Raw genomic sequence first — 48011 nt, 5'->3', positions numbered from 1 at the left:
ACGCGAGCCCCTCCCCTTCAGGGGAGGGGTTGGGGTGGGGCATCGCCTCACACTGCCCGCCTGTGGAGGCGCCCCACCCCCAGCCCCTCCCCTGAAGGTGAGGGGTGGGTTCACTACATGTCATCCTTCTCTAGATCGGATGCCCCTCGGTATCGCGCAGCACCTCGCGCCGACCGACATGGTCCGGCCGCCCGACGATGCCATCCGTCTCCATCCGCTCGATCAGCCGCGCCGCCGAGTTGTACCCGATTCGCAACTGCCGCTGGAGCCAGGAGGTCGAGGCCTTCTGGCTCTCGCACACCAGCTGGATCGCGGCGCGATATTGCTGGTCCTCGGCCGAGTCCTCGCCGGTCGGCGCGCCATCGAGCGCGAAGCTCTCCGCCGGTTCCTCGGTGACCGAGGAGATGTAATCGGGCTGTCCCTGCGCGCGCCAGTGATCGGCGACGCGGTGCACTTCGTCGTCCGAGACGAAGGGACCATGGACGCGGACGATCCCCTTGCCGCCGGGCATATAAAGCATGTCGCCGCGCCCCAGCAGCTGCTCGGCCCCCTGCTCGCCCAGGATGGTGCGGCTGTCGATCTTCGAGGTGACGTGGAAGGAGATGCGGGTCGGCAGGTTCGCCTTGATGACGCCGGTGATGACGTCCACCGACGGCCGCTGCGTCGCCATGATGAGGTGGATACCCGCCGCGCGCGCCTTTTGCGCCAGACGCTGGATCAGGAATTCGACTTCCTTGCCCGCCGTCATCATCAAATCGGCCAGCTCGTCGACGATCACGACGATCTGCGGCAGCGGCTCGTATTCGAGCTTTTCCTCCTCATAGACCGGCTGGCCGGTCTCGGGGTGATAGCCGGTCTGGACCTTGCGCCCGAGCGGCTGGCCCTTGGCCTTGGCCGCGCGCACCTTGTCGTTAAAGCTGGCGAGGCTGCGCACGCCGACCGAGGACATTTGCCGATAGCGGTCCTCCATCGTCTCGACCGCCCATTTCAGCGCACGGACCGCCTTGGCGGGATCGGTGACGACCGGCGAGAGCAGATGCGGAATGTCGTCATACATCGACAATTCCAGCATCTTCGGGTCGATCATGATCATCCGGCACTGCTCGGGCGTCAGGCGGTAGAGCAGCGACAGGATCATGCCGTTGAGACCCACCGACTTGCCCGAGCCCGTCGTACCCGCGACCAGCAGGTGCGGCATGGGCGCGAGGTCGGCGACCACCGAGTCGCCCGCGATATTCTTGCCCAGGATGATCGGCAGTTGGGCGGCCTGATCGGCGAAGCTCTGCGACGCGACCAGTTCGTGCAGCGACACCATCTCGCGCTTGGCGTTGGGCAGTTCGATGCCGATGACGTTGCGGCCCGGAATCACCGCGACGCGCGCCGAGATCGCCGACATGTTGCGCGCGATATCGTCGGCCAGCGCGATGACGCGATTGGCCTTGATGCCGGGCGCGGGCTCCAGTTCGTACATAGTGACGACGGGGCCGGGGCGAACCTCGACGATCGCACCCTGCACGCGGAAATCGTCGAGGACATTTTCGAGCAGGCGCGCATTGCGCTCCAACGCCGCCTTGTCGATCGTCCCCGCCGAAGAGGGCGGCGCGGGGGTCAGCAGGTCGAGGCCGGGCAGCTGATAGGGCGCGTCACGGTCCGCCGCCGCCTTGGGCCGGGCGGGGGCGGGCGCGACCTGGCGGTCGGCGATGACGGGGGCGGGGCGATCCTCGCGCACCGGCACCGCCTTGCGCGCCAGGGTCAGCGGCCCCTCGTCCTCTTCCCCGTCATCGTCGTACAGCGCGCTGTCGTCGTCATCCCACGGCACGCCGTCCGCGTCCTCGCCCGAGGTGGCCCGACGCCGCCGCAGCCGCGCCAGCCCGCGCTCGGCCAGATCGAGTTCCAGGCTGCGACCCCATAGATACGCCCCGCCCAGCCCGAAGGCGAGGCCGGCGACCGCCGCGCCCCAGGTGACGACCGCCGGCTGTCCGCTGAACGCCAGCGCCCAGTCGACCAGTCCGGCGACCGACAGGCCAATCACCCCACCCCAGCCAGCGGGCAGCGCCAGCACCGCCGAGTCGGAGACGAAGGACAGCGCGCATGCCATCAGCGCGACACCGATCACCGCCTGGCGCAGCATCCGCACCCAGCGCCCCGCCGGGCGATCCCGCCACAACCGGGTGGCGATAATCGGCCCGACCGGCAGGATCAGCGCGACCGCCGGCCCGAACAGGGTCAGCGCGATGTCGGCGATCCAGGCGCCGGGCAGCCCCAGCCAATTGGCGGGCACCGCGCCCGAGGCGGTGTTGAGCGCAGGGTCGCTCGCCCGGTAGCTGGCGAGCGCCAGCACCAGCATCAGCGTGACGGCGAACAAGGCGATCGCCGTGACCAGCGCCCCGCTGCGCACCGCCCCCGCCTTCACCGTCTCGCGCCATAAAACGGGCTGCGCGCGGCTGGCCATGGCTGTTGTCCTTCAGGAATGTCCGAAAATCCGGGAAAATTCATCGCCTCTGACGGTTTCCACGTCAAGGCGCGAGGGGCGTCCGATTGTCGCCCCCCGCATTGTTTGCGACCGCCTGACGGTCTAGGAGCATGGATATGGATAGCGACGTCATCATCCTCGGCGGCGGCCTGGTCGGGGCGACCCTGGGCGTTGGCCTGGCCGCGCATGGCCTGTCTTCGATCATCGTCGATCCCGCCGATCCGGCGGTCGTGCTGGCCCCCGGTTTCGACGGACGCGCCTCGGCGGTCGCCTCGGCCAGCTGGCGGATGCTCGATGCGATCGGCATCGGCGCGAAGCTGGCGGGGCAGGGTTGCGAGATTCGGCATATCCGGGTCAGCGACGGGCTGGAGCCGGGCGCGCTCGACTTCATCCCCGATGCCGATGACGGCGCGCTGGGCACGATGTTCGAGAACAAGCTGCTGCGCCGCGCGATCCATGCGACCGCCAGCGAGGCCGAACTGGTCGACCTGCGCATGCAGACCCGCGCGGTGTCGGTCGAGCGCGGTCCGGCGGGCGTCACCGCTACCTTAAGCGACGGCACCACCGTCCGCGCGCCGCTGCTCGTCGCCGCCGAGGGACGCCAGTCGCCGACACGCGAGGCGGCGGGGATCAAGGTCGCGCGCTGGTCCTACGACCACAAGGCGATCATCAGCGCCTTCCACCACGAGGTCGCGCACGAGAATATCGCGTTCGAGATCTTCTACCCCAGCGGCCCGTTCGCACTGCTGCCGCTGCCCGACGATGACATCGGGCACCGCTCGGCGATCGTCTGGTCGGTGCCGGGGCGGGATGGCGACGGGATGCTGAAGCTGTCCGACCGCGCCTTCCTCGCCGAGGCGGAGAAGAGCATGGGCGGGTTTTTGGGCGCGCTGTCCCATGCGTCCCCCCGTTCCGCCTATCCGCTGGGCTTCCACCGCGCCGCGACGATGACCGGCGAGCGGCTGGTACTAGTCGGCGACTCGGCGCACGGCATCCACCCGATTGCGGGCCAGGGGGTCAATCTGGGCTATCGCGACGTCGCCGCCCTCGTCGAGGTGCTGGTCGAGGGCAAGCGGACCGGCATGGACTTGGGCGATGCGGCGCTGCTCCAGCGCTATCAGCAATGGCGCGGGCTCGACACGCTGATGGTGTCGGTCGCGACCGACAGCTTCAACCGCATCTTCGGCATACCCGGCAAGACCGCCAGCGCGGTCCGGCGGCTGGGCATCACCGCGATCAACCATATCCCGCCGATCAAGAACCGCTTCATGGCCGAGGCACGCGGTGAAACCGGACAATTGCCCCGGTTGTTACAGGGCGTGATGGTCTGAACCTTCATGAGCGAGATGGCGATGCGGCCCGACATCATTCCCTGCCTCCGGTACGAGAATGCGCCGCACGCCATCGATTTTCTGTGTGACGCCTTCGGGTTCGTACGGCAGGCGGTCTTCGCCGACGCCGACGATCCCCACATCGTCCACCATGCGCAGCTGGTCTGGCAGGACCGGATGGTAATGGTGTCGAGTGCACTGTTCACGCCGCACGCCGCCATTGCGGGATCGAAGACGCCGGCCCAGGCGGGCGGGGTGACGATGGAGCTATATCTCGTCGTCGCCGATGTCGATGCCCATGCGGCGCAGGCCCGCGCGGCGGGCGCGACGCTCATCGCGGAGCCAGCGGACAAGCCCTATGGCGGCCGTGGCTATGCCGTGCGTGACCCCGAAGGCCATATCTGGAGCTTTGGCAGCTATGATCCCTGGGCCTGACTATCCCGGCTATCCCACCCGCCCCGCGCGCGGGCCGATCCGCGACCGGCGCCAGCGCGGCGTTGCGCGCGGCATGGGCGCGGCGCTGCTGGTCGTCATCCTGACCCTGGTCGTCAGCTGGAGCTTCGCGCCCGTTCTATCGCCGACCGACCGGGTCCTGCGCGCGGTCGCGGCGGCCACGGTGGCGGCGTTATGGCTGGCGGCGGCGATCGGCCATGTCGCCGCGCTCCGCTTCGAATCGCCCGCCGATATCGATGCGGCGGCGGGGGGCGGCGGCGATTCGCCGCGCATCGCCATCGCGCAGGCGGTGCTGCGCAACACGCTGGAGCAGGTGGTGCTGGCGGTCCCGGCCTATATCGCGCTGGCCTGGGTGGTCGAGGGATCGGGCGCGATGGTGCCGATGCTCGCCGCGCTGTTCTCGATCGGGCGGACGCTGTTCTGGGCCAATTATGCGCGCGGCGCGGCGGCACGGGCGTTCGGCTTTGCGCTGGGTTTCTATTCCAGCGTGGCGGCGCTGGTCATCGTGCTGGTGGCGTTGGTGGGGCGGATCATCTGATCCATCCCGCCCCCCGTTCAGCCTGAGCGAAGTCGAAGGCCACGGGACTCACTATCCGCGAGTGCGGAACGTGCACTTCGACTTCGCTCAGTGCGAACAGAGGTTGGGAGGCGGGACGGCGTGGGGGCTCAAAGCTCCCGCGCTTCCTCGACCAGCATCACCGGCACGCCGTCGCGGATCGGATAGGCGAGCCCCGCCGCCTCCGACACCAGTTCCTGTGCGGCCTCGTCATAGCGCAGCGGCGTGCGCGTAACCGGACACACCAGCCGTTCCAACAACCACGGGTCCAGGCTCATTGCAGCGTCACCCGATCCTCGCCGTCATGGCGACCGAAGAATTGCATCAACTGGATGATAAGCTCGGCACGCTGTTCGAGATCGGGCGCCTCCAGCAGCGCCTGTTTGGCGGCCGAATCGAAGGGGGCGATCTGGGCGATGCCGTTGACCAGGCTCTCGTCATCCAGCCGCCCGACCGAATCCCAGTCGACGGCATAGCCCTGAAGATCCGCGAAGCGCCGCGACTCCTGCTCCAGCGAGGCACGGCGGCCGAGCGACAGGAAATCCTCGTCCGCCACCGGCAGCAACTCCGCCTCCACCTGGCGGAAGGGCGTCGTCACCTCCAGCTCGCGCTGGATGCGGAACAGCGATACGCCCTCCAGCACCAGATTGTAGCGGCCATCCTCCATCGCCTCGACCTCGGCGATGCGGCCGACGCAACCGACCTGATAGAGCGCGGGCTTGTCGCCCTCCCCCGCCGGCTGGACCATGCCGATCCGCCGGTCGCGCGCCATCGCGTCGGAGACGAGCGCCCGGTAGCGCGGCTCGAAGATGTGCAGCGGCATCGGCATCCCCGGAAAAAGGATCGCACCCGCCAGCGGAAAGATCGAGAGCCGCGCCATCTGCTTATCCGAACAGGATCGCGGACAACCGCCGCCGCTGCTGCGACACCCAGGGGTCGGTCATGCCGACCACCTCGAACAGCTTGAGCAGCTGCTGGCGCGCGGCATCCTCGTTCCAGCCGCGGTCGGCCGCGACGATGTGGAGGAGATTGTCCGCCGCGCCGTCGCGGTCGCCCGCTGCCATCTGTGCATTGGCGAGCGCAAACCGCTTCTCGTGATCGTCGGGGTTGGCCGCGACCTCGTCCGCCAAGCCGGCATAGTCCGCCGCCGGCGGGGCCGACCGCGCCAGCGCGATGGCGGCGATGGCCCGGTGAATCGCAGGGTCTTTCGCCAGAGCCTCGGGAAGCGCCTCTGCGGCCGCCTCGGCCGCGGCAACCTGCCCCGCAGCGAGCAGCGCGCGGATATGCCCCGACAACACGGCGGGATGCTCCGGCGCCATGTCGAGCAGCTGTTGGAAGATCGACAGCGCGCGCTCGGCGTCACCGGCCTCCAGCACCTCCTCGCCCATCGCGATCAGCGGTTCGAGTTCCGCCGCCGCGTCCGACGCTTCCGACTGGATCGGCAGCTGCTTGAGCAATTGGTCGAGCATCGTGCGCAGCGCGCTTTCGGTGCGCGCGCTGGTCAGGTCAGCGACCAGCTGGCCCTGGAACATCGCATAGACGGTCGGGATCGAGCGGATCTGGAATTGGTTGGCGATGAACTGGTTCTTGTCGGTGTCGATCTTGGCCAGCACGACGCCCTTGTCGGCATAGGCCTCGGCGACCTTCTCCAGCGTGGGGCCCAGCGCCTTGCACGGCCCGCACCATTCCGCCCAGAAGTCCAGGATGACCAGCTTGGTCATCGACGGCTCGACGACATCGCGGCGGAAGGCGGTGACGGCTTCCTTGTCGGCGGGCGACATTCCCAATGTGGCCAAAAGACGCTCCTTCATGTGTTGCTCGGCCCTATGTGGGCGAACGGGTGCGGTAATGAAAGGTGGGTGGGTAAATCAGCCGTTCAGCCGCGCGATGGTGCGATCGCGCCCGATCAGCGGCAGCAGTGCTGCCATGTCCGGCCCCTGCGCCCGGCCGGTCAGCGCGAGTCGCAGCGGCAGGAACAGCATCTTGCCCTTGCGCCCGGTCGCCTCCTTGAGCGCGGCGGTCAGGGCATGCCAGGGATCGGTGCCCCAGTCGATCTGACCCGCGACCTCGGCCGCCTGCGCCAGATAGGCGCGGTCGTCCTCGGGCGGTGCGGGCGCGTCAACCGGCCCCTCGATCACCTGCCACCAGTCGGCGGCTTCGGCGACGGTATTGAGGTTCGGGCGCACCGCTTCCCACTCCGCCGCACCCATGCCGGTGGGCAGCCGGTCGGCGACCGCTTCATACGGAGTCTGATGGAGGATGCGCGCATTGAGCTGCGCCAGCTCCGCCTCGTCGAACCGCGCAGGCGCACGACCGAAGCGCGAGAAGTCGAACCCGGCGATCAGCGGGGCCATGTCGGCGACCGGCTCGACCGGATCGCTGGTGCCGATCCGCGCGAGGAGCGCGCGCACCGCCTGCGGTTCGATGCCGATCTCGCGGAAATGATCGACGCCCAGCGAGCCGAGTCGCTTGGACAGCTTGCCCTCGTTCCCGGTCAGCAGCGCGGCATGGGCGAAACGCGGCAGCTCTGCCTTCAACGCCTGGAACATCTGAATCTGGAGCGCGGTGTTGGACACGTGATCCTCGCCACGCACCACCTGGGTCACGCCCATGTCGATGTCATCGATCACCGAGGGCAGCATATAGAGCCACGTCCCGTCGGCGCGGCGGATCACGGGATCGCTCATCGTCGCGGGGTCGAAGCGCTGGGGACCACGCACCGCATCGTCCCATTCGATTGGCGCACCATAATCGAGCTTGAAGCGCCAGTGCGGACGAACGCCTTCGGCTTCCAGCTTGGCGCGATCGTCGTCGGTCAGCGACAAGGCGGCTCGGTCGTACACCGGCGGCAGACCCCGCCCGAGCTGAATCTTGCGCTTCAGGTCGAGTTCCTGCGCCGTCTCATAGGCGGGGTACACATGGCCGCCTGCAACCAACTCGGCGAACCGTGCCTCGTACAAAGCGAAACGCTCGGATTGACGCACCTCGCTATCCGGGATCATCCCCAGCCACGCCAAATCCGCCCGGATCGCCTCGACATAGCGTTCCTCGCTCCGCTCGGCATCGGTGTCGTCGATGCGCAGCAGGAAGCGTCCGCCGGCCTTTTGCGCATACATCCAGTTGTGCAGCGCGGTGCGGATATTGCCGACATGCAGCCGCCCGGTGGGCGAGGGAGCGAAACGGGTCACGGTCATGGCCTCGCCCATAATCGGGGAATCACCTTTGCGCTATTGTGACAGCGCGATTAAGGGGGCGGGCATCACTGGGCTGTCTGCGGGGACGGGGTAACCACCATGAAATTGATGACCGGCAATGCGAACCTGCCGCTGGCGAAGGCGGTTTCGGCCTATCTGGAAGTGCCGCTGACCGAGGCGCTGGTGCGCCGCTTCGCCGATGAGGAAATCTTCGTCGAGATCCAGGAGAATGTGCGCGGCGAGGACGTGTTCGTGATCCAGTCGACCGGTTATCCGGTCAACGACAATCTCATGGAACTCCTCATCATGATCGACGCGCTGAAGCGTGCGTCGGCGCGCCGGATCACGGCGGTCATCCCCTATTTCGGCTATGCCCGCCAGGACCGGAAGCCCGGCCCGCGCACGCCCATCTCGGCCAAGCTGGTGGCGAACCTGATCACCGTCGCGGGCGCCGACCGCGTCCTGTCGGTCGACCTCCATGCCGGTCAGATCCAGGGCTTCTTCGATATCCCGACCGACAATCTCTATGCCGCGCCGGTCATGTCGGCGGACATTCTGGCGCGCTTCAAGAACGACAACCTCATGGTCGTGTCGCCCGACGTCGGCGGCGTGGTCCGTGCGCGCCAGCTCGCCAAGCGGCTCAACAACGCGCCGCTCGCCATCGTCGACAAGCGTCGCGAGCGCGCGGGCGAGTCGGAGGTGATGAACATCATCGGTGACGTCGAGGGGCGCTTCTGCATCCTGATCGACGATATCGTCGACTCGGCGGGCACGCTGTGCAACGCGGCCGCCGCGCTGCGTCAGGCGGGGGCCGAGGACGTCGTCGCCTATGTCACCCACGGCGTGCTGTCGGGCGGTGCCGTGGCACGAGTCGATGGCTCGGAACTGCGCGAGCTGGTCATCACCGATTCGATCGGCAACCACGAATCGATCAGCGGCACCGGCAAGATCCGCCACCTGCCGATCGCCCCGCTGCTGGGCGAGGCGATCAAGCGCATCGCCGACGAAACGAGCGTGTCCAGCCTGTTCGATTGATTTGGGGGGCGTGGCGATCATCGTCGCCCGTCGCCTGCTCAGCTAAGCGATTCCCGTGGCCTTCGACTTCGCTCAGGCTGAACGGAGGTTGAGGCTAACCATACGCTCCGTTCGCACTGAGCGAAGTCGAAGCGCACGGGATACGCTTACTACAGGAAAAAATTCACCGATTCCCCAGGCTGACGATATGCTCGAACACCGCCGGATGAAGCGGCTTCGAGAAGGCGCAGCCATATTTGAAGCGATCGCGCCACGCGATCACCGCCTCCATCGGCGCGAGGCCCGGCAGGGTCAGCCAGACGATCGTGCCCGGCCACAGGGTGAAGCTGGTCTCGGCGCGAAAGCCCTCGGGCGACAGGTCGACCACGTCGATCTCGAAGCGGGTCTGACCCTTGTCGCGCAAGTGGGCGCGCATGCGCACCGCGTGACGCAGCGAACGGCGTAGCTCCTGGCCGGGGACCGGCTCGAATGGCGGTGTGAAGACCGGTTTTTCCATGACGCTCCCCTTAGCCGGAAGAAGGTTACTTTTCCGCCAACACCATTCCCACTTGGCCGCACGACGGCAGGGCGGCGGCCCCCGACGCGGCGCTGTGGCTCGGCTCCCGGCGCCTTCGACGTCCGTGCGGCGCATCCTACCATGCGGATCACTTTCCCGGGACAGGAAATGCCGAAGGCCGGTCCATCACGATCCTATAACGCATTCGGATCGATTTGGCGCATGATTCCCTTGGACATTCCGACCGAGCGGGGTGCGCTACCCCATGTAGCACTTGCGATGCAATTGCAATAAAGTGGTTTCGGGGTGGATTTGTCCGCCAGCCTGTGCTTTAGCCACACCCAATTTCCCTAGAACCACCCGAGAGGCGGAAGGCTAGCGCATGAACATCCACGAATATCAGGCCAAGGAATTGCTCGCCAAGTTCGGCGTGCCCGTCCCCGCCGGCTTCGCCGCGATGACCGTCGAGGAGGCCGTCGAGGCATCGTCCAAGCTCCCCGGACCGCTCTACGTCGTCAAGGCGCAGATCCATGCGGGCGGCCGCGGCAAGGGCAAGTTCAAGGAACTCGGCCCCGATGCCAAGGGCGGTGTCCGCCTGGCCAAGACCGCCGACGAAGTACGCGCCGCCGCCACCGACATGCTGGGCAACACGCTGGTCACCATCCAGACCGGTGAGGCTGGCAAGCAGGTCAACCGCCTGTACGTGACCGACGGCGTCGACATCGCCAAGGAATTCTACCTCGCGCTGCTCGTCAACCGCGCGACCGGCCGTGTCTCGATGGTCGCCTCGACCGAAGGTGGCATGGACATCGAGACCGTGGCGCATGACACGCCCGAGAAGATCCACTCGATCGACATCGACACCGCGACCGGCTTCATGCCGCATCACGGCCGCGCCGTCGCCGCCGCGCTGGAGCTGACCGGCGACCTCGCCAAGCAGGCCGCCAATGTCGCGTCGAAGCTGTATGCCGCGTTCCTGGGCACCGATGCCGAGCAGATCGAGATCAACCCCCTCGCCGTCACCGAGGACGGCAAGCTGATGGTGCTCGACGCCAAGGTCGGCTTCGACGGCAACGCCATGTTCCGTCACAAGGACCTGATGGAACTGCGCGACACCACCGAAGAAGACGCGATGGAGCTGGAGGCGTCGAAGTACGACCTGGCCTACATCAAGCTCGACGGTGACATTGGCTGCATGGTCAACGGCGCCGGCCTCGCCATGGCGACGATGGACATCATCAAGCTGAACGGCATGTTCCCGGCCAACTTCCTCGACGTCGGCGGCGGCGCCAACAAGGAGAAGGTCACCGCGGCGTTCAAGATCATCCTGAGCGATCCCGCCGTGAAGGGCATCCTGGTCAACATCTTCGGCGGCATCATGCGCTGCGACATCATCGCCGACGGCATCGTCGCGGCGGCGAAGGAAGTGAACCTTCAGGTTCCGCTGGTCGTCCGCCTCGAGGGCACGAATGTCGAGAAGGGCAAGGAAATCCTCGCCAATTCGGGTCTCGCCATCGTCCCCGCCAACGATCTGGGCGACGCGGCCAAGAAGATCGTCGCCGAGGTGCAGAAGGTCGCCTAAACCGCACCTTCGGCCCTGACGGACCGATTAAAGGGGGCTCGGACGGAAACGTCCGGGCCCCTTTCTCGTTAGCCTCAGGTGTTGGTCTTGCGATGCTCTCGCAACGCCGCCAAAGACGGCGGCATGATGGGCTGTTCAGCCGGGAAGGAACCGCGATGAAGATCGTCGTGCCCGTGAAGCGGGTGTTGGATTATAATGTGAAGCCACGCGTGAAGGCGGACGGGACGGGCGTCGATCTGGCGAACGTGAAGATGAGCATGAACCCGTTCGACGAGATCGCAGTGGAAGAGGCGATCCGGCTGAAGGAGAAGGGGGCGGCCACGGAGGTGGTCGTCGTCTCGATCGGCGAGCCCAAGGCGGCGGACACGCTGCGCACCGCGCTCGCCATGGGCGCGGACCGGGCGGTGCTGATTACCTCGGACCAGCCGGTGGAGCCGCTCGGCGTCGCCAAGCTGCTCGCCAAGGTGGTCGAGGAGGAACAGCCGGGCCTCGTCATCCTGGGCAAGCAGGCGATCGACGGCGACAACAACCAGACCGGGCAGATGCTGGCCGGGCTGCTCGGCTGGGCGCAAGGCACCTTCGCCTCCAAGGTCGAGATCGACGGCCAGAGCGCTAACGTTACGCGCGAGGTCGATGGCGGCCTGGAGACGGTGGCCCTCACGCTGCCCGCGATCGTCACCACCGACCTTCGCCTCAACGAGCCGCGCTATGCGTCGCTCCCCAACATCATGAAGGCCAAGTCCAAGCCGATGGCGACCAAGACCGCCGCCGATTACGGCGTCGACGTCGCGCCCCGCCTGACGATCACCCATGTCGCTGAGCCCGGCAAGCGCCAGGCGGGCGTCAAGGTCGGCTCGGTCGACGAACTGGTCGAGAAACTCAAAGCACTGGGAGTGGCCAAGTGAAGACGCTGGTATGGGTCGAGCATGACGGCGGGTCCGTCAAGGATGCCACGCTGGCGACCGTCACGGCGGCGTCGAAGCTGGGCGAGGTCCACCTGATCGTCGCGGGCCAAGGCGTCGACGGCGTGGCGCAGGCCGCCGCGAAGATCGCCGGCGTGGGCAAGGTCCATGTCGCCGACGACGCGGCGTACGCCAACGCGCTGGCGGAAAACGTCGCGCCGCTGATCGCCGAGCTGATGGGCCATCACGACGCCTTCCTCGCGCCGTCGACCACCACCGGCAAGAACATCGCGCCGCGTGTCGCGGCATTGATCGACGTCATGCAGATCAGCGACATATTGTCGGTCGAAGGGCCGGACAGCTTCACCCGCCCGATCTATGCGGGCAACGCCATCGCCACCGTGAAGACCAGCGACAAGAAGCTGGTCCTGACCGTGCGCACCACGGCGTTCGAGAAGGCGGCGGCCGAGGGCGGATCGGGCGCGATCGAGGCAGTCGCCGCCACCGGCGACGCCGCCAAGTCCCGCTTCATCGGCGCGGAGAAGGCCGAGAGCGCACGGCCTGAGCTGACCAGTGCCAAGGTCATCGTCTCGGGCGGTCGCGCGCTGGGCTCGGAGGAGCAGTTCCATGCGCTGATCGATCCGCTGGCCGACAAGCTGGGCGCTGCGGTCGGTGCGTCCCGCGCGGCGGTCGATGCGGGCTATGCCCCCAACGACTATCAGGTCGGCCAGACCGGCAAGATCGTGGCGCCCGAAGTCTATGTCGCGATCGGCATCTCGGGTGCGATCCAGCATCTGGCGGGGATGAAGGACTCCAAGATCATCGTCGCAATCAACAAGGATGAGGACGCGCCGATCTTCCAGGTCGCCGACATCGGCCTTGTCGGCGATCTGTTCACCGTCGTGCCGGAGTTGACCGAGAAGGTGTAAAACCTTCCCGTTCGCGCAGAGGCGCGGAGAACGCAGAGAGAAGGACAGAACTTCTTCTCCGCGCTCTCTGCGCCTCCGCGCGAACCATGATCCTATGGGACCGGCGCGGGCGGCCGACAATATCAGTGTACCGTTAGCGGTCGACGGGGCCCATCCGCCGGCACGCCAAGCTCGCCGGGCGAGACCCGCGCCGCGATCAGCCAGATCGCGAACCCGCCCAGCGCCAGCGCACAGCCGACATAGCCGGTCGACGTCCACCCCAGCCCATTGGCGATGGCGAGCCCCCCCGCCCAGGGGCCGATGGCATTGGCGGTGTTGAACGCCGAATGGTTGAGCGCGGCGGCCAGTCCCTGCCCTTCGCCCGCCACATCCATCAGCCGCGTCTGAAGCACGGTGCCGAGCGCGCCGCCCAGCCCGATGGCGAAGACGTTGGGCAGGATGGTCCACAGGCTGCCCGCCGCCAGCGGATAAAGCGCCAGCATCGCCGCCGACCACAGCAGCAGGCCCCCGGCGGTCGGCATCAGCGCGCGGTCGGCGAAGCGCGGCACGACGATATTGCCGATCGTCATGCCCAACCCGAACACCGCGAGCACCAACGGGATCGTCGCCACCGACGCCCCCGTAACCTCGGTCAGCGTCGCGGCCAGATAGGTATAGACCGCGAACATGCCGCCAAAGCCGATCGCGCCGATCGCCAGCGTCAGCCACACCTGTCCCTTGCCGAGCGCATCCAGCTCGCGGCGAATGGTCGCCCCTTCGTCGGGCCGGTCATGCGGCGCGGCGATCGCGACCAGCGTCGCGGTCAGTAATGCCAGGGCCGCGACGACGCCGAACACCCAGCGCCAGTTGAGCCACTGCCCCAGCATCTGCGCCAGCGGCACGCCGATCACCGTCGCCACCGTCAGCCCGAGCATGACGCGCCCGACCGCCATCGTCCGCCGCTCGTCGGGTACCAGCGAGGCGGCGACGAGCGCGGCGATACCGAAATAGGCCCCGTGCGGCAGGCCGCTGAGGAAACGGAAGACCAGCATCCAGTGATAATCGGGCGCCAACGCCGACAGGCCGTTGCCCAGCGCGAACATCAGCATCAGCGCGATCAGCAGCGTCCGCCGCGCCAGCTTGGCCGACAGCACCGCCAGCATCGGCGCGCCCACGACCACGCCCAGCGCATAGGCGCTGATGACGTGCCCGGCGGTCGGTGCATCGATATTCAGCCCGCGCGCCAGATCGGGCTCCAGGCTCATCGCGGCGAATTCGGTCGTGCCGATCGCAAAGCCGCCGACGGCCAGCGCCGCATGGACGATGCCGGGGGAGAATGTCTTGGCCAAGAAACTGTCCTTTCGACCGTCATATGTTGCACCGCAGCACGGATCGCAACCAGCAAGACATTTTGATTTCCCAAGATAATTTTGGGCGCGCCCGCCCTGTCCCGAATCGGCGCGCGGATTTGCGTTGAATCGGGCATGCCCGCGCCGCACACCCGGCACATCGGCGAGGGGGAGCAAGCCGAATGGGTGGGATCATCGCCGGCATCGATGTCGTCGCGCGCGAACTGTCGCTGTTCGCGGCGGCCGGACTGCTGATCGGCGGACTCGACGATCTGTTGGTCGACCTGCTGTATCTCATCCGCCGGTTCCGGCGGGGCAGGATCCGCCCGCTCACGGTCGCCACGCTGCCGGCGCCCCGCCAGGGTGGACGCATGGTCGTCTTCATTCCCGCATGGGACGAATCGGCGGTGATTGCGGCGATGCTGACGACCGCGCTGCAACGGATCGCGCATGGCGATTACCGGCTTTATGTCGGGCTGTATCCCAACGATCCCGCGACGATCGCCGCCGCCGCCAGGGTCGCGGAACGGGACGACCGGATCCGGCTGGTCATCGGATCGCGGGACGGGCCGACGACCAAGGCGGATTGCCTCAACACGCTGTGGCATGCCCTAGCGCGCGACCGCGCGGCGGAGGGCTTTGCGGTCAAGGCGATCGTCCTCCACGATGCCGAGGATGTCGTGCATCCCGCCGAACTGGCGGTCTTCGATTCGTTGATCGAGGGGCGCGCGGTGGTGCAGATTCCCGTCCTGCCGCTGGTCGTGCCGGGATCGCGACTGGTGTCGGGCCATTACGCCGACGAGTTCGCCGAAAGCCATCACAAGCAGCTGGTCGTCCGCACCTGGATCGGCGCGGGGATGCCGCTGGCGGGCACGGGCTGTGCCATCGCGCCGGCGATGCTGGCGGCGATCGCGGCGGCACGCGGGGGCGATCCGTTCGATGCGACCAGCCTGACCGAGGATTATGAACTGGGCCTGCGTATCGCCGAGCTGGGCGGCGAAGGGTTGTTCGCCCGGGTCGCCGATGGGACGCGCGGTGGGGTCGTGGCGGTGCGGGCGTTCTTTCCCGCCGATCTGGTATCCGCCATACGCCAAAAGGCGCGGTGGATGACCGGCATCGCACTGATCGGTTGGGACCGCACCGGCTGGGCGAGGCCGATGGCGCTGGGCGATCATTGGTGGCGGCTGCGCGACCGGCGCGGACCGCTGGCCATGCTGGTGCTGGCGGCGGCCTATCTGGGGCTGTTCGCCGAGGCGGGCGCGATTCTGGCGCGGTGGGTCGTCGATGCGCCTTTGGCTCCTTTGCCACCGGCCTTGTGGTGGCTGTTCGCGACCAACGCGCTGCTGTTATGGTGGCGGCTGGTCGTCCGCATGGTCTTTACCGGACGGGTCTATGGCTGGCGCGAGGCGCTGTGGTCGCTGCCGCGCTTCGTCATCGGCAATTTCGTCGCGCTGGCCGCCGCCCCGCGCGCGCTGATCCGCTATATCTTCGTCCTGCGCGGCCGGCCGGCGGTTTGGGACAAGACGGCGCACCATTTCCCGGACTTGTCACCCCAACCATGAGCGGGCGGCCGATCCGATTCCTGGGCGGGGTGTTGGGGCTTTAGACGCTGGGGCGGATCGCTTTCCTGTTGCCGATCGGTACGCCGCCGATGCCGTCACAACATGCGTCGAAGCGGCCGGGCACGCCGAAGGCCGTTGCCGCCTTGGTCGCCCCGGTAGCGACACCGGCCCTGACCGCGCCTCCTCGCCGCGCCGTCCTGGCCCCGCCGTCCGGCTTGATGCCGGTTAGTCGGCCGGCCGCGCTTCCATCGCATGAGCCGTCCTCCGAGGATCGGCCCGTTTCCTCGCCGAGGCCGCAAATCTGGCCCGACTCGATTTTCGCACTCCCCGATACCCCGACGTCCCCGTCCCGCTGGAGCGCGAGCGCTTGGGTGATCCTGCGTCAGGGCGGCGGCGGATTACTGCCCGGTGGACAGCTCGGCGGAACGCAAGCGGGGGTGCGGATCCTGCGCCGGCTCGATCGAGACGGCGCGCTGTCGGCCAGTCTACGCCTCTCTACACCAATCGAGGGTATCGGCCGCGAGATGGCGGTGGGAATCGACTGGCGGCCATCATCGCACCTGCCCGTCCGCCTGCTGGTCGAACAGCGGATCGCGCTCGATCGCGGGCAAGGCGGCCCCGCCGTCCTGGCCGTTGCCGGTTTCGGGCCACACGACATCCTGCCGGGCGTGACGGCGGCCGGCTATGCCCAGGCGGGCGGCGTGCTGCGCGACCGTGCCGAACCGTTCGCGGACGGCGCGGTGCGCGCGACCACCGCCCTCGCCCGCGATATCGATCTGGGGCTGGCCGCCTGGGGCGGAGCCCAGCGCGGGGCACAGCGATTCGATGTCGGGCCGACCCTGGGCATCGCGCTGCCCATCGCCGGCCAGCGGCTGCGCCTGTCGCTCGACTGGCGACAGCGGATCGCGGGGAACGCCGCGCCGGGGTCCGGCCCCGCGCTGTCGATCGGCGGAGATTTCTAGGGCGATCATACTGGTCGCTCCCGCCCATGCGGCTATAACACCGGCGTGGATCTGTATCTCCCCATCGCCAACCTGTCGGTCAACGCGCTGGTCATCATCGCGCTGGGTGCGGGTGTCGGCCTGTTGTCGGGCATGTTCGGGGTGGGCGGCGGCTTTCTGACCACGCCGCTGCTCATCGTCTATGGCATCCCGCCGACCGTCGCCGCCGCCTCGGCCGCCAGCCAGGTGACCGGGGCCAGCGTGTCGGGCGTCTATGCGCACTGGCAGCGGAACGGGGTCGATCTGAAGATGGGCGGCGTGCTGGTCGCGGGCGGCATCATCGGATCGTTCATCGGCGCCTATATCTTCCGCCTGCTCCAGGCGAGCGGGCAGATCGATACGGTGATCGCGATCATCTATGTGCTGATGCTGGGCTGGATCGGGTCGGTGATGGCGCGCGAGGCGCTGAACGCGATCATCGCGGCGCGGCGCGGCGTGGCGCAGCGGGCGGCGCGGCGGCGGCACCATCCGCTGGTCGCCGCCCTGCCCTTCCGCACCCGCTTCTACGCCTCGGGCATCTATATCTCGCCGCTCGCCCCCCTGTTGCTCGGCATGTTCACCGGCGTGCTGACCATATTGCTCGGCATCGGTGGCGGGTTCGTGCTGGTGCCGGCGATGATCTATATCCTGGGCATGGCGACGCGGGTGGTGCTGGGCACCTCGCTGTTCCAGACGCTGTTCGTGACGGCGGCGGCGACGATGGTCCATGCCACCACCACCAAGGCGGTCGATATCGTCCTCGCCGGCCTCCTCTTGATCGGGTCGGTGACGGGGGCGCAGCTGGGCGCGAAGTTCGCGACCAATGTGAAGCCCGAATATCTGCGCCTCGCACTCGCCGTCATCGTGTTGCTGGTGGGCCTGCGCATCCTGCTCGGCCTTGTCTGGCGGCCCGAGGAGATTTTCACGGTCCAGCTGTCATGAGGCGGCTCGCGCCCGTCCTCGCCCTGCTGTCGCCGCTGTTGATGGCGCAGGCCAAGCCGGTGCTGGTCCCCGACGTGTCGCAGCGCGACATCCAGATCGCGTACAGCTTCACCGGCGCCGAGTTGCTGCTGTTCGGCGCGATCCTCTATCCCGGCGGGCGACCGCCGCAGGATGACAAGCCGACCGACATCGTGGTGGTGGTCAAGGGGCCCACCCAGTCGATCCTGATCCGCGAGAAGGAAAAGATCGCGGGGCTTTGGGTCAATGCCGGGCGGCTGCGCTATCAGTCGGCACCGTCCTTCTACGCCATCGCCTCGTCGCGGCCGATCGGCCGGATCGTCGACGATCGCACCCGTGCCATCTACGAACTGGGCCTCGACAGCCTTCAGCTCTCCCCCGCCTCGAACGCACCCGCCGATGTGCAGGCCCGCTTCCAGGCCGGGCTGGTCGACCAGCGCCGGCGCACGGGGCTTTATGTCGAGGCGCCGAGCGCGGTCGAGATCACCGACGACGTGCTCTACCGCGCGCGCGTCACCATTCCCGCGCGCGTGCCGGTGGGACGTTTCACCGCCGAGACCTTCCTGATCCGCGACGGGCGCGTCCTGGCCGCCGCCGTACGCGATATCGACATCCGCAAATCGGGGTTCGAACGGTTCGTCGCGCGCGCCGCCGACCGCGCCGCCATCCCGTACGGGCTGACCGCGGTGGCGTTGTCGGTGCTGCTCGGATGGGCGGCGGGGTGGATCGCGCGGCGCGTGTAAGGACAGCATATCGTTAACGTATCGCGCCTATTCACCCGGTGAGACACGACGATATCCCGGGGCCCTCAGTCCATGCTTCATTCGCCGCCCCCCTCTTCGCACGCGTCCGATACGCTGGCGATCGGCTGGCTGCTGGCGCTGGGCGGATCGGGCGCACGGATCGTGCTCGATCGGGACGCGGTGACGGCATTGACGGCGCAGGCCGACCCGGTGCTGGCGGCGGCGGGCCAGGTGGCGATGCCGGTCAAGATCCGCCATGCCGACCATTGGATCATCGGCACGATCCGCAGCCTTGCACTCGATCCCGCCAGCGATCCCGCCGCGCTGGCCACCGAGATCGAGCTGGTCGGCGAAGCCTTGTCCGATCCGCACGCCGGCGCGCTGCGTGGTTTCCGGCGTGGTGTCACCCACTATCCCCTGCCCGGCGCGGCCGTATATGCGATCACCCAGGCGGAACTGGCCGACATCCATGACCACCGCGCCGCCGCGACGATACGCATCGGCACCGTTTATCCGGCGGGGTCCGTATCCGCGACGCTGGCGGTTGATGCGCTGCTCGGCCGGCATTTCGCGCTGGTCGGTTCGACCGGCACCGGCAAGTCGACCGCGACCGCGCTGATCCTGCACCGCATCTGCGAATGGGCACCGCTCGGCCATGTGGTGATGATCGATCCGCATGGCGAATATGCCAGCGCCTTTCGCGCGATCGGCGAGGTGCACGACGTCGGCAATCTGCGCATGCCCTATTGGCTGATGAATTTCGACGAGCATTGCGAGATGCTGTTGTCGAGCGCGCCCGACGATCGTCAGGCCGAACTCGACATCCTCGCCAAATGCCTGCTCGCCGCCCGGATGCGCAGCCGCGCCGCCGGCGAGGTGCCGCGCGTGACCGTCGATACGCCGATCCCCTATCTGCTGTCGGACCTGACCGCGACCCTGTCGCAGGAAATGGGCAGGCTGGAACGCGCCGGCGATGTCGCGCCCTATGTGCGGATCAAGGCGAGGATCGACGATCTGAAGGGCGATCCGCGATACGCCTTCATGTTTTCGGGCATGCTGGTCGCCGATACCATGGCCGCCTTTCTCGGCCGCATCCTGCGCATGCCGGGCGACGGGCGACCGATCTCGATCATCGACGTGTCGGGGGTCCCTTCCGAGGTGACCCGCGTCGTGGTCGCGGTGCTGGCGCGGATGATTTTCGATCAGGCGATCTGGGCCCGGCCCGAGACGCGACGACCGGTGCTGATGGTGTGCGAGGAGGCGCATCGCTACATCCCCGCGCATGCCGAGCATAGTTCGTCGGTGGGCCGCATCCTGTCGCGCATCGCCAAGGAGGGTCGCAAATATGGCGTCTCGCTGGGCCTCGTCACCCAGCGTCCCTCCGACCTGGCCGAGGGGGTGTTGTCGCAATGCGGCACCATCATCGCGATGCGGCTGAACAACGAACGCGATCAGGCGGTGGTGCGATCGGCGATGCCCGAGGGCGGTCGCGGCCTGCTCGACGCGCTGTCGGCGCTGCGCAACCGCGAGGCGGTGCTGTGCGGCGAAGGCGTATCCTTTCCGATGCGCGCCAGCTTCGACGATCTCGACGCGCCGCGACGTCCCGCGTCGAACGACCTGCCGATCAGCGCCATCTGGGCGGAGCCGGCGGCGGGTGACGGAGCGCTGGCCGACACGGTCGGCCGTTGGCGCGCGGGCGGGCGTTGACCCGCGCTGGGCCGGACCTCAGCGGCCCGGCTTGACCGCCATCAACTGCTGCACCGCGTGGCGGAAGGCGCGCAGCTTGGCACCCGACAGCACCGCGACGCTCGACAGCTTCAGGCTACGCGGATTGACGGTGGCGCCGTTCTTCCACACCTCCCAGTGCAGATGCGGGCCGGTCGACATGCCGGTCGAGCCGACATAGCCGATCACCTGCCCCTGCTTCACCCGCGCGCCCGAGCGGACGACGAAGCGGCTCATATGACCATAGCCGCTGGCGATGCCGCCGCCATGGGCCAGCTTGACGAAATTGCCATAGCCGCCCGAACGGCCGGCGAACTGGACGACGCCGTCCATGATCGCATGGATCGGCGTGCCACGCGGCGCGCCGATATCCAGCCCCTTGTGCATCCGCATGAAGCCCAGCACCGGGTGCATCCGCTTGCCGAAGGACGAAGTGATCCGCCCCGCGACCGGCATGCCCATCGCACCGCGCTTCTGGGTCTGGCCGTTGACGTCGTACCAGTCGCCATCGTCCTCGCCGGGCAGCCGCGCCAGCTGCACCTTGCGGCCGCCGCGATCGAGCCCCGCATAGAGAAGCCGGCCAAGCCGGGTCTCGCCGGTGGCGGCGCGCTCACGCTCGATGATCAGGTCGAAGCTGTCGGCACGCTTGACCTCGCGGCCGACCGACATGCGGCTGGCCAGCGCCTTCATATAGGTTTCGACGACCTTGGCTGGCGCGCCGGCGGCGCGAGCCGATCGGTACAGGCTCGACCCCGCCAGCCCCTGGAGGCGCAGCGGGGTGCGGTCGATCGCGATCGGCTGCTCGGTCATGGTGAAACCCTTGCCCGCGCGGGTCAGCGTCACCGCCAGGTCGAAGCGCGCGCGCAGCTTCATTTGTTCGAGCGGCCGCGCCACCGTCCGGCTGGGGCGACGGCCGAGCGTCAGCGCGACGCGCGTGCCGGCGGCGATGTCGGCCCCGTCGGTCGCCTGTTCGACCAGATCGGCGGCCGCCCGCGCCTGATCCTTGGCGACGCCGGCGCGCTGGAGCACGCGGGCCAGCTGGTCGCCGGCACCGACCGTGGCGGACAATTCCATCATCGGCCGCTCGGGCGCCTCGGCCAGCGTGGCGACCATCGCGTTCGCCGCCGCGTGCCGACCGGTATCGGCCCCCAGCGCCAGCGGCGCGATGGCCTGGGCGCGGGCATTCTCACGAACCTCGCCGGTCAGGGGGGCGGGGGATTCGCCGGCGATCGGGCGGTGGACGCCGGGTGACAGCGCGATGGTCGTCGCACATAGCGCGGTGCAGGTCGCCAGCCCCCGCCACCAGTCGCGGCTGCCGATCCGCGAGCCCAGATCGGGCACCCAGTCGATTTCGCGTAGCGTCTGGCGCCAGCCGAACGGGCGGGGTTTGGAAGCGGGCGCCTGCGCGCCGCCCAGCGTGCGCGCGGCGGTGCCGCCGGAGAGATAGGATGCGTCGTCGGTAGCCAGGAACATGCGAAAGATCGGTTACGTCCGTGAGTGTCGATGGGCGTCGCCGATCCCCCCGGCGCTTGCCATGCTGGTTGATGGCCGGGCGGGGCAAAGTCAAACCATGCGGCCGCTCAGGCGCCACATGCTGCGACGGGGCGTGGCCGCTTCGGGCCGAATTCCGCCGTGCGCCACCTGACTTGCTCCATGCCGTTGCAACCGGCAACGCGAAGCCCGATGTAAGGGGCATGACCAGCCGCGTATCGGGCGCCGTTACGGCCGTTCTCGGGCCGACCAACACCGGCAAGACGCACCTCGCGATCGAGCGGATGTGCGCGCATTCCAGCGGCATTATCGGCTTTCCCCTGCGGCTGCTGGCGCGCGAGGTCTATGACCGGGTCGTCGCGATCAAGGGCGCGGACAAGGTCGCGCTGGTGACCGGTGAGGAAAAGATCGTTCCCCCCGACGCGCGCTGGTTCCTGTGCACCGCCGAGTCGATGCCCGACCGCGACGTCGCCTTCGTCGCGCTCGATGAGGCGCAGCTGGGCGCGGACCTGGAGCGCGGTCATGTCTTTACCGATCGGTTGCTGCACCAGCGCGGGCGTGAAGAGACGATGGTCCTGGGGTCGGAAGCGCTGAAACCCATGATCCGCGCGCTGGTCCCCGATGCCGAGATCATCGCGCGACCGCGCTTTTCGACGCTGACCTATGCGGGCGCCAAGAAGATCAGTCGCCTGCCCAAGCGCTCCGCCATCGTCGCCTTCTCGGCGGAGGAGGTCTACGCGGTCGCGGAAATGCTGCGGCGCCTGCGCGGCGGTGCGGCGGTGGTGATGGGCGCGCTGTCCCCGCGCACCCGCAACGCGCAGGTCGAGATGTTCCAGGCGGGCGAGGTCGATTATCTCGTCGCGACCGATGCGATCGGCATGGGCCTGAACATGGACGTCGCGCATGTCGCCTTTGCCGGGCTGCACAAGTTCGACGGGCGTCGCCGCCGTCGCCTGACCGTCGCAGAGATGGCGCAGATCGCCGGGCGCGCCGGGCGGCACCACCGCGACGGGACGTTCGGCGCGCTGGCCGAGGAAGGGCCGGACTCGTTCCTGCCCGAAGAGGTGCTGGCGATCGAGGAGCATCGCTTCCCTCGGCTCGACCATCTCTATTGGCGCGAGGGCGATCCCGACCTGTCGAGCATCGATGCGCTGATCGCCAGCCTGGAGCGCAAGCCCGAACCCGGCGTGCTGCGCGCCGCGCCGCTCGCCACCGATTTGCAGGTGTTGAAGCGGCTGGCCGACGAACCCTGGGTCCGCGACCGGGTGCGGCGGCCCGCCATGGTCGCGCGGCTCTGGGCGGCTTGCGGCATCCCTGATTTCCGCAAAGTCGGCATCGATCCCCATGCCCGCTTCGTCTCGCGCGTGTTCGGCCATCTCTCCGAAGGGCTGGGCCATGTCCCGCACCAATGGTTCGCCGACGAGATCGCGCGGCTCGACAATATGGCGGGGGATGTCGAGACGCTGGCGGGCCGCCTCTCGGCGATCCGCAGCTGGGCCTATATCGCGCAGCGCGCCGACTGGCTGGCCGACCCCAAACACTGGGCCGAGCGCACCCGCGAGATCGAGGAGCGGCTGTCCGATGGCCTCCATGCCAGCCTGACCCAGCGTTTCGTCGACAAGCGCACCACCGCGTTGATCCGCCGTATCGGTGCGGATGCGGGCGCGCTGCCCGTCACCATCGGGCCGGAGGGCGAGGTGCTGGTCGAGGATCACCCCATCGGCCGGCTGGAGGGGTTCCGCTTCACCGTCGACGCCGGCGCGCGAGCGAACGACAAGCGCCTGTTGCTGGCGGCGGCGGAAAAGCGGCTGGGCACCGAACGTGGCCGCCGTGCCGACGCGCTGATCGCTGCCGAGCATGATGCCTTCACGCTTGCCGAAGACCGGCTGGTCTGGGACGGGCATGGCGTCGCGCGACTGGTGGCGGGTGCGTCGCTGGGACGACCGGTGGTCAGGCTGGAGCGCGACCTGGATTGCCTGTCGCAGCCGATGCGCGACAAGGTGAAGGCGCGGCTGGAGGCGTGGCTGGCGCGCTCGCTCGACCGGCAATTGCCCGCGCTGGTCCGGCTGGCGGCATTGGCGCGCGAGGCCAAGGCGTCGCCCGCGATCCGCGCCGTCGCCGCCGCGCTGGAGGATGCGGGCGGCATCGTGCCGCGCCAGCCGCTGCGGCTGATGATCGATGCGCTGTCGCCCGACGAGCGACGGCGGTTGCGCGCGCTGGGCATCACCATCGGCACGCTCGACATATTCGATCCGCGCCTGTTGAAGCCCGGTGCCGCCGCCTGGCGGCGCACGTTGATGACCCTCTGGGGCCAGACGCCCGATCTGGCGCGACCAGGCGCGACCATCCTGCGCCGCGACGAACCGGGGCGCGGCGTCGCCTCGGGCTATCGGCCGCTGGGGGAGCAGGCGGTGCGGGTCGATCTGGTCGAACGCATCGCCCGCGCCGCGCATGATGCGCGCGCAGGGCGCGGGCCGTTCACGCCCGATGCCTCTCTTGCCACCTCGATCGGACTGGAGGCGGCGACGCTCGACCGGTTGATGGGTGATCTGGGGTTCCGAAAGGTCAAGCCGGCGGCCGAGGCCGAGCCCGTCCGCTGGATCTGGCGCGGCCGCCCGCCTGCCCGCCCCGCCCCGCGTGTCGAGGCGCGTCCCGGCAACGCCTTCGCCGCGCTCGCCGACTGGGGGCGCACGCCATGACCCCGATCGATACCGCCACCCCGGCCACCGCCATGGTGGTGCGCTCATGATCTTCTCCCGCAGAAAGGACCGCCCCGCCCCATGACCACCCGCGCCCCCGCCCCCGAGTCGATGCGGCTCGACCGTTTCCTCTGGTGGGCGCGGATCGCCAAGTCGCGGGAGCGGGCGCAGGCGATGGCGTGCGACGGGCATTTCCGCATGGACGGCCGCGCGATCGACCGGGCGCATACGCCGGTGCGGGTGGGCAGCATCCTGACCTTCGCGCAAGCTGGCAACGTCCGCGTGCTGCGCGTCGAGTCGCTGCCCGTGCGGCGAGGCCCCCCGGCCGAAGGGCGCGCCTGTTACTGCGATCTGGTCACTTCTCCGGTTTCAAGCGTTGACGGATCGCCGCACGCGGCATAGCAGCACGCCTTCGTACCTTGGGAGTTGTCATGACCTACGTCGTCACCGATGCCTGCATTCGCTGCAAGTATATGGACTGTGTCGAGGTGTGTCCCGTCGACTGCTTCTATGAGGGCGAGAACATGCTCGTCATCAACCCGTCCGAATGCATCGACTGCGGCGTGTGCGAGCCGGAATGCCCGGCCGAGGCGATCCTGCCCGACACCGAAAGCGGTCTGGAACAGTGGCTGGAGCTGAACACCACCTTCTCCGCCCAGTGGCCCAACGTCACGCGCAAGCTGGACCAGACGCCGCCCGACGCCGATGCGATGAAGGGCGTGGAGAACAAGTACGAACAGTTCTTCAGCCCGGAACCCGGCAAGGGCGACTGATCGGGACCCATTCCTCCCCTGCAAGGGGAGGGGGACCATGCGAAGCATGTTGGAGGGGTGTCACCCCTCTCGATAGCGGGACACCCCTCCGTCAGGGCTCCGCCCTGCCACCTCCCCTACAAGGGGAGGAAGAATAGAATGGCAAGGCTTTGACCGTTCGCGGTGAATGGTTCCCGTGCCCCGCACATATGCTGGTAATTTTGTTGCGACCATGCTATATGGTTCCGCGACGGGCATAGCTGTTTTCGCGAACGCCCGCCTTTGATGTGTTCGACCCTTCCTTCCCGAGGCCGATGAGAACAGTGGACCCATTTCCGCTCGTCCGGCGCTCGTGCGAAGGCCTTTGACCCGGAAAGGCCCCCAATGGCTGCCAAGGCGCTCCACTTCGACGTCGGTGACTATGTCGTGTATCCCAAGCATGGCGTGGGCCGCGTTATCGAGCTGCAAAAGCAGGAAATCGCAGGGATGCAGCTCGAACTCTATGTGCTGCGGTTCGAAAAGGAGCGCATGACGCTCCGCGTTCCCACCAACAAGGCCGAGTCGGTCGGCATGCGCAAACTGTCCTCGGACAAGACCATGCGCGAGGCGATGGAAACGCTGAAGGGCAAGCCCAAGGTCAAGCGGACCATGTGGTCGCGCCGTGCCCAGGAATATGAAGCGAAGATCAACTCGGGCGACCTGGTGTCGATCGCCGAAGTGGTCCGCGACCTGTTCCGCGCCGACGACCAGCCCGAGCAGAGCTATTCCGAACGGCAGATCTTCGAGGCCGCGACCAGCCGCCTCGCTCGCGAACTCGCCGCGATGGAAGAGGTGGACGAGCCGCGCGCCCAGGAGAAGATCCTGGAAATCCTGCGTGCCGCCGCCGCCATCTACAACAAGGAAAAGCCCGCCGCCTGATACGCGGTCGGTCTTCGCCGATACGAACAGGGGCGGTCCCAAGTGGGGCCGCCCCTTTTCATTTGCGCTCGCCACTTTCCCATGCGTATTATCTACGCAATACACGGGAGGCTGTTGCATGAAGACGTCGGTCATTCTTTCCTCGCTGCTCGCCATCACGGCACTCGCGATCCCCACCGCCGCCTGTTCCTTCGAAAGCGAGGCGCGCGGCCAGGAGATCGCCGCCCAAGGCTCGGGTGAGCAGCGCAGCTATGCCGTGCGCGGTTTTACGGCGGTGGACGCCAGCGGCAGCGACCCGGTCGACATCCGCACCGGACGCGACTTTTCGGTGCGGGCACAAGGTGATGCCAGGGCGCTCGACCAGCTGCGCATCGCGCGCGACGGCGACAAATTGCTGATCGGCCTGAAGAAAGGCGTGCATTGGGGCAACCGCCGGAATGTCCGTATCCTGGTGACGCTGCCCCGCCTGACGGGCGCGGGGGTCAGCGGATCGGGCCGGATGACGGTCGACCGGGTGGATGGCCCGCTATTCCGCGCCGGTGTCGCGGGGTCGGGCGATCTGGTCATCGCCGCGATGCAGGTGAACACCGCCGATATCGGCGTCGCGGGATCGGGATCGGTCACGGCGAGCGGATCGGTCAATAACCTGAAGGTCGGCGTCGCCGGATCGGGCAATATCGAGGGCGCGGGGCTTCGCGCCCGGCTGGCCCAGGTCGGTGTCACCGGATCGGGCAATGTGACGCTTCGGGTCGATGGCCCCGCCAAGGTCGGACTGACCGGGTCGGGCAGCGCCGATCTCGGGCCGAATTCGGTCTGCACCGTGGGCAAGACCGGTTCGGGCAGCGCGCGCTGCGGCCGGTATAGCTGATCCGACAGGCGCCCCGCCGCGTCAGGGGCGGGGCGCCGGCACCCGCCGCGCGAGGAACGCGTCGATCGCGGCAAGCGCATTGGCGCGCACCGGATCGGCCTCACGCAGGATTTCGTGCGCGCAGCCCTGTCCGAAGGCGACCAGCTCACCCTGCGGCAGCCGTGCCGCGATCCGCCCGGCGGCGCGGGCATCGACCAGACGGTCGGCCTGCGCCACCAGCATCAGCACCGGCGTCGGGATCCGCGTCAGGCCCGGATCGTCGCGCAGCGCCGCCGTCGCGCGAAACGCCTCCGCCACCCATTGCCAACTGGGCGAGCCCAGGCACAGCTCGGGCCATTGCCGGCGAAACGCCTGCTGATCGGCGAAGCGCCCCAGATCATGGGTCAGCCTTTTCTGTCGCGCGGCGGCGGCGGCGGGCGTTTCCAGTCTTTGCCAGGCGGGGCGCAGCGGATCGCCGCGCCGTATCTGCCAATTTGCGATGCGACTGCCCGCCCATTGTCCGATCGGCGAGCGCAGCGCCAGCATCGGTGCGACAAGGATCGCGGCCGGGGGCGCGATCCGCCCCGCCGCCAGCGCCGCCAAGGTCACGAAGCCGCCCATCGAATGGCCCAGCACGACATGCGGCCCGTCGTCCTCGGCGACCCAATCGTCATAGAAGGCGGCCAGATCGTCGATCAGCCGATCGAAGCGATCGATATGTCCCGTATCACCCCGCGCCAGCCGGCCCGAGCCGCCCTGCCCGCGCCAGTCGAACGCGCTGACATCCCAACCTTGCGCGCGGACATGGTCGATCGCCTCGCCATATTTCTCGATCATGTCGGCCCGACCGGTCTGGAACAACAGGCGCCCGCGCCGGTCCGTACCCGCCATGCGCGGCCGGTCATACCGCCGGTGGACCCAGCCATCGGGTGCCACCCAGGGGGACAGCCACGGCGCCAGCGGCAAATCGACGGGCCAGGAGGGAGAAACGACCATCCGCGTCCTTTCGCATGGGGCAAAGCGAATGCCGATCCCTTTCAAATTCCCCGCCGCCCATCAAGCCATGGACCAAAAGGGCAATCGGATACGTTCATCCGCCAGCAATGCTTTGTCACACAAGGGGGACGAGAATGGCTGGGCGCATCTTCGCCAGGATATTGGGATGGGCCATCGCGCTGCTCGGCGGATTTTTCGCGGCGGCGGGCGGTTATCTCGCCATTTTGGGCGGCTCGCCTTATTATGTCCTGACCGGTCTGGCGATGATCCTGTCCGGCGCGCTGATCGGACGCGGCGATCCGCGCGGGCGCTGGCTGTACGTCGCGATCTGGGTCGCGACGCTGGTCTGGGCGGTATGGGAAGTCGGGTTCGACTGGCTTCAGCTGGTGCCGCGCGTCGTCGCCCCCACCGTGCTGCTCCTCCTTGTCGCGCTGCCCTGGATCGGGCGGGCGATGCGCACGCCCAAGGCGCGGTCGCGCGCCGTTCCCGCCGCGCTCGGCATCGTCGCGATCCTGTTCGCCGTCCCGATGGTGCGCCCGCACGCGGCCGATGCGCAGGACCCCGCGCTGCCCATCGCGGCACAGGCGCCGGTGGGCGACTGGACCGATTATGGCGGCACCCTGTCGGGCCAGCGCTATTCGGCGCTATCGCAGATCACCCCGGACAATGTGAACAAGCTCGAACTCGCCTGGACCCAGCGGACCGGCGACCTGCCCGACCGCGCCGAGTCGGTCGAGCACAAGCGCGAATATCATTCCGAGGCGACGCCGATCCACATCGGCGACACGCTCTATACCTGCACCCCCCATTCGATCGTGCAGGCGATCGACGCGACCACGGGGCGGACCAAATGGAGCTGGAAGGATCAGGTCAGCCGCCAGGGCAACAGCTATCTCGTCTGTCGCGGCGTCGCCTTCTATCAGGCGCCGGCGGGGACGCCGTGCCCGCGCCGCATCTTCGCGCCGACCTTCGACGCGCGGATGATGGCGCTGGACGCCGATACGGGCAAGCCCTGCCCCGGCTTCGGCACCAATGGCGCGATCGACCTGCGCCAGAATATGGGCGTGTCGGGTCCAGCCGACCAGATCAGCACCTCGCCCCCGGTCGTCGCCAATGGCCGGTTGATCGTCGGCGAGCGGATCGTCGACAACGTCAATCGCAACATCCCCAGCGGCGTGGTGCGCGCCTATGACCCGGTGACCGGCGCGGGCATTTGGGCCTGGGACGTGGGCCGCTCGCCCGATGCGATCCCGCCGCTGCTAGCGGGCGAGACCTATACGCGCGGAACCCCCAATGTCTGGGGCGCGATGACCGCCGATCCGGCCAATGGCCTGGTCTATCTGGGCACCGGCAATGCCTCCCCCGATTACTGGATCGGCTGGCGCCGGCCGTTCGACGACCGGTTCGGCTCGGCGATCGTCGCGCTGGAGATCGCGACGGGCAAGCTGCGCTGGGTGCGCCAGCTGGTCCACCGCGACATGTGGGACATGGATATTCCGATCGGCCCGTCGCTGTTCGACTATCGCGCGCCGAACGGACAGACGATCCCTGCGCTGATCCAGACGACCAAGATGGGGCAGGTCTATTTCCTCAACCGCCTGACCGGTGCGCCGATCACGCCCATCGTCGAGAAGCCCGCCCGCCAGGACGGCGCGACGCCGGGCGTCCGAGTCTCCCCGACCCAGCCCTGGTCGGTCGGGCTGCCCTCCTTCACCCCGCCGGCGCCGACCGAGAAATCGACTTGGGGCGCGACGCCGATCGACCAGCTATTCTGCCGAATCGACATCCGCCGGGCGCAGGGGACTGGTATCTACCAGCCGACCGGGCTGAAGCCGATCATCGGTCATCCCGCCTTCGACGGCGTCACCGACTGGGGCGGGGCGGCGGTCGATCCTGTGCGGCAAATCTTCACCGTCAACACGATGGAGATGCCGTTCAAGATCTGGCTGATGCGCCGCGACGATCCGCGCGTGAAGAAATATATGGAGAAAAAGAAGGGCGGCGAGAATGCGCGCGAGCCCAGCCTTCAGACCCAGTATAATACCCCCTATGTCGCGGTGGTCGCCGCCTGGATCGGGCCGTTCGGCGCACCGTGCAACGCGCCGCCCTGGGGCCATCTGACCGCCGTCGATCTCAATACCAAGAAGGTGGTGTGGAAGAAGATCCTGGGCACCGCGCGCGACACCGGACTGTTCGGCAGCCATCTGGGCGTGCCGATCAAGACGGGCGTGCCCAATCTGGGCGGCTCGATCATCACCGCTTCGGGTCTGGTGTTCATCGGGGCGACGACCGACCAGTATCTGCGTGCCTATGACCTGAAGAGCGGCAAGGTTCTGTGGCGCGCACGGCTGCCTGCGGGGGCGCAGGCGACGCCGATGACCTATCGCGGACGGGATGGGCGGCAATATGTGGTGATCACCGCCGGCGGGCATGGCGCATTGGGGACGCGGTACGGGGATTATACGATGGCGTTCGCGTTGCCGAAGGGGGTGTGATTCCCTTGGCCTTTGGCTTCGGCGCGTTGCGCCGAAGTGTATCCTGAGCGGCTGGCTTGCCAGCCAGCCGAAGGGCTCAGGCTGAACGGAGGTTAAGTAGCGGTCCCTAACTTCTGGCCGCTCCCCTCCCGCAGGCGGGAGGGGTTGGGGAGGGGGAGGGATTGGAGTCTCACCGAGACCATTGCCCATGGCAGCCCCCCACCCCAAACCCCTCCCCCGTCCCGGAGGAGGGGCTTAAGGCTTAAAATATCGACCACTCCAGGATCGCGGGTTCCTTCGCGTGCACCGTCATGCGCAGGAACCGCGCCTTGCCCCGATGGCGCAGCGTGATCGGCGAGCCACTGACCCCCTTTTCCGCCGCGACCTCACGCCAGTTCTTGCCATCCAGCGAGGCCTCGATCCGCAGATCCTGCGGCTGAATCACGAAGGCCGGGCGAATCCGGCTTTCCCGCACGTCGCGTACCCCGCCCAGATCGGCGGTCAGGACCGGCGGCTTCCCCGCCTCGGGCCGCCACGCGGTCGCGTAATTGTCGTCCGCCGCCAGCGCGTCGGCCCCCTTGCCCATCCAGTGCAGCCCCCGGTCACGCTTCGCGGCAAAGGCCGGGATCACCGGGTCATGGGCGGGCCGCACCGTCTCCAGCATCCCGTCGGCGCGCACGGTCAGCGGATCGATCGCCACCTGCCGCAGCACCCGCTCGCTCCCCATCACGAAGGGCAGGGCCTGGCGGTGATAGAGGATATAGGACCGGCCCTTGTCGGCGAAGATCGCATGATGGCCAGGGCTGATGATCTGCCGGGCCGCATCGGTTTGCAGGATCGGGCTGTTCGCCGCCTCGGTGAACGGCCCCATGGGTGACGAACCGACCGCGTAGCGCACCTTGTAGGTGTCCTTGGTCGTGTTGCCATCGCTATAGGTCAGCAGGTATCGCCCCTTCTCCTTCACCATGAAGGGGCCTTCGAAATAGTTGGCCGGGGTCACGTCGCGGGGCGCGCCGTCGAAATGCACCATATCGGGCTTCAGCTTCACGACGAAGCAATGCCCGTTGGTCCAGTTCAGCCCTGATCCCCAATACAGATAGGCCTGGCCGTCATCATCGACGAACGCCTCGGCGTCGATCATGTGATAGTCTGGCGCGAAATCGCGCGCGATCAGCGGCTTGCCGCCATTCGCGTCCGCCCAAGGCCCCGCCGGCGAGGAGGCCGAGCCGACCCATACCTCGCTGCCGACCGAGACATACATATACCAGCGACCGTTCGCCGCCTTCACGACCGAGGGCGCCCAGACCTTGGCATCGCCCGAGCTCGGGCTGGTCGCCGCCTGCTTGGTGGGCCAGTTCGGCTGCGAGAAGGTCCAGTCTCGGCCATTGTCCGAGGTCCACAGCCCCAGACGGTCATCGCCCCACGGATCGATCGTGGCGAAGATATACCAACGCCCCCCATCGCGCACGATGGAGGGGTCGGCGAAATAACCGGGGAGCAGCGGATTGCCCGCCCCCGGTGTATTCCACATGGCTTCGCGCCGGGGCGCGGCAGGCCCCGCCGATCCCATGACCGCCACGGGGGCAAGCAGGACGGCGGCGAGCAGTGCCCCGACGCGCGCCGTCATCAGCGCAGGTCCAGCATCACGACCGACTTGGCCGGCACCTGCACCGTCAACATGCCACCCGACAGCGTCGCGCCGTTGAACGGCTGCGGCGCGATCTGGTTGGGCGCGTCGAAGGTGTTGTGCGCATCCATCGTCGTACCGGTCAGGATACGGCCCGACACCTGGCCCGCCGTCACGCCGTCCAGCTTGACCGAAACGGTCGCCGCTTGGTTGGGATCCACATTGGTCAGGCCGACATGGACCACGCCCGCCTTGTCGCGCACGGCCGAGGCGCTGACCGCCTTCATCACCCACTGGTCCTTGTTGTACCAGCGCGACTGGACATCGACCGGCAGGACGGTGGCGTCCTGATAGTCCTTGTACATGTCGAACACCCAGTAGGTGGGCGTCTTCACCATGCGCGCGCCATCGGTCAGCAGCATCGCCTGAAGCACATTCACCATCTGCGCGATATTGGCGCCGCGCACGCGGTCGGCGTGACGCGCGAAGATGTCGAGGTTCAGGCTGGTGACGATCGCGTCGCGAAGCGAGTTCTGCTGGAACAGGAAGCCCGGATTGGTGCCGGGTTCGACATCATACCAGGTGCCCCATTCGTCGACGAGCAGCGCGACGCGCTTGCGCGGATCATATTTGTCCATGATCGCGGCGTGACGGCTGATCAGCTCTTCCATCTTCAGCGTCTTGGACAGGGTGCGCGCCCAGCTTTCCTCGTCGAAGCCGGTGGCCGGACCCTTGTTCCCCCAATTGCCGGGAATGGTGTAATAATGGATGCCGATGCCGTCGAAATGACCGCCGGCGTCGCGCATCATCACTTCGGTCCAGTTGTAATCATCGCTGTTCGCGCCGCTGGCGATCTTCATCAGACTCTCGCCGGCGGGCACCTTCAGAAAGGTCGAATAGCGACGGGTGATGTCGGCCGCATATTCGGGCCGCATATTGCCGCCGCAACCCCACAGCTCGTTGCCGATGCCGAACATGGCGAGCTTCCACGGCTTGTCGCGGCCGTTCTTGCGGCGCTCCTCGGCATAGGTCGATTTGGACGGGAAGGTCATATATTCGACCCACTCGGCCATTTCGGACGGCGCCGCCGAGCCGACATTGCCCGAGACATAGGCCTCGGCGCCGACCAGCTCGGTATAGTTCATGAACTCGTTGGTGCCGAAGCTGTTGTCCTCGGTCACGCCGCCCCAGTTGGTGTTGACCTTGGTCAGGCGCTTGGCCTGCGGGCCGACGCCTTCACGCCAGTGATATTCGTCGGCGAAGCAGCCGCCCGGCCAGCGGATGACGGGCACGCGAATCGCCTTCAGCGCGTCGATGACGTCGCGGCGATAGCCGTTGATGTTGGGGATCTTGCTGCCCTTGCCGACCCAGATGCCGGGATAGATGCCGGTGCCCAGATGCTCGGCGAACTGGCCGAAGATGCGCTTGTTATAGACCGCCCCGGGGCGATCGCCATGCACCGCGACCGTCCCCCCCGAGGTCGCCGGTGCCGTCTGCGCCGATACCGTGGTCGCGACCAGCGTGGCCGCCGCCGCGATCAGAAACTTCGTTGCCCTTTTCATGGATTCTCCTCTGCCTGTCGCGGCATGATGGCTTATTGTCCGAGTAAAGAATAGCCCTATTGCGCCTCGGTCGCGCGCGCCGGTCTGGCCCGATCGGGTGTCGTGCCTTCGCCGGTGAAGGGTTCGAGGCGGAAGGCGACACGCGTCGGCTCCAGCCGGGTGCGGTACTTCATGTGCGGCTGGCCGACATGGCTCCAGGTCGTGTCGCCGCCGACGCCCCATTGCGCGGCATCGACGATCAGCGTCGTCTCGCCATGGGGGACGATGTCGGTCGACTTCCACGTCCCCGGCGCACGGCGGTAGAGATCGCTATAGGGGAAGGCGAGCGCCTGCATCATCAGCGGTTTGGCTGCCCGGACGCGAAGCCCCGCCCCCTCGCCCGACAGCTCCATCCAGCGGACGTCCGTCTTGTTGCCGGTATCCTGCGGCCGCATGTAATCGTGATTTTGCTCGGCGATGGCCCCGCGCCACAGTCCGATCGCGGCTGAACTCTGACGGTCGACATAGCTTTCGTGCGGGCCGCGACCATACCATTCCACCGTCTTCATCGCGGTGGGCATGGTGTACCACAGGCCGATACGGACCGGCGGCGGCAGGTCGGATTTCAGCGGCACGAACTGCCCGTCGACATCGACCGCCCCATTGCCGGTCATGGTGTATTTCGTCACGAAACGCGCCGCGCCCGCGCCCATTTCATGGTCGACGGTTATGCTCCGGTCGGGGCCGACGCTGACACTGCGCACCTGATAGCGGCCGTTCATCGTCAGCCACGGCCCCTGCTGCGCGACCGTACCATTGGCGGTGTCGTTGTCGGTTTCGGCGCGGACGAAGTTGGGCTGACCGCCCTTGGCCAGCAAGCGACCGCCCGCCGCATAGCGCGTGACGAGCCCGGTCTTGCGATCGATGACCAGCTCCGCGCCATTCGCCGACAGGGTGACGCTGTCGGCGCTGTCCGCGACGGCGACCTTGCCCTTGGCCGCCAGCGGCATGACGGGTCCGTCGGTCAGGGCGAACTGCTCCCAGCCGACGACGTAATTCGCCGGGACCGCGCGGATCGTGCCGTCCTTGGCATGCGCACGGACGGTCAGCAGATATTCCGCCCCCGGTTCCCGCGCGAATTTCGGCGCCAGCGCTACCGTCTGCACCTGTCCCGCCGCCGTGGTCAGCGCGGGCAACTGCCCGGTCGCCACCGCGACGCCGTTCTTCTCGACCACCCAGTCGAAGGTGAAACCCGACAGATCGATAAAGTCATGACGGTTGTGTACAATCAGCCGTCCGGTCTTCGCATCATAGCCGTCGAAGCGGATCGGCGACTGGACCTTCTGCACCTCGTAGAGCTGCGGATTGGGCGTCCGGTCGGGCTGGTTCAGCCCGTCGCCGAACTCGATATCGCCGCCCGGATTGGGGCCGTACTCGCCGCCGTCACCCCAGTAACGCCGCCCGTCCTTGGTATAGCGGTACATGGACTGGTCGACCCAGTCCCAGATGAAGCCGCCCTGCAGCTTGCGGTGGGCGTAGATCGTGTCCCAATAATCCTTGAAATTGCCGCCCGAATTGCCCTGCATATGGGCATATTCGCACTGGATCATCGGCTGGGTGCGCGTCGGGTCCTCGGCCCAGTCGACCATCTTTTCGATGTCGTCATACATGGGCGCATAGATATCGACATAGTTGTTCGGCTGGTGGCTCCAGTCGAGCGTGCCCCAACCGAGATAGGAGATCAGCCGCGAGCGGTCGCGCTGTCGGATCGCCGCCGCCGCCTTTTCGAAATTGGGGCCGATCCCCGCCTCGTTGCCCAGCGACCAGAAGATGATCGAGGGGTGGTTCTTGTCCCGCTCGACCATGTTCATCACGCGGGAGACGTGCGCGCCCTCCCAGGCGGGATCGAAGCCGATCTGATACTTGCCCCGCTCGCCGCCGTGTCGGTTGCCCTGCTCCATATAGGCGTGGCTCTCGATATTGGCCTCGTCCATCAGATAGAAGCCGTACTCGTCGGCCAGCGCCAGGAAGCGCGGGTCGTTCGGATAGTGCGAGGTGCGGATCGCGTTGAAGTTGTTACGCTTCATCAGCTCCAGGTCGCGGCGCATCGACTCTTCGGAGATGACGTGGAAGGTCACCGGATCATGCTCGTGCCGGTTGACGCCGCGGATCATGATGCGGCGGCCATTGACCATGACCTGCCCGTCCTTGATCTCGACGGTGCGGAAACCGATCCGCTGCGGCGTGGCCTGCACAACCCGGCCGTTCGCATCGACCAGTTCGACCAGCAGCGTGTAGAGATTGGGCGTCTCCGCCGACCAGCTGCGCACACCCGGCACCGCCGCCTCCAGCGTGGCCGAGGTCGCGCCCTTCGCCAGCGCCACGTCGCGCGTCACCACCGTCCGCTCGCCGTCGAGGAGCGTCATCCGCGCGGTCATCGCCTGCGAGAGCGCGGGCAGCGCCAGCTCGGTCGACAGCGTGCCGTCGCGATAGCTCTTGTCGAGCCCCGCATGGACGAACAGATCGTCGATCCGCGCCTTGGGTACGGCGCGTAAGTAAACCGAGCGCTCGATCCCCGAGACGCGCCAGAAATCCTGATCCTCCAGATAGCTGCCGTCCGACCAGCGATGGACGCGGATCGCCACGACATTGCGGCCGGGCTTCACGAAGCGGGTGAGATCGAATTCGGAAGGGAGCTTGGAGTCCTCGGAATAGCCGACCTCCTGCCCGTTGACCCACACCCGGTACGCCGATCCCGCCGCGCCGATGTGCAGGATCACATCCTGTCCACGCCACCCCTCTGGCAGGGTGAAATCGCGGCGATAGGAGCCGGTCTCATTGTCTTCGTGCGGCACCAGCGGCCGGTTGGCGGGGAAGGGATAGGTGATGTTGTTATATTTGGGCTGGCCGTACCCCTCGGCCTGCCACATGGCGGGGACGGGAATCGTCTTCCATTTCGACACGTCGTAATCGGGCCGCTCGAACCCCTTGGGCGCGCCGTCGACCGAAGGGGAAAAGGCGAAGGACCAGGGTCCGTCGAGGCTCATATAGCGGCTGGAGCGCGACCGGTCGCCGGCAAGCGCCAGTGCGCGGCTTTCATAAGGAAAGGCGGTGGCGGTCGCGGGGCGGGTATTGCGGGCATTGACCGCCGGATTTTCCCAGTCGGGGCGGCTGGGATCGACCTGCACCGCCGCCACCTGCGGTCCCCAATCCTGCGCCGCCGCCGCTGTCGCCAGACCGACCACGGCCACGCCCGCCGCCCATTGCCGCTTCATCGCCATCCCCTTTGTCCATCCGCGATCCTGCCGGAGATCGCTATCTTTTGTCTGATTTATAAGCAGATGAATTTTCTGTCACAAGACCGAAAAGCCCCGGTTGCCGAAAGCGTCCTGTAAGGATTTCCATCGATTTCATTTCGATGGTCGGATTGACGCCGTGGTTTCAGCTGCGATTATAGTCTGACGTTTGGCCGCGTCACGACGGCCATGGAAAGGGAGAAGGATCGATGAGGCGCAACCGGATGTCCACCGCGATGCGTCGGCATGGCCGCGCGCCGGCCGCGATCCTCGCCCTATCATTCCTTGCCCCGTCATTTCTTGCTCTGTCATGGGGTGGTTCGGCGGTCGCGCAGGGGCCGGACACGCTCCCTGCCGCCATCGCCGCCGAGCGACCGGTGCCGATCACGCTGCGCCCCGCGATCGATCGCCCCTCCACGGTGTTCGAGGGCTGGGGCACCGCGCTCGCCTGGTTCGCGCATGTCACCGGTGGCTGGCCGGAGGCGGAGCGAACGCGGCTGGCCGACCTGTTCTACGGCACCGATGGCCTGGGCTGGACGATCGCGCGCTACAATATTGGCGGCGGCAATGCGGCCGACACCCCGCCCTATATGAAGGTCGGGCGCGCGGTGCCGGGCTTCTGGCGACAGCCGTCGGGGGTGACGGGCAAGGACTGGTGGCGCGCGGACAATCCGCAACATTGGGACTGGAACCAGGACGCCAATCAGCGCTGGTGGCTGGACGCGATCACCGCGCGGGTGAAGCAGCCGATCTTCGAGGCGTTTTCCAACTCGCCGCCCTGGTTCATGACGGTCAGCGGCCGGGTATCCGGCGCGGAAAAGGGCACCGACGACAATCTGCGTTCCGGTCAGGAACGCGCCTTCGCCGACTATCTCGTCCGCGTGACCGACGAGTTGCAGCGGCGGCACCGCATCACCTTCCGCACCCTGTCGCCGGTCAACGAGCCGAACACCGATTATTGGTTCGCCGCCAATACGCAGGAGGGCGCACACTGGTCCCCCGCACGCCAGGCGCAGATGATCGACGCAACCGCCGCCGCGCTGAAGGCCAGGGGGCTCACCACGGTGGTCGGCGCACCGGACGAAACCGCCTCCAACCTGTTCGTCGAGGACTGGGCCGCCTATCCGGCGTCCACCCGCGCGGTGATCGGGCAGCTCAACGTGCACAGCTATGGCACCGTCCACCAGACGGCGGTGCGCGACATCGCCCGCGCCTCTGGCATTCGGTTGTGGATGAGCGAGAATGACACCCCGCTGTCCCGCGACCCGGAGGATTTCACCGGCATGGCGACCCCCCTCGCCTTTGCCGAACATGTCGTGGGCGACATCAAGCGGCTGGAACCCGCCGCCTGGGTCTTCTGGCAGGCGATCGAGGATCTGAGCGCCCGGAACGGTCAGAAGGGCTCCAACTGGGGCATCATCAAGGCCGATCTGCAAGGCGCGGCGGACAAGCCGCATGCCATCCATGTCACCGGCAAATACTGGGCGATGGCGCAGTTCAGCCGCTATATCCGCCCGGGCGACCGGTTGGTGCCGGTGGATGATATGGATAGCGTAGGTGCGCTGTCCGCCGATGGTCGGCGGCTGGTGCTGATCCACGTCAATCCGGGGCTGTCGCCGCGTCCCCTGTCGGTGGCGGTGCCGGGGAATTGGCGGCGGCGGATGATCGTCACCGATGCGAGGCATCAGGCGGTGGAAGTCGCAGGGGACGTTGCACCGCCTCGGTCGATCGTGACATTGATTCTGACGCGGTGAGGGCTGAGCGTGGCCTTCGACTTCGCTCAGGCCGAACGGAGGTTTGCGAGGGGACTTGTCAACAGCCGTTCAGCCTGAGCGAAGTCGAAGGCCAAGGGAATCGCCTGACCGCTAGATTGCGGGTTCGAGTCCTGCCGGGCCCACCATCACATCCCCGCATCGGGATCGGTCAGCCCGATCATCCGCCGCCCCGCCCGCCTGGCGAAGTTCAGCGTCGCCTTCTTGCGCACATGCGCGGGCAGCGGCACGCTATGCGCCTCACGCACGATCACGGCGTCGTAGCGATCGGCGACGATGATCCCGGTCCGCTCAGGGAGAAAGGCCGCGCTTTCGAGCGGCGTCCAGTCGAACCCCGCCGGCACCGCCCAGTAGAAACGGTCGCAATGCGCCAGATAGTCCGGCCATTTGCCGTCGCCCAGCATATCAGCGCGCGAAACCTTGATCTCGACCACCACCACCTGCCCGCGTGCGTCGAGCGCCATGAGGTCGGCGCGGCGGCCGCCCTCCAGCGGGACTTCGGGAATGGTGATCAGATCGTGGCGGAGCAGCATCCGGGTGACCCCGCGCGCGACATCGGCGGCGCAGAGCGGGGAGCCGGGATCCTCGACGCACGAAGCGGGCGGCATGTCCAACATGCCACCCGCTTAGAACATTTGCCGAACAAACGCAAAGCCCCGCCAAGCGGCCGGGCCGGTCGGATCAGCGATAGAAGATGTGATTGCCGATCGCCGCGACCTTCTGGACGCGCACGCCGGGGCGGTTGCCGGGCGTGTTGAAGAACAACGCCTTGCCGGCCGGACCGTCCCAGGCCTGGGCCAGCGCGACCTTGGCGACCGCGACGGCGGTGCGATAGGCGCTGCGCGACGGGCTGATCGAGGGGATTTCACCGCGACGCACGAAGCTGAACTGGCCGCGCTGCTTGATGACGTCGCACACGCCAGTCGGGAAGCGGCCCGACTTGGTGCGGTTCAGGATCACCTGCGCGACGGCCAGCTGGCCGGTGAGCGGTTCGCCCTGGGATTCGAAATAGATCGCACCGGCGAGACAGCGGAGCTCTTCGCTCGACGCGATATCGTCCTGGTCGGCGACCGCTTCGGCCAGCGACGCATATTCGCCGTCCTCATCCGCTTCGGATGCCGGCGACGATTGCGAAACCTGGGAAAAATCGGGAAGCGCGGACATGGTGGCCCGGGCGCTTTGGGGAACCATCGCCAATTCGGCGGCGTTGATCCCGGAAACAGTCATCGCACTGACTGGAGTGGCGGCACCGCCGGCGATGTTGGTCGCAAGGCTGGGGGTGCTGGTGGCGAGAAGACCCGCCAGAGAGAGAGCCATGGCCGCAGACGCCGCGACTCGCTTGAAAACCGTCATTCACTCAAACAGACATGCGGTTGGATCACGGACCCGAGCATTGCCGAATGGCGCTCGTCCGGGCTTCCCCCCGACTGCGTAACCGACCGGATCGCACCCAGCGCGGCACAACGCGAATTTGTGATGCGGGGCTCCTGGCCGATCCGGCCGGGTTCGTCAATGTTGCAGGATCGTTTCAGCGGCGAAGCGTTCCGCCGCAGCGCCATCCAGTTCGATCACCCAAAGATCGGGATCGCGCGCGCGCCGGCGTTGCCAATAGCCGATGACATCGTTTGCAGGCGTCGAATCGATCAGCGCAGTCCGACCATCGGGGCCGATGCCGCGCTCCAGCACCCGTTCGCGACGGTCCGCATCGACAAGGATCAACAGGATGCCGCCGGCTTGCGCATCCCCCCTGGCCAGGACCATGCCCATGCCGCCGCTGTCGTTCATCCGGCGCAGCAAGGCCGTCACCAGCATCCCGCTGGGCAGGCGTGCGTCGTCCATCACTTCAGGCGGTCCGATAGCCGGGCAGGTCGGCCAGCGCGATCTGCGAGCGCATGAAGGTGCCGGTGCCGCGCGCGACCTCTTCGCCGCTGGCATCGATCAGCCGCGCATCGGCGACGAACACCCGCCGCCGTCCGCTGACCCAGCGGCCCTCGGCCACCACCGCGCCGGCCTTCATCGGGCGGGTCAGCAACAGGTTGAACTGGGTAGTCAGCAGGAAGCGATCGGTGACCAGGCTGTTGCAGGCGTAGAAGGCGGCGTCGTCGAGCATCTTGAAATAGCTCGTGCCATGCGCCGCCCCCGCCGCGTGATAATGGCGCTCATCCACCCGAAAGCGGATGCGCGCGATGCCGGGTTCGGGAATGTCGAGCGTCGAGTCGAAAAGACGATTGATCGGTGCCTGGGCGTAGAGCGTCTCGAGAGCCCGGAAATGCGCCGCCTCGCCCTCAGGCTGCGTCACGCGCCTCGTCCTGGGTCAGCAGCGCCCAGATCGCGTCGGGCGATCCCGCCCCGCGCAGCTTGGTGACAAAGCCCTTGTCGCGCAGCCGCCGCGACACCCGTGCCAGCGCCTTGAGATGCGCTGAGCCGGCATCGGCGGGCGAGAACATCGCGAAGACCAGGTCGACGGGCATATCGTCCACCGCCTGGAAATCGATCGGCTGCGCCAGGCGCACGAAGACGCCGACGATCTGCGTCAGCCCGTCGACCTTGCCATGCGGGATGGCGACACCGCCGCCGAAACCGGTCGAGCCCAGCTTCTCGCGCTCGACCAGCACATCGGTCAGGACCTTGGCGTCCTGCCCCGACGGACCGGCGGCCGCCGCCGCCAGGGTCTGGAACAGCAGTTTCTTGTTGGCCGCCGAAACGCCGGCCAGCACCGTATCGTGGCGCAACAGGTCGCTGAAATCATTCATGCTCGTTTTCCGATGCGCCCCCGCGCAGGCCGCGCCAATAGCGGCCCGCGCGGGAGAACGATAGGGGCTTATCCTTCAGAGCCGCCCCGTTGTGGTTCAACCCAACCGATGGTTCCGTCGCCCCGGCGATAGACCATGTTGTACGAACCGGTGCCCGAATTCTTGAACAAAAGGGCCGCGGTATTGCGCAGATCGAGCATCATCACCGCGTCGGACACGCTGGCATCGGGAATATCCACACGGGTCTCGGCGATGATCAGGGGTGCATCGCCCGCCTCGTCTTCGTCGACCTGTTCGGCGAACAGCGTATAGCCCGCATCATAGGCCCCCGCCTCGGCCAGTTCGATCGCCTGACCGGCATTGCGGTCCTTCAGGCGGCGGGAATAGCGGCGCAGCTGCTTTTCGATCTTGGTGGCCGCACCGTCGAAGGACAGATGCGCATCCTGCGCGTCGTGACGTCCCTTCAGGACAAGGCCGCGGGTCACATGCATCACGATGTCGCATTTGAAGCCGACATCGTGCGGACCCGTCCCGAACGTCACCTCGGACGAGATGGCGCGGGCGAAATATTTCTCGGCGATACCCTGAAGCCGGTCCGTCACATGGGTCCGCAGCGCGTCGCCCGTTTCGACCTGATGACCAGAAATCCGGATATCCATCACTTTCTCCTCAACTACTCGACTGGGACGGTCCTTTTGGCCTGTCCCGTGGCGTCAACCGGACGCCTCGGCCCCCCAAATCGGATCGGCGATCCCCTTTAAGAACGCGGCATGCGCGGCAAGTTCCGCGTCGCTGGGGCGGAAAACACGGGGCGGGCGCACGATGGCGGGGGTGCGGGTGACGGTGACCGTCGCGGTCCCCTGCCCCGCATCGTCCGCAAGCAGACCCAGGCCGATCTGCCGCCCGCCCATCAGCTCGACATAGACCTGCGCCAGCAGCTGCGCGTCGAGCAGCGCGCCGTGCAGCACGCGGTGCGACCGGTCGATGCCATAGCGCGAGCACAGCGCGTCGAGCGTATGCTTGGCACCGGGATGCTTCTGTCGCGCGATCGCCAGCGTATCGACCATCCGCGTCTTTTCGCAGACAGGCGGAAAGCCCAGCGCGCCCAGCTCGCCATTGATGAAGCCGAAGTCGAAGGTCGCGTTATGCGCGATCAGCGGCGCGTCGCCGATGAAGTCCAGAAACTCGGCCACGCCCGCCGCAAAGACCGGCTTGTCCTTCAGGAACGCGTCGGACAGCCCGTGGACAGCCTGCGCCTCGGCGGGCATCGACCGTTCGGGATTGAAATAGGCGTGATAGGTGCGCCCGGTCTCGACCCGGTTGACCAGTTCGACACAGCCGATCTCGACCAGCCGGTCGCCTTCCGAAAATTTGAACCCTGTCGTTTCGGTGTCGAAAACGATCTCTCTCATCCACCGACTATCGGCCTTCGGAGTCCCGCATGCAAGTGATCAGCCGCCGCACCGCGCGCTTTGTCTCGGCCAGCGGAATGTCGGTCGCGATGACATGATCGGCGCGCGCGCGCTTTTCCGCATCGGGCAGCTGACGTGCGAGAATCGCGGCGAATTTCTCGGGCGTCATGCCTGGCCTTGCCAACACCCGCGCCTCCTGCACGGCGGCGTCTGCCGATACGACCAACACCTTATCCACAGATTCGTCGCCACCCGTTTCGAACAACAGCGGCACGTCGACGACGACCAGCGGCGAGTCGGCATGATCGCGCAGGAAGGCGGCGCGCGCGGCCTGGACCGCCGGGTGGACGATCCCCTCCAGCCGCCGCATCGCCGAGTCGTCGCCCAGCACCGCGCGGCCCAGAGCGGCGCGGTTCACTCCGCCCGAATCGGTGGTGCCGGGAAAGGCCGATTCGATCGCAGCGACCAGGGCGCCGCCGGGGCCTTGCAACGTGTGGACACAGGCATCGGCATCGAACACCGGCACGCCTTCGTCGCGGAACATCTGCGCGACGGTGGACTTGCCCATGCCGATCGAGCCGGTCAGCCCCAGAACGATCATCCGAGCAGCAGCGCCCGCAAGTCCTCGTCGCGGTCGCGCGGCGGTTCGGCACCGAAGAACAACTCGAACGCCACCGCCGCCTGGCCGATCAGCATCTCCAGCCCGTCGATCGTGTCGAGATCGCGCGCCCGCGCCGCCGCGAGCAGCCCGGTTTCGAGCGGCGCATAGACGATGTCATAGACCACCGCGTCCTCGGGCAAGGCCGACAGGTCGAGGTCGAGCGGTGGCTGGCCGGTCATGCCCAGGCTGGTGGCGTTGACGACCAGCGCCGAGGGCGGCACCGCGGCCCCGATCGGCAGCGCCTGTCCCTTCAGACCAAAGGACGACAGCAAGGCCGCGCCCTTGAGCACATTGCGGTTGAACAAGGTCACCGGCCCGACGCCCATCCGCGACAGCGCGAACAGGATCGCGCGCGCCGCGCCCCCCGCCCCGATCACCGTCACCGGCTGCCCCGCCAGATCGAGTTCGCTCAAGGGCGCGTAGAATCCCGCCGCATCGGTGTTGGTGCCGACCAGCGCGCCGTCCTCTGCGCGGATCACGGTGTTGATCGCGCCGATCGTGGTGCGGACGTCGCCACGATCCTCGACATGCGCGAGCGCCTCGACCTTATGCGGCACGGTGACGTTGCACCCGCGCCAGTCGGGATCGGCCTTGCGCTCGGCGAAATAGGTGGCCAGCCCCTCGGGCGTGACGTGGACCGCGCGATAATCGACGTCGAGGCCCAACACCTCGGCCCAGAAATTGTGGATGAGCGGCGATTTGGAATGGCTGATCGGGTCGCCGATCACCTCTGCATAGGGCTTGGTCATGGAAATTCCTGTCAGGCGGGCATCCAGCCGCGCTCGCGCAAATAGTCCAGCACGGGCAGCAGCGGCATACCGAGAATGGTGAAATGGCTCCCCTCGATCCGCGAGAAGAGCTGCACCCCCGGCCCCTCGATCCGGAAACAGCCGACGCAGCCCGCGATTTCGGGCCATTCTTGGGTTAGATAACGGTCGATGAAGGCGGGCGAGAGCGGGCGGACATGGAGCCTGGCGCGCTCGACATGTCGCCAGACGGGGCGGCCATGCTCGGCGATGACGGCGGCGCTCCACAATTCATGGCTCCCGCCGCTCATCCGCGCCAGATGCTCGGCCGCCTCTTCGCGGCTCTCGGGCTTGTCGAGCAGCGTGCCGTCACTGAGCGCCACGATCGAGTCCGACCCCAGCACCGGCACCGGCCCGGCATTGGCGGACACCTTCACCGCCTTCATCTCGGCGAGCGCATCGGACAGGTCGCGCGGGGACGAACCCGCCATCGCCGCCTTGACGCTGGCTTCGTCGACACGGGCGGGCAGGGCCTCATAGGCGACCCCGGCGGCGTCGAGCATCGCCCGGCGCGAGGCGCTTTGCGAGGCGAGGATGATCATGCGTCGGACTTTCGTTGATTGACGAGGGAGATGATCGCCGCCGCCGTCTCCTCGATCGAGCGGCGGGTGACGTCGATCACTGGCCAGTCATTGTCGGCGAACATCCGCCGCGCGAAGGTGAGTTCGCGATTGACCGCCTCCTGCTCGACATAATCGGTGTCGGGCGCCTGGTTGAGCGAGAGCAGCCGGTTGCGCCGGATCGCGATCAGCCGGTCGGCGCTGGTGGTCAGTCCCACGACCAGCGGCCTTTTCAGCGTGAAGAGGAACGGCGGCGGCGGGCTTTCGACCACGATCGGGATGTTGGCGGTCTTGTAGCCGCGATTGGCGAGATAGATCGACGTCGGCGTCTTGGACGAACGGCTAACGCCCGCCAGCACGATATCGGCCTCCTCCCATTCCTCCCATGCGATGCCGTCGTCATGCGCGATGGTGAACTGGATCGCGTCGACCCGCGCGAAATAGGCGGCATCGAGGACATGCTGGCGACCGGGCCGCATCTTGGCCTGCACGCCCAGCAACCCCGAAAGCGCGGCATTGACCGGATCGAGCGGCGCCACCGTCGGCAGGCCCAACGCGTGGCAGCGGCTCTCCAGCACGCGGCGCGTCGTCGGGTTGACCAGCGTATAGATGACCAGCCCCGGATTCTGCGCGATCTCCTGCAGGATGCGCTCCAGATGGCTTTCGGTGCGGACCATCGGCCAGAAGTGCCGGACGGTTTCCACATCGTCATATTGCGCCAGCGCCGCCTTGGCGATGTTCTCCAGCGTTTCGCCGGTGGAATCGGACAGCAGGTGCAGGTGGAGCCGTGTCGTCATGCCCGCCCTAATGACTCTGTGGATAACATGGGAAGAATCGGTAGCGTAACTTCGCCGACCGGCCAAGCGGCTGGCGGCCGGTGGATAACGACCGATTCGTCCACAATGAATCTCACAGGCCCGATTCTTTTCCACAGCCTGTGAGTTACGGGGGTCATGAATCCGAATCCCGTTGAATCGGCGATTCCCCTTGAGTCAACGTGTTGGCATATCGGGGAGAGCCGCATAATCCCGACAACCAACGTGCCAACCACTTCAACAATCCATTCTTAGAATCTTCTTAGATAGAAGAAGGGGGGTCTCCTGACCGACGTCTCGATCCAAAAGCCCCTGCTCGCCGTGCTGTCGGGTGAGCGGCAGGCGACGCCACCGATGTGGCTCATGCGACAGGCCGGACGCTATCTGCCCGAGTATCGCGCGCTTCGGGCGGAGAAGGGCGGCTTCCTGGCGCTCGCCACCGATCCGGTCGCTGCGGCCGAGGTGACGGTGCAACCGATCCGCCGGTTCTGCTTTGACGGCGCGATCCTGTTCTCCGACATCCTGATGGTCCCCTGGGCGCTGGGCCAGGATTTGAGCTTCGGCGCGGGCGAGGGCCCACGTCTGGCGCCGGCGCTGGTCGATCATGCGCTGGATGCCCTTCAGCGTGTTCCTGAGCGGCTCGAGCCCGTCTATGCCACCGTGGCGGGGGTGAAGGCGCAATTGCCGCCCCAGACCAGCTTTCTGGGCTTTGCGGGCTCTCCCTGGACGGTCGCGACCTATATGGTGGCGGGGCAGGGGTCCAAGGATCAGGGTGAGACGCGGCGCTTCGCCTATGCCGACGCCGCCGGGTTCGGGGCGATCATCGATGCGATCGTTGAGATGACCATCGACTATCTGGCGGGGCAGGTCGCCAACGGCGTCGAGGCGGTGCAGCTGTTCGACAGCTGGGCGGGTTCGCTGTCGCCGGCACAGTTCGAGCGCTGGGTGATCGCGCCCAATGCCGCGATCGTCGAGGGTTTCCGCGCGCGCTGTCCGGGTGTGCCGGTGATCGGCTTTCCGAAGGGGGCAGGGGGCAAGCTGCCCGCTTATGCGCGCGAAACCGGCGTGGACGCAGTCGGGCTGGACGAGACGGTCGATCCGGTCTGGGCCGACACCTATTTGCCTAAAGGCCTGCCGGTGCAGGGCAATCTCGATCCGCTGGCGCTGATCGCCGGCGGCGAGGCGCTGGACGGCGCGGTCGATCGCATCCTGGCGGCCTTCACCGAGCGGCCCCATATCTTCAACCTGGGCCATGGCATCCTGCCCGACACGCCGATCGCGCATGTCGAGCGGCTGATCGCCCGCGTACGGAGCGCATGATGACCGGACTTCTCGGGGCCGCCTATGAATGGGTGAAGGCGGCGCATATCATCTTCGTGATCTTCTGGATGGCCGGGCTGTTCATGATGCCGCGCTATCTGGTCTATCACCAGGAGGCCCTGGTCGCGGGCGACGCCACTGATGCTGCGCGCTGGGTCGAACGTGAGAGCAAGCTGCGCTCGATTATCCTGACGCCGGCGATGATCGCGGTGTGGGTGTTGGGGCTGTTGCTGGCCGCCTCGCTGGGGCTGTTCTCGGACGTGCCGGGGCTGGGCTGGCTCCATGCCAAGCTGTTCTTCGTGCTTTTGCTCAGCGGCTATCATGGCTGGATGGTCGGCTATTCCAAGAAATTGGCGCGCGGGGTGACCAAGCTCAGCGGCAAGCAGCTGCGCATGATCAACGAAGTGCCCGCGCTGGCGGCGGCGTTGATCGTCGTGCTGGTCGTCATCAAGCCGTTCTGACCTTCTTGCTCCCCTCCCGTAAACGGGAGGGGTTGGGGGAGGGCAGGGAGTCTCACCGAGACCATCGCCTGCGGCTTTCCCTCCCCCATCCCCTCCCGCCTGCGGGAGGGGAGTAAGAAGGGGAGCCCTCCCGTTTACGGGAGGGCGTGAGTCTCATCGGGCGATGGGCTTTCCCCATTGACTTGGCGCAACCCCAATCCTAACTCCGGCGGTGTACGGCGCGGTCCTCGCGTCGCCTACACTTCCTAATCGACAGCCTCGTTTCGCCGCGATCCTCGCCGACCGACGCCCTCCGACCACCCGGACCGATCTCCATGCATCTGAAAGACCTGAAGAAAAAGACCCCCGCCGATCTCGTCCAGCTGGCCGAGGAACTGGGTGTCGAGAGCGCGTCCACGCTGCGCAAGCAGGACCTGCTGTTCGCCATCCTGAAGGAGCAGGCGGAAAAGGGCGATCAGATCATGGGCCTGGGCACGATCGAGGTGCTGCCCGACGGCTTCGGCTTCCTGCGTTCGCCCGAAGCGAACTACCTCGCCGGTCCCGACGACATCTATGTCTCGC

45 protein-coding genes are annotated in these 48011 nt (G+C 67.2%); 22 read left to right on the top strand and 23 right to left on the bottom strand.

The window, feature by feature from the left end; genetic code table 11:
* Positions 1-130 precede the first annotated feature (130 nt).
* On the bottom strand, positions 131-2452 hold the full coding sequence (locus ACQKJZ_RS02885; RefSeq protein WP_427729909.1) for a DNA translocase FtsK: 2322 nt from the start codon (positions 2450-2452) through the stop codon (positions 131-133).
* A 137-nt stretch (positions 2453-2589) separates the two neighbouring features.
* On the opposite strand from ACQKJZ_RS02885, the gene ACQKJZ_RS02880 reads away from it, so the two are divergent.
* Genes ACQKJZ_RS02880 through ACQKJZ_RS02870 form a run of 3 tightly spaced genes read left to right on the top strand, consistent with a single transcriptional unit; the run spans position 2590 to position 4795 of the window.
* Positions 2590-3804: a UbiH/UbiF/VisC/COQ6 family ubiquinone biosynthesis hydroxylase gene (locus ACQKJZ_RS02880; RefSeq protein ID WP_427729908.1), complete on the top strand. Its 1215-nt coding sequence runs from the start codon at positions 2590-2592 to the stop codon at positions 3802-3804.
* Positions 3805-3819: 15 nt separating this feature from the next.
* Positions 3820-4239: a VOC family protein gene (locus ACQKJZ_RS02875; RefSeq protein WP_427729914.1), complete on the top strand. Its 420-nt coding sequence runs from the start codon at positions 3820-3822 to the stop codon at positions 4237-4239.
* On the top strand, positions 4223-4795 hold the full coding sequence (locus tag ACQKJZ_RS02870) for an MAPEG family protein (protein WP_427729907.1): 573 nt from the start codon (positions 4223-4225) through the stop codon (positions 4793-4795). Before ACQKJZ_RS02875 ends, ACQKJZ_RS02870 begins: the two co-directional genes overlap by 17 nt.
* Positions 4796-4923: 128 nt before the next feature.
* Here the strand turns inward: ACQKJZ_RS02870 and ACQKJZ_RS02865 are convergent, their stop codons facing one another.
* From ACQKJZ_RS02865 to gltX, 4 genes are all read right to left on the bottom strand, one after another.
* The gene (locus ACQKJZ_RS02865) at positions 4924-5091 is read right to left on the bottom strand and encodes a Trm112 family protein (RefSeq protein WP_007405277.1); all 168 of its coding nucleotides are present in this window, start codon (positions 5089-5091) and stop codon (positions 4924-4926) included.
* Complete coding sequence (locus tag ACQKJZ_RS02860) at positions 5088-5693, bottom strand: LON peptidase substrate-binding domain-containing protein (protein ID WP_427729906.1); 606 nt, start codon at positions 5691-5693, stop codon at positions 5088-5090. Before ACQKJZ_RS02860 ends, ACQKJZ_RS02865 begins: the two co-directional genes overlap by 4 nt.
* A 4-nt stretch (positions 5694-5697) precedes the next feature.
* On the bottom strand, positions 5698-6594 hold the full coding sequence (locus ACQKJZ_RS02855; RefSeq protein WP_427729913.1) for a tetratricopeptide repeat protein: 897 nt from the start codon (positions 6592-6594) through the stop codon (positions 5698-5700).
* A gap of 87 nt (positions 6595-6681) precedes the next feature.
* Positions 6682-8007: a glutamate--tRNA ligase gene (gene gltX / locus ACQKJZ_RS02850; RefSeq protein WP_427729905.1), complete on the bottom strand. Its 1326-nt coding sequence runs from the start codon at positions 8005-8007 to the stop codon at positions 6682-6684.
* Between the two features lie 99 nt (positions 8008-8106).
* On the opposite strand from gltX, the gene ACQKJZ_RS02845 reads away from it, so the two are divergent.
* Positions 8107-9042, top strand: coding sequence for a ribose-phosphate pyrophosphokinase (locus tag ACQKJZ_RS02845; protein WP_312490148.1), 936 nt, complete (start codon positions 8107-8109; stop codon positions 9040-9042).
* Between the two features lie 163 nt (positions 9043-9205).
* On the opposite strand, the gene ACQKJZ_RS02840 is transcribed toward ACQKJZ_RS02845, so the two are convergent.
* Entirely contained in the window at positions 9206-9538 is a 333-nt protein-coding gene (locus ACQKJZ_RS02840) for a PilZ domain-containing protein (RefSeq protein ID WP_427729904.1), read from the bottom strand.
* Positions 9539-9920: 382 nt separating this feature from the next.
* Between ACQKJZ_RS02840 and sucC the strand changes: the two genes are divergently transcribed.
* From sucC to ACQKJZ_RS02825, 3 genes are all read left to right on the top strand, one after another.
* Positions 9921-11120, top strand: a complete 1200-nt coding sequence (sucC, locus tag ACQKJZ_RS02835) for an ADP-forming succinate--CoA ligase subunit beta (RefSeq protein ID WP_058746346.1) — start codon at positions 9921-9923, stop codon at positions 11118-11120.
* Positions 11121-11275: 155 nt separating this feature from the next.
* The gene (locus ACQKJZ_RS02830) at positions 11276-12025 is read left to right on the top strand and encodes an electron transfer flavoprotein subunit beta/FixA family protein (RefSeq protein ID WP_427729903.1); all 750 of its coding nucleotides are present in this window, start codon (positions 11276-11278) and stop codon (positions 12023-12025) included.
* The gene (locus ACQKJZ_RS02825; protein ID WP_427729902.1) at positions 12022-12951 is read left to right on the top strand and encodes an electron transfer flavoprotein subunit alpha/FixB family protein; all 930 of its coding nucleotides are present in this window, start codon (positions 12022-12024) and stop codon (positions 12949-12951) included. The genes ACQKJZ_RS02830 and ACQKJZ_RS02825 overlap by 4 nt, the downstream gene beginning before the upstream one ends.
* A 122-nt stretch (positions 12952-13073) precedes the next feature.
* Here the strand turns inward: ACQKJZ_RS02825 and ACQKJZ_RS02820 are convergent, their stop codons facing one another.
* The gene (locus ACQKJZ_RS02820; protein ID WP_427729901.1) at positions 13074-14279 is read right to left on the bottom strand and encodes an MFS transporter; all 1206 of its coding nucleotides are present in this window, start codon (positions 14277-14279) and stop codon (positions 13074-13076) included.
* A gap of 182 nt (positions 14280-14461) precedes the next feature.
* Between ACQKJZ_RS02820 and ACQKJZ_RS02815 the strand changes: the two genes are divergently transcribed.
* The 5 genes from ACQKJZ_RS02815 to ACQKJZ_RS02795 all read left to right on the top strand — a co-directional run bounded on the left by ACQKJZ_RS02815 (position 14462) and on the right by ACQKJZ_RS02795 (position 20231).
* Positions 14462-15841 (top strand): glycosyl transferase family protein, encoded by a 1380-nt coding sequence (locus tag ACQKJZ_RS02815; RefSeq protein WP_427729900.1) that lies wholly within the window; start codon positions 14462-14464, stop codon positions 15839-15841.
* A gap of 371 nt (positions 15842-16212) precedes the next feature.
* Positions 16213-16803, top strand: coding sequence for a hypothetical protein (locus tag ACQKJZ_RS02810; protein WP_427729899.1), 591 nt, complete (start codon positions 16213-16215; stop codon positions 16801-16803).
* 45 nt (positions 16804-16848) lie between these two features.
* Positions 16849-17763 carry a sulfite exporter TauE/SafE family protein gene (locus ACQKJZ_RS02805; RefSeq protein WP_427729898.1) on the top strand — a complete coding sequence of 305 codons (915 nt, stop codon included), beginning with the start codon at positions 16849-16851 and terminating at the stop codon, positions 17761-17763.
* On the top strand, positions 17760-18524 hold the full coding sequence (locus ACQKJZ_RS02800) for a TIGR02186 family protein (protein ID WP_427729897.1): 765 nt from the start codon (positions 17760-17762) through the stop codon (positions 18522-18524). Before ACQKJZ_RS02805 ends, ACQKJZ_RS02800 begins: the two co-directional genes overlap by 4 nt.
* A gap of 72 nt (positions 18525-18596) precedes the next feature.
* A complete protein-coding gene (locus tag ACQKJZ_RS02795; protein WP_427729896.1) occupies positions 18597-20231 on the top strand; it encodes an ATP-binding protein in 1635 nt (544 codons plus the stop codon).
* Between the two features lie 18 nt (positions 20232-20249).
* Here the strand turns inward: ACQKJZ_RS02795 and ACQKJZ_RS02790 are convergent, their stop codons facing one another.
* Entirely contained in the window at positions 20250-21722 is a 1473-nt protein-coding gene (locus tag ACQKJZ_RS02790) for a M23 family metallopeptidase (protein ID WP_427729895.1), read from the bottom strand.
* Between the two features lie 221 nt (positions 21723-21943).
* On the opposite strand from ACQKJZ_RS02790, the gene ACQKJZ_RS02785 reads away from it, so the two are divergent.
* The 5 genes from ACQKJZ_RS02785 (at position 21944) to ACQKJZ_RS02765 (ending at position 26977) form a co-directional block, all read left to right on the top strand.
* On the top strand, positions 21944-24439 hold the full coding sequence (locus ACQKJZ_RS02785) for a helicase-related protein (RefSeq protein WP_427729893.1): 2496 nt from the start codon (positions 21944-21946) through the stop codon (positions 24437-24439).
* Between the two features lie 81 nt (positions 24440-24520).
* Positions 24521-24841 carry a S4 domain-containing protein gene (locus tag ACQKJZ_RS02780; RefSeq protein WP_427729892.1) on the top strand — a complete coding sequence of 107 codons (321 nt, stop codon included), beginning with the start codon at positions 24521-24523 and terminating at the stop codon, positions 24839-24841.
* A 29-nt stretch (positions 24842-24870) separates the two neighbouring features.
* Positions 24871-25212, top strand: coding sequence for a ferredoxin FdxA (gene fdxA, locus ACQKJZ_RS02775; RefSeq protein ID WP_037568754.1), 342 nt, complete (start codon positions 24871-24873; stop codon positions 25210-25212).
* A 363-nt stretch (positions 25213-25575) separates the two neighbouring features.
* Positions 25576-26109 carry a CarD family transcriptional regulator gene (locus tag ACQKJZ_RS02770; RefSeq protein WP_042486954.1) on the top strand — a complete coding sequence of 178 codons (534 nt, stop codon included), beginning with the start codon at positions 25576-25578 and terminating at the stop codon, positions 26107-26109.
* A gap of 118 nt (positions 26110-26227) precedes the next feature.
* Complete coding sequence (locus tag ACQKJZ_RS02765) at positions 26228-26977, top strand: head GIN domain-containing protein (RefSeq protein ID WP_427729891.1); 750 nt, start codon at positions 26228-26230, stop codon at positions 26975-26977.
* 21 nt (positions 26978-26998) lie between these two features.
* Here ACQKJZ_RS02765 and ACQKJZ_RS02760 read toward each other — a convergent pair whose 3' ends face one another.
* On the bottom strand, positions 26999-27952 hold the full coding sequence (locus ACQKJZ_RS02760; protein WP_427729890.1) for an alpha/beta fold hydrolase: 954 nt from the start codon (positions 27950-27952) through the stop codon (positions 26999-27001).
* A gap of 134 nt (positions 27953-28086) precedes the next feature.
* Between ACQKJZ_RS02760 and ACQKJZ_RS02755 the strand changes: the two genes are divergently transcribed.
* Positions 28087-30447, top strand: a complete 2361-nt coding sequence (locus ACQKJZ_RS02755; protein WP_427729889.1) for a membrane-bound PQQ-dependent dehydrogenase, glucose/quinate/shikimate family — start codon at positions 28087-28089, stop codon at positions 30445-30447.
* 241 nt (positions 30448-30688) lie between these two features.
* Here ACQKJZ_RS02755 and ACQKJZ_RS02750 read toward each other — a convergent pair whose 3' ends face one another.
* Genes ACQKJZ_RS02750 through ACQKJZ_RS02740 form a run of 3 tightly spaced genes read right to left on the bottom strand, consistent with a single transcriptional unit; the run spans position 30689 to position 36869 of the window.
* Complete coding sequence (locus ACQKJZ_RS02750) at positions 30689-32053, bottom strand: family 43 glycosylhydrolase (protein ID WP_427729888.1); 1365 nt, start codon at positions 32051-32053, stop codon at positions 30689-30691.
* Positions 32053-33615: an alpha-N-arabinofuranosidase gene (locus ACQKJZ_RS02745; RefSeq protein WP_427729887.1), complete on the bottom strand. Its 1563-nt coding sequence runs from the start codon at positions 33613-33615 to the stop codon at positions 32053-32055. Before ACQKJZ_RS02745 ends, ACQKJZ_RS02750 begins: the two co-directional genes overlap by 1 nt.
* 56 nt (positions 33616-33671) lie before the next feature.
* A complete protein-coding gene (locus ACQKJZ_RS02740; RefSeq protein WP_427729886.1) occupies positions 33672-36869 on the bottom strand; it encodes a glycoside hydrolase family 2 TIM barrel-domain containing protein in 3198 nt (1065 codons plus the stop codon).
* Positions 36870-37114: 245 nt separating this feature from the next.
* Here ACQKJZ_RS02740 and ACQKJZ_RS02735 point away from each other — a divergent pair, with 245 nt between their 5' ends.
* Entirely contained in the window at positions 37115-38644 is a 1530-nt protein-coding gene (locus tag ACQKJZ_RS02735; protein ID WP_427729885.1) for a glycoside hydrolase, read from the top strand.
* A 146-nt stretch (positions 38645-38790) separates the two neighbouring features.
* On the opposite strand, the gene ACQKJZ_RS02730 is transcribed toward ACQKJZ_RS02735, so the two are convergent.
* The 11 genes from ACQKJZ_RS02730 to ACQKJZ_RS02680 all read right to left on the bottom strand — a co-directional run bounded on the left by ACQKJZ_RS02730 (position 38791) and on the right by ACQKJZ_RS02680 (position 45651).
* Entirely contained in the window at positions 38791-39279 is a 489-nt protein-coding gene (locus tag ACQKJZ_RS02730) for an MmcB family DNA repair protein (protein WP_427729884.1), read from the bottom strand.
* 64 nt (positions 39280-39343) lie between these two features.
* The gene (locus tag ACQKJZ_RS02725) at positions 39344-39979 is read right to left on the bottom strand and encodes a cell wall hydrolase (RefSeq protein WP_312489961.1); all 636 of its coding nucleotides are present in this window, start codon (positions 39977-39979) and stop codon (positions 39344-39346) included.
* 192 nt (positions 39980-40171) lie between these two features.
* Positions 40172-40501, bottom strand: a complete 330-nt coding sequence (locus ACQKJZ_RS02720; RefSeq protein WP_427729912.1) for a DUF1491 family protein — start codon at positions 40499-40501, stop codon at positions 40172-40174.
* Positions 40502-40505: 4 nt separating this feature from the next.
* Positions 40506-40961: a PaaI family thioesterase gene (locus tag ACQKJZ_RS02715; RefSeq protein WP_427729883.1), complete on the bottom strand. Its 456-nt coding sequence runs from the start codon at positions 40959-40961 to the stop codon at positions 40506-40508.
* Positions 40948-41415 (bottom strand): PTS sugar transporter subunit IIA, encoded by a 468-nt coding sequence (locus ACQKJZ_RS02710; protein ID WP_183951602.1) that lies wholly within the window; start codon positions 41413-41415, stop codon positions 40948-40950. Before ACQKJZ_RS02710 ends, ACQKJZ_RS02715 begins: the two co-directional genes overlap by 14 nt.
* A gap of 68 nt (positions 41416-41483) precedes the next feature.
* Positions 41484-42074 (bottom strand): ribosome hibernation-promoting factor, HPF/YfiA family, encoded by a 591-nt coding sequence (gene hpf / locus ACQKJZ_RS02705; RefSeq protein ID WP_183951601.1) that lies wholly within the window; start codon positions 42072-42074, stop codon positions 41484-41486.
* A gap of 54 nt (positions 42075-42128) precedes the next feature.
* Positions 42129-42827 carry a DNA polymerase III subunit epsilon gene (dnaQ, locus tag ACQKJZ_RS02700; RefSeq protein WP_409787850.1) on the bottom strand — a complete coding sequence of 233 codons (699 nt, stop codon included), beginning with the start codon at positions 42825-42827 and terminating at the stop codon, positions 42129-42131.
* Between the two features lie 7 nt (positions 42828-42834).
* The gene (gene coaE / locus ACQKJZ_RS02695) at positions 42835-43428 is read right to left on the bottom strand and encodes a dephospho-CoA kinase (protein WP_427729882.1); all 594 of its coding nucleotides are present in this window, start codon (positions 43426-43428) and stop codon (positions 42835-42837) included.
* On the bottom strand, positions 43425-44237 hold the full coding sequence (gene aroE, locus ACQKJZ_RS02690) for a shikimate dehydrogenase (RefSeq protein WP_427729881.1): 813 nt from the start codon (positions 44235-44237) through the stop codon (positions 43425-43427). The genes coaE and aroE overlap by 4 nt, the downstream gene beginning before the upstream one ends.
* A gap of 11 nt (positions 44238-44248) precedes the next feature.
* A complete protein-coding gene (locus tag ACQKJZ_RS02685; protein ID WP_427729880.1) occupies positions 44249-44836 on the bottom strand; it encodes a Maf family protein in 588 nt (195 codons plus the stop codon).
* Complete coding sequence (locus tag ACQKJZ_RS02680) at positions 44833-45651, bottom strand: pyruvate, water dikinase regulatory protein (protein WP_183951596.1); 819 nt, start codon at positions 45649-45651, stop codon at positions 44833-44835. The genes ACQKJZ_RS02685 and ACQKJZ_RS02680 overlap by 4 nt, the downstream gene beginning before the upstream one ends.
* Positions 45652-45969: 318 nt before the next feature.
* Between ACQKJZ_RS02680 and hemE the strand changes: the two genes are divergently transcribed.
* The 3 genes from hemE to ACQKJZ_RS02665 all read left to right on the top strand — a co-directional run.
* Positions 45970-46989, top strand: a complete 1020-nt coding sequence (hemE, locus tag ACQKJZ_RS02675; RefSeq protein ID WP_427729911.1) for a uroporphyrinogen decarboxylase — start codon at positions 45970-45972, stop codon at positions 46987-46989.
* Positions 46989-47450: a CopD family protein gene (locus ACQKJZ_RS02670; protein WP_427729910.1), complete on the top strand. Its 462-nt coding sequence runs from the start codon at positions 46989-46991 to the stop codon at positions 47448-47450. Before hemE ends, ACQKJZ_RS02670 begins: the two co-directional genes overlap by 1 nt.
* A gap of 314 nt (positions 47451-47764) precedes the next feature.
* Positions 47765-48011 (top strand): Rho termination factor N-terminal domain-containing protein (locus tag ACQKJZ_RS02665; RefSeq protein ID WP_427729879.1); only part of this gene is annotated, 247 nt, incomplete at its 3' end.

The organism is Sphingomonas sp. NPDC019816 (genome assembly GCF_050274375.1).
In the GTDB taxonomy this organism is placed as follows: Bacteria; Pseudomonadota; Alphaproteobacteria; order Sphingomonadales; family Sphingomonadaceae; genus Sphingomonas.
This window is presented reverse-complemented; position numbering and strand designations above follow the sequence as displayed.

What these genes read in the sequence shown, in the direction of transcription:
- ACQKJZ_RS02885 (WP_427729909.1), bottom strand. Translation starts at nt 2,452, where the DNA reads ATGGCCAGCCGCGCGCAGCCCGTTTTATGGCGCGAGACGGTGAAGGCG.
- ACQKJZ_RS02880 (WP_427729908.1), top strand. Translation starts at nt 2,590, where the DNA reads ATGGATAGCGACGTCATCATCCTCGGCGGCGGCCTGGTCGGGGCGACC.
- ACQKJZ_RS02875 (WP_427729914.1), top strand. Translation starts at nt 3,820, where the DNA reads ATGGCGATGCGGCCCGACATCATTCCCTGCCTCCGGTACGAGAATGCG.
- ACQKJZ_RS02870 (WP_427729907.1), top strand. Translation starts at nt 4,223, where the DNA reads ATGATCCCTGGGCCTGACTATCCCGGCTATCCCACCCGCCCCGCGCGC.
- ACQKJZ_RS02865 (WP_007405277.1), bottom strand. Translation starts at nt 5,091, where the DNA reads ATGAGCCTGGACCCGTGGTTGTTGGAACGGCTGGTGTGTCCGGTTACG.
- ACQKJZ_RS02860 (WP_427729906.1), bottom strand. Translation starts at nt 5,693, where the DNA reads ATGGCGCGGCTCTCGATCTTTCCGCTGGCGGGTGCGATCCTTTTTCCG.
- ACQKJZ_RS02855 (WP_427729913.1), bottom strand. Translation starts at nt 6,594, where the DNA reads ATGTCGCCCGCCGACAAGGAAGCCGTCACCGCCTTCCGCCGCGATGTC.
- gltX (WP_427729905.1), bottom strand. Translation starts at nt 8,007, where the DNA reads ATGACCGTGACCCGTTTCGCTCCCTCGCCCACCGGGCGGCTGCATGTC.
- ACQKJZ_RS02845 (WP_312490148.1), top strand. Translation starts at nt 8,107, where the DNA reads ATGAAATTGATGACCGGCAATGCGAACCTGCCGCTGGCGAAGGCGGTT.
- ACQKJZ_RS02840 (WP_427729904.1), bottom strand. Translation starts at nt 9,538, where the DNA reads ATGGAAAAACCGGTCTTCACACCGCCATTCGAGCCGGTCCCCGGCCAG.
- sucC (WP_058746346.1), top strand. Translation starts at nt 9,921, where the DNA reads ATGAACATCCACGAATATCAGGCCAAGGAATTGCTCGCCAAGTTCGGC.
- ACQKJZ_RS02830 (WP_427729903.1), top strand. Translation starts at nt 11,276, where the DNA reads ATGAAGATCGTCGTGCCCGTGAAGCGGGTGTTGGATTATAATGTGAAG.
- ACQKJZ_RS02815 (WP_427729900.1), top strand. Translation starts at nt 14,462, where the DNA reads ATGGGTGGGATCATCGCCGGCATCGATGTCGTCGCGCGCGAACTGTCG.
- ACQKJZ_RS02800 (WP_427729897.1), top strand. Translation starts at nt 17,760, where the DNA reads ATGAGGCGGCTCGCGCCCGTCCTCGCCCTGCTGTCGCCGCTGTTGATG.
- ACQKJZ_RS02795 (WP_427729896.1), top strand. Translation starts at nt 18,597, where the DNA reads ATGCTTCATTCGCCGCCCCCCTCTTCGCACGCGTCCGATACGCTGGCG.
- ACQKJZ_RS02790 (WP_427729895.1), bottom strand. Translation starts at nt 21,722, where the DNA reads ATGTTCCTGGCTACCGACGACGCATCCTATCTCTCCGGCGGCACCGCC.
- ACQKJZ_RS02785 (WP_427729893.1), top strand. Translation starts at nt 21,944, where the DNA reads ATGACCAGCCGCGTATCGGGCGCCGTTACGGCCGTTCTCGGGCCGACC.
- ACQKJZ_RS02780 (WP_427729892.1), top strand. Translation starts at nt 24,521, where the DNA reads ATGACCACCCGCGCCCCCGCCCCCGAGTCGATGCGGCTCGACCGTTTC.
- fdxA (WP_037568754.1), top strand. Translation starts at nt 24,871, where the DNA reads ATGACCTACGTCGTCACCGATGCCTGCATTCGCTGCAAGTATATGGAC.
- ACQKJZ_RS02770 (WP_042486954.1), top strand. Translation starts at nt 25,576, where the DNA reads ATGGCTGCCAAGGCGCTCCACTTCGACGTCGGTGACTATGTCGTGTAT.
- ACQKJZ_RS02765 (WP_427729891.1), top strand. Translation starts at nt 26,228, where the DNA reads ATGAAGACGTCGGTCATTCTTTCCTCGCTGCTCGCCATCACGGCACTC.
- ACQKJZ_RS02760 (WP_427729890.1), bottom strand. Translation starts at nt 27,952, where the DNA reads ATGGTCGTTTCTCCCTCCTGGCCCGTCGATTTGCCGCTGGCGCCGTGG.
- ACQKJZ_RS02755 (WP_427729889.1), top strand. Translation starts at nt 28,087, where the DNA reads ATGGCTGGGCGCATCTTCGCCAGGATATTGGGATGGGCCATCGCGCTG.
- ACQKJZ_RS02750 (WP_427729888.1), bottom strand. Translation starts at nt 32,053, where the DNA reads ATGACGGCGCGCGTCGGGGCACTGCTCGCCGCCGTCCTGCTTGCCCCC.
- ACQKJZ_RS02745 (WP_427729887.1), bottom strand. Translation starts at nt 33,615, where the DNA reads ATGAAAAGGGCAACGAAGTTTCTGATCGCGGCGGCGGCCACGCTGGTC.
- ACQKJZ_RS02740 (WP_427729886.1), bottom strand. Translation starts at nt 36,869, where the DNA reads ATGAAGCGGCAATGGGCGGCGGGCGTGGCCGTGGTCGGTCTGGCGACA.
- ACQKJZ_RS02735 (WP_427729885.1), top strand. Translation starts at nt 37,115, where the DNA reads ATGTCCACCGCGATGCGTCGGCATGGCCGCGCGCCGGCCGCGATCCTC.
- ACQKJZ_RS02730 (WP_427729884.1), bottom strand. Translation starts at nt 39,279, where the DNA reads ATGTTGGACATGCCGCCCGCTTCGTGCGTCGAGGATCCCGGCTCCCCG.
- ACQKJZ_RS02725 (WP_312489961.1), bottom strand. Translation starts at nt 39,979, where the DNA reads ATGGCTCTCTCTCTGGCGGGTCTTCTCGCCACCAGCACCCCCAGCCTT.
- ACQKJZ_RS02720 (WP_427729912.1), bottom strand. Translation starts at nt 40,501, where the DNA reads ATGGACGACGCACGCCTGCCCAGCGGGATGCTGGTGACGGCCTTGCTG.
- ACQKJZ_RS02710 (WP_183951602.1), bottom strand. Translation starts at nt 41,415, where the DNA reads ATGAATGATTTCAGCGACCTGTTGCGCCACGATACGGTGCTGGCCGGC.
- hpf (WP_183951601.1), bottom strand. Translation starts at nt 42,074, where the DNA reads ATGGATATCCGGATTTCTGGTCATCAGGTCGAAACGGGCGACGCGCTG.
- dnaQ (WP_409787850.1), bottom strand. Translation starts at nt 42,827, where the DNA reads ATGAGAGAGATCGTTTTCGACACCGAAACGACAGGGTTCAAATTTTCG.
- coaE (WP_427729882.1), bottom strand. Translation starts at nt 43,428, where the DNA reads ATGATCGTTCTGGGGCTGACCGGCTCGATCGGCATGGGCAAGTCCACC.
- aroE (WP_427729881.1), bottom strand. Translation starts at nt 44,237, where the DNA reads ATGACCAAGCCCTATGCAGAGGTGATCGGCGACCCGATCAGCCATTCC.
- ACQKJZ_RS02685 (WP_427729880.1), bottom strand. Translation starts at nt 44,836, where the DNA reads ATGATCATCCTCGCCTCGCAAAGCGCCTCGCGCCGGGCGATGCTCGAC.
- ACQKJZ_RS02680 (WP_183951596.1), bottom strand. Translation starts at nt 45,651, where the DNA reads ATGACGACACGGCTCCACCTGCACCTGCTGTCCGATTCCACCGGCGAA.
- ACQKJZ_RS02670 (WP_427729910.1), top strand. Translation starts at nt 46,989, where the DNA reads ATGACCGGACTTCTCGGGGCCGCCTATGAATGGGTGAAGGCGGCGCAT.